This is a genomic window from Brachyspira pilosicoli, from assembly GCF_008016535.1.
Lineage (GTDB): Bacteria > Spirochaetota > Brachyspiria > Brachyspirales > Brachyspiraceae > Brachyspira > Brachyspira pilosicoli_A.
This window is the reverse complement of sequence record NZ_SAXY01000002.1, coordinates 1-45,860: the sequence shown is the minus strand read 5'-3', so window position 1 is coordinate 45,860 and position 45,860 is coordinate 1. Positions and strand designations below refer to the sequence as shown.

The 45,860-nt window shown below is 28.0% G+C and carries 45 protein-coding genes and 1 pseudogene; 17 read left to right on the top strand and 29 right to left on the bottom strand.

Annotated elements, in window-relative coordinates; genetic code table 11:
* Positions 1 to 216 precede the first annotated feature (216 nt).
* Positions 217 to 783, top strand: coding sequence for a hypothetical protein (locus EPJ72_RS00290; protein ID WP_147730284.1), 567 nt, complete (start codon positions 217 to 219; stop codon positions 781 to 783).
* Between the two features lie 82 nt (positions 784 to 865).
* Here the strand turns inward: EPJ72_RS00290 and mtnK are convergent, their stop codons facing one another.
* Positions 866 to 2,065 carry an S-methyl-5-thioribose kinase gene (gene mtnK / locus EPJ72_RS00285; protein WP_147730283.1) on the bottom strand — a complete coding sequence of 400 codons (1,200 nt, stop codon included), beginning with the start codon at positions 2,063 to 2,065 and terminating at the stop codon, positions 866 to 868.
* Between the two features lie 195 nt (positions 2,066 to 2,260).
* Between mtnK and EPJ72_RS00280 the strand changes: the two genes are divergently transcribed.
* Positions 2,261 to 2,743, top strand: a complete 483-nt coding sequence (locus EPJ72_RS00280; RefSeq protein ID WP_147730282.1) for an ATP-binding protein — start codon at positions 2,261 to 2,263, stop codon at positions 2,741 to 2,743.
* A 24-nt stretch (positions 2,744 to 2,767) separates the two neighbouring features.
* A complete protein-coding gene (locus EPJ72_RS00275) occupies positions 2,768 to 4,306 on the top strand; it encodes an ATP-binding protein (RefSeq protein WP_147730281.1) in 1,539 nt (512 codons plus the stop codon).
* Between the two features lie 3 nt (positions 4,307 to 4,309).
* Here EPJ72_RS00275 and EPJ72_RS00270 read toward each other — a convergent pair whose 3' ends face one another.
* From EPJ72_RS00270 to EPJ72_RS00260, 3 genes are read right to left on the bottom strand one after another with little or no spacing between them, the layout of a single operon-like run.
* Positions 4,310 to 4,783 carry a zf-HC2 domain-containing protein gene (locus EPJ72_RS00270; RefSeq protein WP_147730280.1) on the bottom strand — a complete coding sequence of 158 codons (474 nt, stop codon included), beginning with the start codon at positions 4,781 to 4,783 and terminating at the stop codon, positions 4,310 to 4,312.
* The gene (locus tag EPJ72_RS00265; protein ID WP_147730279.1) at positions 4,780 to 5,334 is read right to left on the bottom strand and encodes an RNA polymerase sigma factor; all 555 of its coding nucleotides are present in this window, start codon (positions 5,332 to 5,334) and stop codon (positions 4,780 to 4,782) included. The genes EPJ72_RS00270 and EPJ72_RS00265 overlap by 4 nt, the downstream gene beginning before the upstream one ends.
* A 9-nt stretch (positions 5,335 to 5,343) precedes the next feature.
* A complete protein-coding gene (locus EPJ72_RS00260) occupies positions 5,344 to 5,790 on the bottom strand; it encodes a Spy/CpxP family protein refolding chaperone (protein WP_147730278.1) in 447 nt (148 codons plus the stop codon).
* Between the two features lie 212 nt (positions 5,791 to 6,002).
* On the opposite strand from EPJ72_RS00260, the gene EPJ72_RS00255 reads away from it, so the two are divergent.
* Together EPJ72_RS00255 and EPJ72_RS00250 are read left to right on the top strand one after the other, a co-directional pair.
* Entirely contained in the window at positions 6,003 to 7,040 is a 1,038-nt protein-coding gene (locus EPJ72_RS00255; protein WP_147730277.1) for a hypothetical protein, read from the top strand.
* Between the two features lie 68 nt (positions 7,041 to 7,108).
* On the top strand, positions 7,109 to 7,831 hold the full coding sequence (locus tag EPJ72_RS00250) for a polyprenol monophosphomannose synthase (RefSeq protein WP_147730276.1): 723 nt from the start codon (positions 7,109 to 7,111) through the stop codon (positions 7,829 to 7,831).
* Between the two features lie 7 nt (positions 7,832 to 7,838).
* Here the strand turns inward: EPJ72_RS00250 and aroA are convergent, their stop codons facing one another.
* Both aroA and ftsY read right to left on the bottom strand, forming a co-directional pair.
* Positions 7,839 to 9,107: a 3-phosphoshikimate 1-carboxyvinyltransferase gene (gene aroA, locus EPJ72_RS00245; protein ID WP_147730275.1), complete on the bottom strand. Its 1,269-nt coding sequence runs from the start codon at positions 9,105 to 9,107 to the stop codon at positions 7,839 to 7,841.
* Positions 9,108 to 9,125: 18 nt separating this feature from the next.
* On the bottom strand, positions 9,126 to 10,079 hold the full coding sequence (gene ftsY, locus EPJ72_RS00240) for a signal recognition particle-docking protein FtsY (protein ID WP_147730274.1): 954 nt from the start codon (positions 10,077 to 10,079) through the stop codon (positions 9,126 to 9,128).
* Positions 10,080 to 10,258: 179 nt separating this feature from the next.
* Here ftsY and EPJ72_RS00235 point away from each other — a divergent pair, with 179 nt between their 5' ends.
* A complete protein-coding gene (locus tag EPJ72_RS00235) occupies positions 10,259 to 11,194 on the top strand; it encodes a DDE-type integrase/transposase/recombinase (protein WP_147730273.1) in 936 nt (311 codons plus the stop codon).
* Positions 11,195 to 11,222: 28 nt separating this feature from the next.
* On the opposite strand, the gene EPJ72_RS00230 is transcribed toward EPJ72_RS00235, so the two are convergent.
* Positions 11,223 to 12,503 (bottom strand): hemolysin family protein, encoded by a 1,281-nt coding sequence (locus tag EPJ72_RS00230; protein ID WP_147730272.1) that lies wholly within the window; start codon positions 12,501 to 12,503, stop codon positions 11,223 to 11,225.
* Positions 12,504 to 12,738: 235 nt separating this feature from the next.
* Between EPJ72_RS00230 and EPJ72_RS00225 the strand changes: the two genes are divergently transcribed.
* The 6 genes and pseudogenes from EPJ72_RS00225 to EPJ72_RS00200 all read left to right on the top strand — a co-directional run bounded on the left by EPJ72_RS00225 (position 12,739) and on the right by EPJ72_RS00200 (position 19,353).
* Positions 12,739 to 13,539 carry a thymidylate synthase gene (locus EPJ72_RS00225; protein WP_147730271.1) on the top strand — a complete coding sequence of 267 codons (801 nt, stop codon included), beginning with the start codon at positions 12,739 to 12,741 and terminating at the stop codon, positions 13,537 to 13,539.
* Positions 13,536 to 14,036, top strand: coding sequence for a dihydrofolate reductase (locus EPJ72_RS00220; protein WP_147730270.1), 501 nt, complete (start codon positions 13,536 to 13,538; stop codon positions 14,034 to 14,036). Before EPJ72_RS00225 ends, EPJ72_RS00220 begins: the two co-directional genes overlap by 4 nt.
* Positions 14,037 to 14,405: 369 nt before the next feature.
* Complete coding sequence (locus EPJ72_RS00215) at positions 14,406 to 16,097, top strand: amidohydrolase (protein WP_147730269.1); 1,692 nt, start codon at positions 14,406 to 14,408, stop codon at positions 16,095 to 16,097.
* A 42-nt stretch (positions 16,098 to 16,139) separates the two neighbouring features.
* Positions 16,140 to 16,910, top strand: coding sequence for an HAD-IIA family hydrolase (locus tag EPJ72_RS00210; protein ID WP_147730268.1), 771 nt, complete (start codon positions 16,140 to 16,142; stop codon positions 16,908 to 16,910).
* Positions 16,911 to 16,971: 61 nt separating this feature from the next.
* Positions 16,972 to 17,670, top strand: coding sequence for a purine-nucleoside phosphorylase (deoD, locus tag EPJ72_RS00205; protein ID WP_147730267.1), 699 nt, complete (start codon positions 16,972 to 16,974; stop codon positions 17,668 to 17,670).
* A gap of 315 nt (positions 17,671 to 17,985) precedes the next feature.
* Positions 17,986 to 19,353: pseudogene (locus EPJ72_RS00200) on the top strand (aldehyde dehydrogenase family protein).
* Between the two features lie 353 nt (positions 19,354 to 19,706).
* Here the strand turns inward: EPJ72_RS00200 and EPJ72_RS00195 are convergent.
* Entirely contained in the window at positions 19,707 to 20,807 is a 1,101-nt protein-coding gene (locus tag EPJ72_RS00195; RefSeq protein WP_199749252.1) for a SpoIID/LytB domain-containing protein, read from the bottom strand.
* Between the two features lie 129 nt (positions 20,808 to 20,936).
* Positions 20,937 to 22,748 carry a glycoside hydrolase family 10 protein gene (locus EPJ72_RS00190; RefSeq protein WP_147730265.1) on the bottom strand — a complete coding sequence of 604 codons (1,812 nt, stop codon included), beginning with the start codon at positions 22,746 to 22,748 and terminating at the stop codon, positions 20,937 to 20,939.
* A 202-nt stretch (positions 22,749 to 22,950) separates the two neighbouring features.
* On the opposite strand from EPJ72_RS00190, the gene EPJ72_RS00185 reads away from it, so the two are divergent.
* Together EPJ72_RS00185 and hisS are read left to right on the top strand one after the other, a co-directional pair.
* Positions 22,951 to 24,201 (top strand): protein kinase, encoded by a 1,251-nt coding sequence (locus tag EPJ72_RS00185; protein ID WP_147730264.1) that lies wholly within the window; start codon positions 22,951 to 22,953, stop codon positions 24,199 to 24,201.
* A gap of 46 nt (positions 24,202 to 24,247) precedes the next feature.
* Positions 24,248 to 25,495, top strand: coding sequence for a histidine--tRNA ligase (gene hisS / locus EPJ72_RS00180; RefSeq protein WP_147730285.1), 1,248 nt, complete (start codon positions 24,248 to 24,250; stop codon positions 25,493 to 25,495).
* Here the strand turns inward: hisS and EPJ72_RS00175 are convergent.
* Positions 25,492 to 26,772, bottom strand: a complete 1,281-nt coding sequence (locus EPJ72_RS00175) for an ankyrin repeat domain-containing protein (RefSeq protein ID WP_147730263.1) — start codon at positions 26,770 to 26,772, stop codon at positions 25,492 to 25,494. The two genes, hisS and EPJ72_RS00175, sit on opposite strands and share 4 nt — an antisense overlap.
* Before the next feature lie 118 nt (positions 26,773 to 26,890).
* Entirely contained in the window at positions 26,891 to 27,826 is a 936-nt protein-coding gene (locus tag EPJ72_RS00170; protein ID WP_158636866.1) for a DDE-type integrase/transposase/recombinase, read from the bottom strand.
* A 180-nt stretch (positions 27,827 to 28,006) separates the two neighbouring features.
* On the opposite strand from EPJ72_RS00170, the gene EPJ72_RS00165 reads away from it, so the two are divergent.
* Positions 28,007 to 28,174: a DUF362 domain-containing protein gene (locus EPJ72_RS00165; RefSeq protein WP_147730262.1), complete on the top strand. Its 168-nt coding sequence runs from the start codon at positions 28,007 to 28,009 to the stop codon at positions 28,172 to 28,174.
* Between the two features lie 74 nt (positions 28,175 to 28,248).
* Positions 28,249 to 29,034, top strand: coding sequence for a DNA repair protein RecO (gene recO / locus EPJ72_RS00160; RefSeq protein WP_147730261.1), 786 nt, complete (start codon positions 28,249 to 28,251; stop codon positions 29,032 to 29,034).
* Here the strand turns inward: recO and EPJ72_RS00155 are convergent.
* From EPJ72_RS00155 to EPJ72_RS00095, 14 genes are all read right to left on the bottom strand, one after another.
* Complete coding sequence (locus tag EPJ72_RS00155; protein WP_147730260.1) at positions 29,011 to 29,685, bottom strand: HAD hydrolase-like protein; 675 nt, start codon at positions 29,683 to 29,685, stop codon at positions 29,011 to 29,013. The genes recO and EPJ72_RS00155 overlap by 24 nt on opposite strands.
* Positions 29,685 to 30,662, bottom strand: a complete 978-nt coding sequence (locus EPJ72_RS00150) for a hypothetical protein (protein ID WP_147730259.1) — start codon at positions 30,660 to 30,662, stop codon at positions 29,685 to 29,687. Before EPJ72_RS00150 ends, EPJ72_RS00155 begins: the two co-directional genes overlap by 1 nt.
* Before the next feature lie 12 nt (positions 30,663 to 30,674).
* Complete coding sequence (locus EPJ72_RS00145) at positions 30,675 to 32,642, bottom strand: DUF342 domain-containing protein (RefSeq protein WP_147730258.1); 1,968 nt, start codon at positions 32,640 to 32,642, stop codon at positions 30,675 to 30,677.
* 13 nt (positions 32,643 to 32,655) lie between these two features.
* Complete coding sequence (whiG, locus tag EPJ72_RS00140) at positions 32,656 to 33,468, bottom strand: RNA polymerase sigma factor WhiG (protein ID WP_147730257.1); 813 nt, start codon at positions 33,466 to 33,468, stop codon at positions 32,656 to 32,658.
* Positions 33,469 to 33,491: 23 nt separating this feature from the next.
* Positions 33,492 to 34,181, bottom strand: a complete 690-nt coding sequence (locus tag EPJ72_RS00135; protein ID WP_147730256.1) for a hypothetical protein — start codon at positions 34,179 to 34,181, stop codon at positions 33,492 to 33,494.
* Between the two features lie 25 nt (positions 34,182 to 34,206).
* Positions 34,207 to 35,085: a MinD/ParA family protein gene (locus EPJ72_RS00130; protein WP_147730255.1), complete on the bottom strand. Its 879-nt coding sequence runs from the start codon at positions 35,083 to 35,085 to the stop codon at positions 34,207 to 34,209.
* A gap of 29 nt (positions 35,086 to 35,114) precedes the next feature.
* A complete protein-coding gene (locus EPJ72_RS00125; RefSeq protein WP_147730254.1) occupies positions 35,115 to 36,893 on the bottom strand; it encodes a flagellar biosynthesis regulator FlhF in 1,779 nt (592 codons plus the stop codon).
* A gap of 18 nt (positions 36,894 to 36,911) precedes the next feature.
* Positions 36,912 to 37,085, bottom strand: a complete 174-nt coding sequence (locus tag EPJ72_RS13160; RefSeq protein ID WP_013245119.1) for a hypothetical protein — start codon at positions 37,083 to 37,085, stop codon at positions 36,912 to 36,914.
* Positions 37,086 to 37,121: 36 nt separating this feature from the next.
* Positions 37,122 to 39,242, bottom strand: a complete 2,121-nt coding sequence (locus EPJ72_RS00120; protein WP_147730253.1) for a flagellar biosynthesis protein FlhA — start codon at positions 39,240 to 39,242, stop codon at positions 37,122 to 37,124.
* Positions 39,243 to 39,255: 13 nt separating this feature from the next.
* A complete protein-coding gene (flhB, locus tag EPJ72_RS00115; RefSeq protein WP_147730252.1) occupies positions 39,256 to 40,470 on the bottom strand; it encodes a flagellar biosynthesis protein FlhB in 1,215 nt (404 codons plus the stop codon).
* A complete protein-coding gene (gene fliR, locus EPJ72_RS00110) occupies positions 40,467 to 41,270 on the bottom strand; it encodes a flagellar biosynthetic protein FliR (protein WP_147730251.1) in 804 nt (267 codons plus the stop codon). Before fliR ends, flhB begins: the two co-directional genes overlap by 4 nt.
* Before the next feature lie 28 nt (positions 41,271 to 41,298).
* On the bottom strand, positions 41,299 to 41,568 hold the full coding sequence (gene fliQ, locus EPJ72_RS00105) for a flagellar biosynthesis protein FliQ (protein WP_147730250.1): 270 nt from the start codon (positions 41,566 to 41,568) through the stop codon (positions 41,299 to 41,301).
* Between the two features lie 24 nt (positions 41,569 to 41,592).
* Positions 41,593 to 42,375: a flagellar type III secretion system pore protein FliP gene (gene fliP / locus EPJ72_RS00100; protein ID WP_147730249.1), complete on the bottom strand. Its 783-nt coding sequence runs from the start codon at positions 42,373 to 42,375 to the stop codon at positions 41,593 to 41,595.
* Positions 42,376 to 42,507: 132 nt separating this feature from the next.
* Positions 42,508 to 43,005 (bottom strand): GNAT family N-acetyltransferase, encoded by a 498-nt coding sequence (locus EPJ72_RS00095; RefSeq protein WP_147730248.1) that lies wholly within the window; start codon positions 43,003 to 43,005, stop codon positions 42,508 to 42,510.
* Between the two features lie 199 nt (positions 43,006 to 43,204).
* Between EPJ72_RS00095 and EPJ72_RS00090 the strand changes: the two genes are divergently transcribed.
* A complete protein-coding gene (locus EPJ72_RS00090) occupies positions 43,205 to 43,972 on the top strand; it encodes a sulfite exporter TauE/SafE family protein (protein ID WP_147730247.1) in 768 nt (255 codons plus the stop codon).
* A gap of 168 nt (positions 43,973 to 44,140) precedes the next feature.
* Here EPJ72_RS00090 and EPJ72_RS00085 read toward each other — a convergent pair whose 3' ends face one another.
* The 4 genes from EPJ72_RS00085 to EPJ72_RS00070 all read right to left on the bottom strand — a co-directional run.
* Positions 44,141 to 44,347, bottom strand: a complete 207-nt coding sequence (locus EPJ72_RS00085; protein ID WP_147730246.1) for a type II toxin-antitoxin system HicA family toxin — start codon at positions 44,345 to 44,347, stop codon at positions 44,141 to 44,143.
* 3 nt (positions 44,348 to 44,350) lie between these two features.
* Complete coding sequence (locus tag EPJ72_RS00080; protein ID WP_147730245.1) at positions 44,351 to 44,551, bottom strand: type II toxin-antitoxin system HicB family antitoxin; 201 nt, start codon at positions 44,549 to 44,551, stop codon at positions 44,351 to 44,353.
* A gap of 129 nt (positions 44,552 to 44,680) precedes the next feature.
* Complete coding sequence (locus EPJ72_RS00075) at positions 44,681 to 45,481, bottom strand: hypothetical protein (RefSeq protein ID WP_199749251.1); 801 nt, start codon at positions 45,479 to 45,481, stop codon at positions 44,681 to 44,683.
* Positions 45,482 to 45,483: 2 nt separating this feature from the next.
* Positions 45,484 to 45,860, bottom strand: a 377-nt coding sequence (locus EPJ72_RS00070) for an integrase core domain-containing protein (RefSeq protein WP_147730244.1), incomplete at its 5' end; no start/stop codon positions are given.

Here is a 45,860-nt window from a genome sequence, read left to right as displayed (position 1 = left end):
ACTATAAATAATTTAAATTCTGTGCTATAATCTCTTTTCATAGTAGCATCCTTTTTATTTGTTTTATGTTCAAAATATTATAACAAGGATACTGCTTTTTTTATACTAAAAAATGTCCAATATCTCACACTCCTAAACAATACCAACTACAAATCTATTGACTTTTTTTAATCAAAAATATATATTTAAATTATATTAAATAGAAGGAGATGTATTATGTTAAAAAGAATTATCTTATCTATTATTCTTGCTTTGGCATTAATAACAACTGTTCCTACTCAAGCACATGCAGCCTATTCTGATGGTGCTGCTATTGGTGCTGCATTTATGGGAGGTTTTCCTGCTAGTACTTCTTTAGGCTTAACAGGACAATTTAAAGGCGTTCCTTTAATGTTTGGAGTAACAGGCAGAATATTATTTGGTGAAGGTTATCAGCTTTTCGGTATTGGATTTACTATGGATTGGTGGGGTTTAAAAATTCCTTTGTTGAAAGATTCAGTTGGTATTCATTTCTATTTAGGACCTGGACTTGGAGCAAGCGTTGATTTTGGAAGCCAATATTGGAATATTAGTGCTGCTTTAAGAGTGCCTATAGGATTCTCTTTTATATTTGCTAAAAACTGGGAAGTATTTGTGGAATTGGCTCCTAGTGTAGGTGTACTTAGTGTTGGAAGCGGCGGATTTAGATTATTAGGTATATATATAGGTGAAGGCGGAAGCGGTTTTGATTTTGGTTCATTCTTTGGCTTTGCTGGTCAATTAGGATTTAGATACTGGTTCTAATATTCAAGTTTTGCTAAAATTATGGCTTAATCTTTTCTGATTAAGCCTTTTTAGTATTAAAAGTTTATTTATCTATAAAATCTTACTCTTTTATAAACTCAAATATATCTATTAATTTCTTACCTTCATTTATAGTATTTCTGTTTTTTATAAACAATATTGCTGTTTTTATTAAGGCTCTCTCCATCATAAGTTTTTTATCAGATAATTCTAAAGATGATATTTCGGCTACTTTAGAATCCCCCACTGTTCTTCTTATTATCTCTGTGCCTGCATATCCTATAGAATCTGATAATATAGAACTCAAATAATATTCTTTAAAACTCTCATTTTTATAAAGACTAAATGTAACTATATCATCATACTTCTTTCTTAAAGAAATATTTATTTTATCAAATGTATCTATTATTGTTTTATTTATCCATTGAACAAAATCTTTATTATTAGAAAAATAAGTTTTATTAGCCAAAGAGAAAAATAAGTTTCCTATAACATTACCAATGTCGTATCCTATAGGTCCATAAAATGCAAACTCTGGATCTATTATTTTTATGCCGTTTTTGTTTATAAATATGGACCCAGTATGCAAATCTCCATGTATAAGTGCCTGAGAATAATTCATAAACCTATCTCTCAATTTGCATATTTCAAATTTTAAGCTTTCATCATTATACAAAAACTTCTCTACAAAATCTTCTTGCCCCTTAGATATTATATTTCTATTTTTATAATTATAATAAGGCTCTGTTAAAACTAAATCCTCTGTAATATCGCATAATTCTTTATTTATAAAAAGCTTCACATTATCTTTTTTCTCTGCTCTATCCATTACTAAATCAGTTGTCGGAAGCAAAACATTAGATAAAAAATCAGCTATCTCATCAGAAAAATTATCGAACTGTTTTTCTTCTAATAACTCTTTACGCATATTTTTATAATCAGATATATCTTCCATAGCCAAAGCATGCATATTCTCATCATAAGAATAAACTTTAGGTATATGATTAGGCGACAAAGAATACTCTATTTTTAATATTTCAGCTTCTATCTTGCTTCTATAAACATCTAAAGCCCTGCCAGAAGAGCGTAAAAACTCATCAGCCTGCTTTATTATGATAGATTTTTTATCTTTATTAAAAACCTTAAACACATAATTTATATTACCGTCTCCTATTTCAATAGCATCGATTTCTTCATCTTCATTAAAATACTTTAAAACCTTCTTACAATATTCCTTGACATCTTCTGTATTCATTAAAAAGTGCTTATCAAATTTACACATTATTTATATCCTTAAACTAGTATTATCACTAATATTATATTAATAAAACGCAAAAAATACCACTAAAATACAATTATACAATATAAAAATTACAACTAATAAACAATACTTCATAAAAAATATAAACATTAAATTTGATATAATATCATTATAATGGTATACTTTAGAGTAAAGCTATTATAGGGTTGTTTTTAAGTGGAAAAGTATATACTAGATAATGATTTAGATAATATAAGCAAACTCATAGAACATATATGTCTAAAAATAAATAAATACATAATAGATACTGACCTTTTCTCATCAGCATTATATGAAGTAATAATAAATGCCATAGAGCACGGCAATCTCAATATATTGTATGAACAAAAAAAAGAGTGGCTTCAAAAAAATATATATAATAAAAAATTAAAAGAATTACTAAAAAGCGAGCTTGCAAAAAATACTAATATAGAATTAACTTTAGATATAAATGAAAATGATAAAATTATCATAATTAAAGTAAAAGATAATGGAGAAGGCTTTAATATAAAAAGAGCATTAAAAGCAATTAAAGATGATGGTTTCGCTAGAGAAAGCGGAAGAGGAATTATAATAATAAAATCCTATTTTGATGAAGTAAAACATAATAAAAAAGGAAATGTTATTACGCTCATTAAAAAATTCAATAAGAATATATAAAATGACAATAAAGAGAAAACTATTATGCCTAAAAAAGTCAAAGATACTAAATTTTTTCATAAATCTCCTGAAATAAAATTGGACACTGGTTTTGTTACACTAGAAAGATTTATAGCTATAAATGAATATGATGACGGCAGTTTTTCAAAAGAATATAATTGCGACATCATTAATAGAAAAGGCTCTGATGCTGTTATAATAGTTCCATATACTTATATAAATAATCAAATGCATGTACTTATGATTAAAAATTTCAGACCCGTAGTTTATTATAAAGAAAAAGTATTAAATAACAAAACTGCTGAGGAAATAGATGAAAATATTATGTCATTTTTAGAGTTTCCTGCTGGAATGCTTGAAGAAGATGAACTTAATATGAAAGACAGCAATATGGGTATAAGAAAATGTGCTCAAAGGGAATTAGAAGAAGAAACAGGCTATAGTGCTAATATAAAAAATATTAAAGTTTTAGGTCATCAGTATTACAGCTCTTCTGGAATTATTACAGAGAGAATAAATATTGCTACATGCGATATAACAGGATTAAAACCTAAAAAAGTGAAAACAGACGGTTCTGTTATGGAAGAGAACATTGATTCTTTTTTTGTAGAGTTTACTGAGGCAATAAAGTGGTGCAAAGAAGGCATAATAAAAAATGCAGGTACAGAAATAGGCTTAAACAGACTTTATTTTTCAATACTCTATGAACAGCAAAAAAAGCATACCGATATTTTACAAAAAAGATTGGTTTCTTTATTTAATGAAATAAACTCTTTGAAAAAAAGTGTTAATTATTATAATAAGCTTATAAGAGAGTTTAAGGCAACTATCACTCATGAACTAAGACATCCATTTACAGAGATAATGGGATATATTAACTTATTAAAAAGAAAAACTCTTGCTGAAGATAAAAAAGAAGAGGCTATTAATGTTATATCTAGGAGTATAAAAAAACTATATGACAATAATAATAATTTAATACAAATTGCTATTAAAGATGATGAGAGCTATAGTTATACTTCTGAATTTAATGTTGAAGATGAATTAAACTCAATAATAGAAGGATATAAAATTATATACCCAAAAGATATTAAAACAGAAATCAATATAGAAGAAAATTGTAAAACTTTAATAGGATACAAAGAGAGATTTAGATTAATAATGGAAGGTATAATCTCTAATGCATTTAAATTTACAAAGTCTGGCACAATATCTATAAATGTTAGAATGCTTGATCCTATTGAAACTAAAGTTATAGATTTATCACCAGACTTATTTAATTATCATTCTATGCAAAACATCATGCCAAATGAAATAGAAATTACAGTAAAAGATACAGGCAAGGGAATAAAGCAAAACAAACTAAAGAAAATCTTTATACCATTCTATCAAAGCGACTCAAGATTTGAAAGAGAATACGGCGGCATAGGAATAGGTTTATCTGTAGTTAAAGACCTTCTTGATACTATGCAAGGTGCCATTGCAATAGATAGTTCTGAAGGTGCTGGTACAATAGTAAAATTAAGAATACCGTTTGGAGTTGTAAATACTTCCAAAAATTAATTTTTATTCCATATAAGCCATATAAGCAGATAATACTGTTATGCTGTCTTCTTCAGTGCTTTGATTTTCTTCAGCATAATCAAAGTATGTAGATAAAAGTGCATAATCACTGTAGCCATCTTCGCTATATACATTCTCTTCTTGTTGTTCTTGTGAAACAGCTGTTGAAGCTACTATTGGAGCAGATGCTGTATTATTATTGTTGTTAATGACTACACCTATTCCAACAAATATCAATAACATAGCTGCTATAAAAGCAATATAAGGTACAAATTTAAATTTCTTTTTGGTATTATTAACTTCTATAGGCATCTTACCCGTTAAAATAGATGACATAGCAAAAATTTCTTCTTTAAACTTTCTGCACTTAGCACATTCATGCAAATGCTCTTCCATTTCTGCTATTTCTTCATCATTTAAATCATTATCTTTATATCTGCTGACAAGCATTTCATAATACTCATGTGTGTTGTTCATAAAGTTACCCCCATTTTTTTTATTATTTCTAATAATTTCTTTCTTGCCCTAAATATCCTTGTTCTCACGGTATTAATAGGCAAGTCCAATTTCTCAGATATCTCAGTATAAGAATAATTCTCATATTCTGCCATCATAAGAGGTATTCTAAAATCATCCTCCAACTTAGATAAACTCTCAGCTACAATTATTTTATTTATACTATCATTATCATGAGCTTCCTGCATCTGGGCATTTCTGTATTCTTTAAGTCTGTATCTCTTTTCTCTTTCTTTTTTTCTTATATGGTCAACTGTCCTATTAAAAGAAACCCTATAAAGCCAAGTATAAATCTTAGACCGTCCCTCAAAGCTCTCTCTCTTTATATAAAAGCTAACAAAAACATCCTGTATAATCTCCTCTGCCTCATCATAATTAGAAACAAGAGAATATACTAGATTAATCAAAGGTTTTTTATAAGCCTCCATAAGTTCTTTGAAAGCAGCTTCATCTCCATTTTTAAAAGCTTCTAAAAAATTATTTTCATCAAATGCCATCTCTACACCACTCATAAAAAATAATTACCTCATTTTGCAATTGAGAAGCTGAGATCTTTGATGAGGTGTTAATACATCTATTATATCTAAATCCCGAACCATTTTTAAATAATCTCTCTCCGCTTCATAATCTTTTTTAGATTTAATAAGATTTCTCAACATATTTCTATCTGGATTATCCTTAATAAGTTCTTCTCTTATATTATAGTCTATTTTTTCTATTTCTAGTCTAATGTTTTCTTCTTCTTGAACAAATTTAATAGCTATATCATAAACCTTTTTTGTTTGCTCTTCTGTTAATACAATGCCTGCCATTTGTAAAAATCGTAAAGCATCCGGACCCAATTTATCAGTTCCTCTATGCATTCCTCTGCCGCCGCCCATTCCTCTGCCATGCCTAGGTGCAGGAGGCTGTGCAATAAGGAGTGATGAAAATAATAATATAAATAATAATATAAGCCTTTTTCTCATGTACTAACCTTAACCTCTTTAATCAAATATATCTCTTTATTCAAAATATTAGACGTATATAAATGGAAAAAAGTTCCCTATTTATATATATATTTTATATTATTTTAGTCTATTTACAAAATATTTCAAGGAAATTAAATAAATTAACTATTTCAATAAATACTATTTTCATATATAATCAATATACTATTAAAATATTAAGGCTATTATATATGTATAAAATACTATTTCTTGATAATGATAATAAAATAATAAATATAGCTAATAATTCAAAAGAAAATAATAGAACTATATTATATAAATTAGCAAAACATATTGCAGAAAAAAACAATAATAAAGCAGATATTACTGAATTAGATGATAAAATAACAATAACAAATAATGATTTTAAATATGAATTATTCTTTAGTAAAGAAAATAATATAAACATAAAAATAATTAAACATAAAGATAAATTAGCTTTTAATAATATTACATATTTAGAAAATGAATTTTATAATTATATAAGTACTATTAATATTATAGAAGCAAAAAATACATTAAAAAAAATTAATGAATCAATTAAAGACAATATGTGGTTAGATTTTATGATTAATGATTATAAAATAGACTTGCATATAGTAGGAAGCAATGATTTATCTTGTTATCATGATATAGAGATAATATTTAAAAATGTAATACATATAGAATGTGATACACATTTTAATGCTTGCCCATCAGAATATGATGTTTTTAGAGTAGATGAAAACTATAACGATTCTAATATAAAAATAAATATTCATACAGATAATAAAACATTTTATATAATATGTGAGGATATAGATTATAATAACAAAATAGTAAGATATGATTATAATTATAACTCCCTATATTCTCTTGATAAAGAAAATATAATAAAAAAATATGAACTAATAAAAGAAAATGATAAATGGTATCAGGAAAAAGAAAACTCACATAAAGCATTAATTTTTACAGATAAGTTTTTTAACACTAATGATACTATTGGAATAATATTTAGAATATATAAATTATGTTTTGCTAAAGTAAAATATTTTAGGACATTTTATTATAAGTTTGAATATTATAAATATGATTATAAAAGAGGATTTGTAGAAACAGAGCTATGGGATGTTGAGTTTTTTAAGCATATAGATTCTGGGTTAATGATATATTTAAGATATTTGCAGTCTATAACTGTTTATGAAGACTTTGTAAAATTTTGTAATGAGCTTGATAATTATTCTAAATAATAAAAAATTATATTGAAAACATAAAAAAATAATATATAATATTTTAAAATAGAAAAACAGGAATGTAAATGAAAGCAATAATAATAATACCTACTTACAATGAAAAAGATAATATAGAAAAAATGCTTAATACTGTATTGGCATTACCAGAATATATAGAAATACTAGTAGTTGATGATAATAGTCCGGATGGTACAGCAAGTATTGTTGAAAAATATTTGAATAACAATAGAGTCCATTTATTAAAAAGAGAAAAGAAAGAAGGACTTGGACCTGCTTATATAGCTGGGTTTAAACATTCTTTTCAGTATAATCCTGATTATGTTATAGAGATGGATGCAGATTTTTCTCATGACCATAATTTTGTTATTAATTTTGTTGATAGAATGGAAAAAGAGAATTTGGATTTGGTGATAGGTTCAAGGTATTGTAATGGTATTAGTGTAGTTAATTGGCCTTTAAGAAGATTATTTTTATCATATTATGGAAATAGATATGCTTCATTTATATTAGGTTCAAAGATAATGGATATTACTGGCGGATTTAAGTGTTTTAGAGTATCTGTGTTAAAAACTATGAACTTTGACAATATTTTATCGGCTGGATATTCTTTCCAAATAGAGATGAATTATTCTTTTGAAAGCAATGGTAAAAAAATAGCAGAAGAGCCTATTATATTTTATGAAAGAAGAAGCGGTCAATCAAAAATGTCTAAAAATATAATAACTGAAGCATTATTTAGAGTTGTTCGTTTAAGATTTAGAGATAAGTCAAAATATTTTAATAAATAATTACATATTAGTCAATTCTAGCACCTATACTTTTAAACTGTTCCAAAAAGTTAAAAGAAGATTTATTAATGGACTCAGCATCATCTATAATAATATCATTATTAGATACTGTAGAAGCAATACTTAAAGCCATAGCTATACGATGATCGTTATGAGAGGTGGTGCTTCCTCCCTCTAACTTTTCAACACCCTCTATATAGATTTCATCATCTGTAACCTCTATTTTTGCCCCTATTTTAGTGAAACTATCTTTTAAATCATTAATTCTATCGCTTTCTTTATATCTTAAACGGCTTGCATTATATAGTTTTGTAGTTCCTTTAGCAGTAGAAGCTAATGCTGTAATAATAGGAGCTAAATCTGGTATATCTGACACATCTATATCCATAGCATGAAGTCTTCCTGTTTTTTTAACTGTAATAGAACAATCTTCATTACAATTAATAGAAGCCCCCATAAACTTTAAAATATTTAATATTTCTTTATCACCTTGTATAGAATATTTATTTAATCCATAAAGGGTAACCTCTCCTCCCAAAGTACCAGCAGCAGCAAAAAAAGCAGCATGCGACCAATCGGACTCTATTTCATAGTTAAGAGCTGAATATTCTTGAGAGCCATATATTTCTATAAGTGAGTTTTCCATGTTTTTTGATATTTCTATCTTTGCCTCTTTCAATGTTTTTAAAGTCATAAACACATAAGGAGATGATTCTAATTCGCCTTCAATTATAATTTTAGAATTACCCTCAAGCAAAGGAGCAGCAAACAATAAACCGCTTATAAACTGACTGCTGATATTACCTTTTATTGTAAAATCTCCGCTTTTTAATTGACCTTTTATTGTAAGAGAATCTTCTTTTTTATCAAAAAATAATCCTTGTTCTTTCCATATTTGTTCATATACCGATATAGGTCTAGAAAATAGTTTTTTAGAACCAATAAAAGTAGTATTAATATTAAGTGCAGACATTATAGGAATAAGAAGTCTTAAGCTAGTGCCAGACTCTTTAACATCAACCACTATATCATTAATAGAATTATCTTTTTTAGGAATAACTCTCAAATAATCTAACTCTGGAACTAAGTCAGCAAAATTAGAAATAGCATTTTTTGTTACTTCTATATCATCACCTACATTTTTCATCCAAGGTTTTAATATGCTTATCTCTTTAGAAAGAGCGGCAGCTATTAAAGCCCTATGGGCATCACTTTTACTTATTTGTATATATAAAGAACCATAAATATCATAAGAAGGTTTTACTACTAAAGACATACGAATCTCCAAAAACAATTATTGCAAAATAGAATCAATAAACTCTTCAGCATTAAACTCTCTAAAATCTTCTACCTTCTCACCAAAACCTCCATAATATATAGGAAGCGATAAATAATGAGCCACACTTATAGCAACCCCCCCCTTAGCAGAACTATCTAATTTTGAAACAATAGCACCTTGTATATTTAAAGCATTAGTAAATACTTTAGCCTGCTCTATACCATTATGCCCAACATTAGCATCTAATACAAGTATAGGCACAAAATTAAACTCGCTAAATCTTTCTGTAGCTATTTTTTTCATCTTTTCTAATTGTTTAACTAAATTATCCTGATTGTGAAATCTGCCAGCCGTATCAACTATTACTATATCAGCATTTGTTGCTTTTGCTTTATCTAAAGCAGAAAATAATACACTAGCTGGGTCTCCTGCTTGCTGACCTTTAACTATTGTTACAGATAATCTATTAGCCCATTCTTCAAGCTGTTCTATAGCGGCTGCTCTGAATGTGTCTGATGCTGCTAAAATTATTTTATGATTTTGTTTTAATATGTTTGCTAATTTTGCAATCGAAGTAGTTTTGCCTACACCATTTACACCCACTATAAATAATATATTCTTTTCTTTTAATTCTATTTTTTTATTTATGAACTTAGATATTAAAATCTCTCTTAAATGCTTTTTTACTTCTGATGAATCTTTTATATTTTCTTTTTCTACAACTTCTCTTAATTTTGAAATAATATCTTTTGTAGTTTCTACTCCTGCATCTGCTGTTATAAGCATATTCTCTAAACTTGCAAAAAACTCATCATTAATTGAAGATTTATTAAATAATGATGATAAAGAAAATTTTGATTTTGAAGTTGTTAAAGACACTTGAGGTTTTTTCGATTTATTTTTTAATACCAATAATATTATTAAAGCTAAAATTACAACAACAGCTATTATTATATATAAATTTTGCATCTATTTATTCTCCAGTAAAAAATTTATTATAATATTATATAAGCTATTAATATTTTTTCAAGTTATGTAATTTTCTAATATGTTTAGGAGTATGAGATATTGGACATTTTTTAGTATAAAAAAAGCAGTATCCTTGTTATAATATTTTTGATATATAAAACAAATAAAAGGATACTACTATGAAAAAAGATTATAGCACAGAATTTAAATTATTTATAGTGGATGAAGCATTAAAAACTAAAAATATTAAAAGATTTTTAAAGATAGAAAAAATAAATAAATCCACTTTTTATACTTGGCTTAAGAAATATAAATACACTGGAACTGTCGCTAATTTTAGTACTAAGCCAAAAACTTCTCCAAATATCTTTAATAATCAAAAAGCTATTAATTTAATTATTGAACTCTATACTAAAGAATATCGAGGTAAGCATTACATTAAAGCATATCTAAATCGTGAAGGCATTAAGATAGGTGTTACAGCTATAGAGAATGTACTAAAAAGAAATAATCTTTGGAGATACAAAATAAAAAAGAAAAAGAAGCGATATGATAAACGAAAATTTGTCTCTAAAATACAAAAAGAAGGCAAAATAGTTCAAATAGACACTAAATATATCAAATTAGGCAGAAAAAGAGTTTATCAATTCACTGCTGTAGATTTAGCTACACGTTATAGTTGGAGAGAAATCTATGAAGATAAAACACCTTCTAGTGCTTTATCTTTCTTAAAATATGTCTTAAAAACTTCACCTTTTAAGATACAGGCTATACAAACGGACAATGGTATGGAATATACTTATCGCTGTATTAATACTCCTAAAATCAATATTTTTGATGAATACTGCTTAAAAAATAAATTAGAGAGGAGATATATTCCTATAGCAACACCAAGATACAATGGCGTAGTAGAAAGAGTACACGGCATAGACGAAAGAGAATTTTATTCACGATTAAATAAAAATATCACAGTAGAATTATTGAGAGAAAAATTAAAAGAATATACACATTTTTATAACAATCAAAGATTGATTTCTTCGTTAGGTTATATTACAATCAAAGAAAGAATCAAAAATATTATAGCAAGTAAAAGTACAATATCTATGGCTCCATGACATGATATTATATAAAGATACAATATGATTAATTATCTTTGCTGTCTTCTAACTTTTCTACTATAACTTTATCTATTCTAGCTCCGTCCATATCAACTATCTCTAAAGATAAGTTTTTCCAGTTTATGGATTCTCCCTCTTTTGGTACATGCTGTAATAATTCTAATATTAGTCCGCTTATAGTGTTATAGTTATTTGATATGTTTTCATCTTCTATTTCAAAATATTCTAAAAAGTCATAAATAGGGCATTGTCCGTCTACAAAATACCCGCCGTTTTTTCTTTTTCTTATATCCATATTTTTGTTTGTCTCGCTAATAGAGCCAACCAAAGCAGAAAATATATCATGCTGTGTAATCATACCGTCTATATTTCCAAACTCATCTGATATAAAGCCTATTTTAGTATTATTTTTTTTCATTTCTTCCAATACTAAATAAACTTCCATATTGTTGTGAAAGTATGTAGCTTTTTGTGCATATTTTTCAATTTTTGCTTTGCTGTTATTTAATTTGTCAAATATTTCATTTATTTTTATAACGCCAATTATATTATCTAAAGTTTTGTCTATTAGAGGGTATATAGTATAAGGATTTTTGGATATTGTTTTTTTTATTTCATCATTAGTCATATTTATATCCAAATATACTATATCAGCTCTATGAGTCATAATAGATTCTATTTTTCTATCCCCTAAAAAAAATGCTCTTTCTATAATATCTTGTTCTACTTCTTTTACTTCTCCGCCTTGTTTTCCTTCTTCTACCATAGATTTTATTTCTTCTTCTGTTATAGGTGTTTTTTCATCTTTTATGCCCAAAGTTCTAGAAACTATAATAGCACTGTTTGATAATATCCACACAAAAGGGGCTCCTATTTTTGATAATATAGTCATAGGGCTAGCCACAGCTTTTGCTATTTTTTCAGGCATAACCATGCCCAACCTTTTTGGTACTAATTCTCCAAATATTAATGTTAAATAAGTTACTAATGCTACTATTATTACTTGTGATATTACTAGAGAATATGATGCTGGGATATTTATTTTTAGTAAGAGGTTTGATAAATCTTTTGATATAGTGTCTCCTGAGTATATACCTGTTAGTATTCCTATTAATGTTATACCTATCTGTATAGTTGATAAAAACTTATCTGGTTCATTAGCTAAATCTAAAGCTATTTGTGCATTTTTATTTCCGTCTTTAATGTCTTTTGTTAAAGAACTTTTTCTTGCCGATATTATAGCTATTTCCGACATAGCAAATATTCCATTTAAAAGTATTAATATTATAATAATAATTATGTCCATTATATTCCCTTAAAAAAGTAGTAGATTTTACTCATGAAAAAATAAGATTGATTTTTGAAAATGTTATTACTCAGCGGCATATTTGTTAATAATTTCCTATATTTTAATATTTTATAATATATAAAAAAAATTACAATAGCTATTTTTATTAGTGTTTTTTGATTATATCAAATATATAATTGCTAAAAATCATTAAACATGTATAATTAGTTTTAAAAACAAATTAGGATTGTTTATGAAAAACTATTTAGAATTATTAAGAAAAGTTTTAGAAGAGGGTGAAGATATTAAAGACAGAACTGGGGTTGGCACGAGAAGAATATTTGCTCCGCAGTTAAGATTTAAATTTGAAGATAATAAAATACCTATTATAACTACAAAAAAAGTATTTATGAAAGGTGTTATAATAGAATTGTTATGGTTTTTGCAAGGCTCAACAAATATAAAATTTTTGCTTGAAAATAATGTACATATATGGGACGAGTGGGCTGATGATATGGGAGAGCTTGGACCAGTATACGGAAAGCAGTGGAGAGCTTGGGAGACTAAAGAAGGAAATAAAATAGACCAAATTTCTAATGTTGTTAATACATTAAGAAATAACCCAACAAGCAGAAGAAATATTTTGAATGCATGGAATGTGGGAGAGATTGATAAAATGCATTTGCCTCCTTGCCATATGATGTGCCAATTTTTTGTTAATAATGAAGGCGGAATAATAACTCATTTATATCAACGTTCTGCAGATTTGTTTTTGGGTGTTCCTTTTAATATAAGCTCTTATGCTATACTTACAAGGCTTTTAGCTATGCATAGCGGGCTTAAAGCTTCAGAATTAATAATGACATTTGGCGATGCCCATATTTATAATAATCATATGGAGCAAGTTAAACTTCAGCTTTCAAGAGAGCCATATGAACAGACTACAGAATTGTTTATAGAAGAGCGTCCGAATATATTTAGCCATGTTTATGAGGATTTTAGATTAGAAGGCTATAAATATCACCCAACTATAAAAGCGGAGGTGGCTGTTTGATAGTATCATTAATTGCCGCAGTTGATTCAAAAAACGGCATAGGCTTAAATGGTGTAATGCCTTGGGGGCACATTAAAGAGGATATGCAGTTTTTTAGAAGCACTACCACAGGATATGCTGTTGTTATGGGGAGAGTTACTTTTGAGTCATTAGGTTCAAAGCCTCTTCCAAACAGAAAAAACATTGTTATATCATCTAATAAAAATGAGCTTTCAGATAAATACGACAACCTTTTTTATGATGACAATTTTGAAAATGCTATTTCTAAATTATTATTAGAAAAGCATAGTCAAATATTTATTATAGGAGGGGAGTCCATTTATAAAAGAGCGATTTGTTATGCTGATAAAATATATCTCACTCATATAAATAAAGACTATAATTGCGACAGATTTTTTCCAGAAGTAGACAGCAAATTATTTTCTTCAAAAATATTAAAGAACTTTGTTTATGATGATGCAGATGTTAATATTGTGGAATATACTAAAAATTTTTAGCTTTGTAAACTGTAGGTTGTAAAATCTTTCCACACGTTATTACTTATTATTGTATAAAACAAAATATTTTATTAATTATATTATAATTAATAAATAATTAGTTTTAAAATCTTTATACTTTTAGTTATATAAACAATATTTTATATGTTATATAACTGATAATTCTTTATATAAAAATTGCAGTTCTTTTGCTTCTTTTATACCAATAAAAGAAGTGGGGGTGCGGGGGCAAAGCCACCGCAAATAAAAAAATTAAAAATATTTTCATAAAATATAGTTTTTAGATATTTAACAGAATAAAAAGTGTTATGTAATTTTTACTTTATAATATATAATCTTGTTATCAATAAATGATTATAGAGGAATATTATGAAGAGATTGTTATATTTATCAATTTTGTTTATTTCAGTTATTTCGTTTATTTGTGTTTCTTGTGCAAGTAAAAAAGATAGTAATTTGCAAGTTTATTATAACGGCAATATTATAACTATGGAAGGAAACACAGAAGATACTCTATATGCTAAGGCTTTAGAAGTAAGTAACGGAGTAATCACAAAAGTGGCATACACTGATGAAGAAGCAAATAATTTAATAAAAAATAAATCAGCAGTAGATTTGAAAGGTAAAACTTTAATGCCTGCTTTTATAGATGCACATAGTCATATAATAAGTTTTGCTCAGGCTCTTACAACAGTAGATTTATCAGGCACAGCAAATGTAGCAGAAATTGATTCAAGGTTAGAAGATTATATAAAAAACAATAATCTTACAAACGGTGCTTGGGTTATAGGTTTTGGTTATGATAATAATTTACTTCCAGATAAAAAAAATCCTACAAGAGATGATTTAGATAAAGTTTCTACAAACTTAGCTATATTTATTACGCATGCATCTGGACATGTTGGAAGCATGAACTCTAAGGCATTAGAATATTTTGGTGTAGATGAAAATACTCCAGATATAGAAGGCGGGGTTATAGAAAGATATCCTAATAGCAGAAAGCCTACAGGTTATATGGAAGAGGCTGCTTTTATGAAATATGCTAGAGAGGTTGATTTTAAGGTTAGTGATGAAGACATGATGAACTTTGTTAATCAGGCAGAAGATTTTTATTTAAGTTATGGTATTGCAACTGCTCAAAACTCTTTAATAGTTAATACTGATTTCCCATTAATAGAGAATATGATAACAAATAATAGATTTAAAATAGATATAATAGGTTTTATAGATTTAAAGAATGCTCCTAATATTTTTGATGAACATAAAGATTTAATTGGTAAGTATAGCAATAGATTTAAAATATCAGGCTACAAAATATTTTTAGATGGTTCTCCTCAGGCTAAAACGGCTTGGTTAAAAGAGCCTTATATAACAGGAGAGAAAGGCTATAGAGGATATCCTATACATGATTATAACACTGTAAAAGAATATGTAAGAAAATCTTTTGATGATAAAATGCAATTGCAGGCTCATTGTAATGGGGATGCAGCTGCCGAGCAATATGTTGATGCAATATCTGAGGTTATGACAGAGAGAAATACTACAAATAATTATAGAGCTGTATTGGTTCATAGCCAGATTGTAAAAGAAAATGAATATAAAAGAATGAGTGAGTTTAATATAATACCTTCCTTATTTGTTGCTCATATATATTATTGGGGCGATACTCATATAATAAACTTAGGAATGGAGAGAGCTTCTCAAATAAGTGCAAGTAAAACTGCATTAGAAAATAATTTACCTTTTACATATCATCAAGACACACCAGTTATAAAACCTAATATGATAGAAACTATAAGCTGTGCTTTAAATAGAACTACAAAAGATGGAGTATTACTTGGAAAAAATCAGAAGATAGATGCTCTAAATGCTTTTAAGGCTATCACAATAAATGCAGCTTATCAAAATGGAGAAGAGGATATAAAAGGAAGTTTGAAAGAGGGTAAATTAGCAGATTTAGTAATACTTTCTGCTGCCCCATTAAAAATAGATAGTAAAGATATGAACAGTATAGAAGTTTTAGAAACAATAAAAGAAGGAAAAACTTTATACAAAAAATAATATAAAAATAGATATAAAAAATAATAAAAGGAGTAAAATTATATGGTTAGTATAATATCAGATATGGACGGAGTAATTTATAGAGGAAACAATTTAATAGATGGTGCTAAAGATTTTATTAATATGCTTTTAGAAAAAAATGTATCTTTTTTATTTTTAACAAACAATGCAGAGCAGACACCTATTGATTTAAAAAGAAAATTAGAATCTCTTGGTGTATCTGGTTTAGAAGATAAACATTTTTTTACAGCAGCACAAGCTACGGCAAATTTTCTAAAGACTCAGCAAGAGAATGGAAGTGCTTATGTGATAGGTACGGGCGGTTTAGTGAGTGAGCTTTATAATATAGGCTATAGTATAAATGATGTTAATCCTGATTATGTTGTAGTTGGTAAGACTAGTGCTTTTAATTTTGATATGCTTAAAAAGGCTGTTTCGCTTATAAATAAAGGTGCTAGGTTTATAGGTTGTAATCCAGACATAACAGACCCTGCTCCAGATGGCGAACTTATACCTGCAGTGGGACCTATACTTGCTGCTATAGAAACTGCCACTGGAAAAAAGCCTTATATAGTAGGTAAGCCTAATCCAATCATGATGTCTATTGCAAAAAATAAAATTAATGCACATAGTGAAAATACTGTAATGATAGGCGACAGAATGGATACTGATATACTTGGAGGGCTTGGTGCTGGAATGAGAACTTGTTTAGTATTATCTGGTGTTACAAAAATGGAGATGCTAAAAGAGTTTCCATATAAACCAAATTATGTATTTAATTCTGTGGCAGAAATAGATGTTGATAAACTTTGATATATATATTAAAGTTTTATTATGTTATAATTAATTATATAAAAAAAGGAGTTTATATATTATGGCTACACCGCATATATCAGCAAATAAAGGAGACATTGCAGAAACTATTCTTCTTCCGGGTGACCCTCTTAGGGCTAAGTTTATAGCAGAGAATTTTTTAGAGAATGTAAAGCAGTATAATAGTGTAAGAAATATGTTTGGATATACTGGAACATATAAAGGCAAAAGAGTTTCTGTTCAGGGCACTGGTATGGGTATACCTTCTTGCAGTATTTATTCTTATGAGCTTATACATTTTTATGATTGTAAGAATTTAATACGTATTGGTACTGCTGGTGCTTTAGTTGATAAACTTCATATTGGTGATTTAGTTATAGGAATGGGGGCTTGTACTGATTCTAATTATGCTTCACAGTATGAACTTCCTGGCACTTATGCTCCTATTGCTAGTTATGATTTACTTAGAAAGGCTGTTAATAAGGCTGATGAGATGAAAATAAACTATCATGTAGGCAATATTGTATCATCTGATGTATTTTATGGAGCTAATAATGCTACACCTAAATGGGCAAAAATGGGGGTGTTAGCTGTAGAGATGGAAGCTGCTGCTTTATATATGAATGCCGCATATGCAGGAGTGAATGCTCTTTGTATGGTAACTATATCAGATTCTTTGGTTACAGGAGAAGCTACAACAGCAGAGCAGAGAGAGAAAACTTTTACTAATATGATGGAAGTGGCTTTATCGCTTGCTTGATATATACGAAGATTATTGTTTTTTCTTGTTCTTTTTCCCGCGTACGAGCTGTACCACCTTGCCGCACGGTAATGTTATGCTTTAATTATAATTTCTTAGTCGTGCGGGAGAGTGCCTTTTAATGTACAATTAAATTATAAAATTTATAATAAAAATGCAGTTCTTTTGGTTCTTTTATACCAATACCGAAGGCACTTCCTACGGTCGTAAAAGAACTGGGGTGCGGGGCAAAGCCCCAGATATCAAAACTAAAATATAACTTTATTTTGATAAATATTTAATATATATTAGATATTTTAAAGGATACTATTTTTTATGTATATAGAAGAGTTAAGAAATAAGCAAAGAGAGTTTTTTAAAAGCGGTGATATGTTAGAATATTCTTTTAGAATAGAGCAGCTAAAAAAACTAAAGGCTATGATTATAAAAAATGAGGCTAATTTTATTAATGCTCTAAATAAGGATATGCTTAAACTTGAGTTTGAGGCTATTGGCACTGAATTATTTATTATAATTGATGAGATAAATTTGTTTATAAAAAAATTAAGAACTTGGATGAAAGATAAAAAAGTTAAAAGAAATTTCCTCACAATAGATTCTAAAACAATTATAATGAATAAACCTTATGGGGTATCACTTATAATATCGCCTTGGAATTATCCTTTGCAATTAACTTTTCTTCCTCTTATAGGCTCTATTGCAGGAGGTAATACTTCTATAATACTTCCTTCTCAATTAACAAGTAATGTTTATGATGTAATATATTCTTCTATAAAAGAAACATTTAATGAATAGTATATTGCTGTTGTAGATAAATCTTTTCCTGCAGAATATACTACAAAAATAGAATATGATAAAATATTTTTTACAGGCTCTCCTAGGGTTGGAAAAATTATAATGAATAATTCTTCTAATTTTTTAACTTCTCTTACTTTGGAGCTTGGAGGAAAATCCCCTGTTATAGTTGATGATAATATAAAAAATATCAATAAGGCTCTAAAGAGAATAATATGGGGAAAGTTTATTAATTCTGGGCAAACATGTGTGTCGCCTGATTATTTATTAGTAAACAAAAATATTAAAGATAAGTTTTTGGAGGCATTTAATACAGAAATAAAACTATTTGAAGATGAGAGAAAATTAAACAGAATTATCAATAAAAGTCATTATGATAGGTTAAAAAGTTATTTAAATGACGGAAAAATATTATATGGCGGTGAATATGATGATGAAAAATTATCTCTCGCAATTACATTAATAGAGCCTAATAGTTTAGAAAATAATGTTATGAGAGATGAGATATTTGGGACTATTTTCCCTATAATTTATTACAACACTAAAGAAGAGGCAAGAGATATTATAGATAAAGTATGTACTCACCCATTGGCTATGTATGTTTTTTCTGATGATAATAATTTTGTAGAACATTTCTTAAACAATATTTCTTTTGGCGGTGCATCTATAAATGATACTATAAGCCATATATTAAACAATAATGCTCCTTTTGGAGGAGTGTCAACAAGTGGAATAGGGGAGTATCACGGTTATTATAGTTTTGAATGCTTTACAAAGAAAACAACAGTATTAAAAAAGAGTTATAATTTTGAACTTAATACTAAATATCCTCCTTACAGCAAAAATATAAAAGCATTAAAGTTTTTGTTTGAGTTATTTAAGAAGTAAAAATTATTTTATATATAATATGATTTAAGTTCTGTAAATTTGCACTTTTTGCAACTTTTTGCTGCGGGAAAAAGTTGAATAAAACATACATCAATATAAAAATTATTTGTTTAAATTAAGATATTTGCAGGGCTTTGCCCCGCACCCCACTTCTTTTATTGGTATAAAAGAAGCAAAAGAACTGCATTTTTTATGTAATATAGCTACAAACATATATCATTATTTAATATATATTTATAATCAGTAAAATTAAAACAATATAAATATTTATTAATTTACTTTTGAAATAAATTTTATAAATAAAAAACGCCCTTTAATAAAAGAGCGTTTATATTTAATTATTAAAAAATAAATTAATTTTCAATCCATATATCTGGTTCAAGTTTTATATTTACTTTATTGTAATCAACTATTTCTATGCCTTTATAATAGAATTTCAAAATTTCTTTATAGTCTTTTTTTACTTGAGCCATACCAAATGCTCCCCACTGACACATACCAACACCATGTCCGCTTCCTTTACCAGTGATTATTATTCCATTATCAACTTTCTCTATATTAAACTGTAAAGAAGGCACTATTACAGGAGATAATTTATTTCTGAAATTTCTTGAAGGTATATCTTTTTCATCTATTTTTATATTAATAGCCTTTCCAGATTTAGGGTCTTTATTTACTTTTATAGAAGAGTTTTCATTAGCTTCTAAAGCAAAGTCATTATTTAATTCTTTATAACTTAAAGCATTAGTCCAAGGTTTTATTTGAGCATTACAATAAGGACATTCAACTCCCTCTAAATATGGCACATTAGCACCAAACACATTTTTAGCACTGTCAGTGTATCCTCCGCATAAAGCACTAAAATATGTAGCTATTACTTTATTATTATATACAGCTATTTCAGATTTTGTTCTGTCTACTGCCTGCTCTGTGTTCCAATTAATTTTTTCTCTGCCGTTGTATACTTGATATTTTGTAGTATTATCAACATCGAAAGGTTTTTCATTATTGTTTTTTAATATATGAAATATAGCATAAGTACGTGCAGCAACAGCCTGTGCTTTTAATGCTTCCATAGGCCAAGAAGGAGACATTTCATGAGGTAATACTCCTTTAACATAATCTTCAATATCTAATTCATTAATTACTATCATAGTGTCGTTGTAAGGTATAAACTTTAATGAACCATAATATTCTTTGCCGTTTAATGTAAAACCATCTTTAGTTTCAAAAACTATTCCCTCTTTATAAACTCCAACATCATTAACCTTTAAGCCTAATCTGTTTTCTACAACCATTACTGTTTCATTGGTTAAGCCTGATATTATTTCACTTTCATATTTATAATTATATGCCTTGTATGGACCTTTTATATTGATTGTATATGGAGCTTTTACATCTGTTAAATATACTCTTATACTATTAATTTGAGCAAATGCAAAAATAGAATTAATTATAAATAAGACTAATATTAGAAATAAAAATCTATTTAATTTCATAAATATATTTTTCCTCCAAAAATAAATGTAGTTTTTTAATTATCGTAAATTAATATCGGAAGTTAATAAAACTACTTGATATATTTATTGTATTACAAGATATTCGCTTTCATTATGTATTCTATCTAAAGCAGTAACATAATAGATATATTTAATGTTTTTATTAGCTTTTTCATCTCTATAAACTATCTTACAATTAGTATTAAAATCTTCTCTTCTAATTTTATCTAGAATTTCAAGTTTGCCGTCATTTAGTTTTTTTCTATATATTACATAATAAACTGAAACGCCATTTAAAACATGAGAGTATTTATCAATCTTATATTCATTAGGGTCTGTAAAACTAATTACATTTACACCAAAAGATTTTTTTAAACTTGGATTTTCCAATTTTAAAGGAGGAGTATTAATATCTCTCATTGTGTTCATTTTTGGAACTACTGCTTTGAATATATAATTATTTTTCTTTATATTATCAATAGCCTTATATCCATAATCACCAGTGCCTACATCATTTAAATACATATTATGCATAGTAAAAAATGAAGAGCCCTTTATATAATCTCTGCCGACATATCTTATATAATCAACTTGCTTAGACATCACCCATACATCTTTCCAAGGTTCATATTTATCTTCTCTTCCCATTTTATATAAAGCATGTCCTATATATATGTCAGCAATATTTTTGTTTGTAGATTTTCTTGCTTCACCTATCCACCAATCAACCATTTTATCGAAAGGTACTGTTTGATGCGAAGAGCTCCAATAAATTTGAGGAATAATAGCATCAATATACATTTTATTTAAACCGTCTTTTTCTGTAGCATTGCTGAGAGTTGCTGTTTTTTGTCCATTAAGCATCCAAAGTAAAACATCAGCATGCAAAGCATCAAAGTTTGGATTATAAGATTTACTATCGCTTCCATTAATATAGCCCTTATATTCGCTTAAAGGCTGTTTATTCCTCCAAACTCCAGCAGGTGATATAGTCCATTTTACATAAGGCTTTCTTAATTTTATTTCTTTATATATGCTGCTAACTAAATTATTAATATTGTTTCTTCTCCAAGCATATAAACCATTAACTCCATAATCATCATAAGAAGTGTTATTGGCATCATATCCTAGATTGCTTGCATATTTTGAAGAGCTTACACTATCAGGCCAATCTCTATATGTTTTGCCGTTTAATGAGTTTTGATAAAAATAATCATCAAAATGAATACCGTCTATATCATAGTTCTCAACTACTTCTATAATAGAATCCATTACATATTTTGCACTTATAGGTTCACCAGGGTCTAAATATAATCTATTGTCATACCAATGAACGGGCTTAAGTCCATTTGAAACATATGTGTGAATAAAATTTTTTTTGGAGAATTGTTCTTCATAGCTTTTATTAGTATCGTATTTTAATGATATTCTGTAGGGGTTAAACCAAGCATGAACTTCTATATTTCTTTTATGAGCTTCATTTATTATAAACTCAAGCATATCTGTTTTAAATGGGTAATCATCTCTTTCATCTTCTGGATTAATACCAAAAAAGTACCTAGTAGTAGGATTGATTTTTGATTTAAATATTACTCCGGCATCAGGCTTAACTTGAACAAAAACTGCGTTAAAATTATTGTTGTAAAGAGTATCTAAATATTTTATTATTAAAGCCTTTTGTTTTACTTCACTTTCTCCCATTATAGGCCAATCAATATTAGCAACTGTTGAAAACCAAGCAGCTCTAAATTCTCTATACATAGGGTTTTGGCTTCTATCTTCATCGATACTATTTAAAAGCATTTTATTAATAATTTTATTGTCCTTATATTCTATACTTTGACATGATAAGATAATTGTTAATAATATCGTTATAAATAATATTTGTTTTTTCATAAAACCTACAAAATAAAAATTTGTTTATTAGTTTTCGGTATTTATATATAAACTATTGAGGCAATTATAATTTGTACTTGCAAAATATCTATAATAATGTAAATTTATATTATAATTCTAGTTTTTTGCATATGCTATTATTTTTATGTTTTTTATGACGATAATGAATAATAATATATGTAACTATTGAGGAAATAAAATAATGAAAAAGATAATTTCTATAATTTTAATGATATCTATCTTATCACCTTTAATGGCACAAAATAACTATACTTTTCCAGAATATATGGAAAGACTTCAAAGACAAGTTCCTAAAAAGGCTATACAATGGTTTGAAGAAAATGGATATTCTGATGCTTATGGTGTAGATAAACGCATATTCATTTTTTATAGAGGTATAAGCAGATATCATAAATATGCCAGATATAATGGCAGTATAGATGATGCTAATAGAGCAGCAAGCGATTTTAGACAGGCTTTAGAAATACCAAATGATAATGTATTTTATTTTAACAATAGAGCTATGTTATATTTAGGTGGGCTTCTTGCTACTATACCGGGAGATAAAGAATTGCCTGCTAGAATATTTAATTATTATATAGCAAATACAAGTCCATTCGATCCTGATTATCCTACTGCAGTATATTGGGCATTATATTTAAATTATCTTGATAAAGAAACATATAATACTTACTATAATAGATTAGTTTCACTTGAAGAAACTCAAATTTATCCAGTAGCTATAATATATGATTATGCTACAGCTACTTATAAAAGTATTCCAGAAATGCTGGCTAAAATACCTGCACCTAAAGATGTAAAACCAAATACTTATCAATGGACACAAAATGGTATGAATATATATACTTTAGTTAGCGATTCTGTGCCTATTATACCAGAAGATAAAGTATTGCCTCTATATGGTGTACAGGTTTCTCCTTCTTTTGAAGAATATCCTCCTAGAAGCCGAGTGCCTGACCCTGGCGATAATAGAAGAAGACTTATAGAAGAGAGAGAAGCTTTAGAGAAAATATTTACAGAAAAGTTTTATATTGAAACAAATGAAACTGTAACTAATGATATTATTACAGATGATTTACTTACAAATACTGTAGTTACAAATGAGATGATAAATACTAATGACTTTATTACGAATGAGGTAATTGTTGATGAGAGCATAGAAACTTTCTCTAATGTGGATACATATACTTTAAATGTACTTGTAGATAAAGTTAATACTTATGATAATGTTAGAATAAATATTGCTGGAAAAGAATATAATGTTTATAATAATAATTTTACTATTGATTTGCCTGAAGGCGAATATGATGTACAGATTTATATAGCTGATAAGATGTATAACAATAAAGTAAAAGTAACTAAGGGTTATTATAATTTGCTCCATATAGAAGTAAGAGAGGGTAAATTAGTCAATAACATGAATAATCAATAGATATATATTAAGCGTTGTTTAAAATATTAATAGTTGCGGGGATATGATGCTTAATATAAAAAAACCTAGAGGTACAAATGACTTTTTCTATGATTCTGCAGAAAGATTAGAATTTATAGAAAATAAAATAAAAGAGATAGCAAGATTATATGGTTATAAAAGAATAAGAACTCCTTTATTTGAGTATACGGATCTTTTTACTAGAGGCATTGGAGAGGGTACTGATATAGTTGGTAAGGAGATGTTTACCTTTGAAGATAGGGGAGGACGTTCTCTTACTTTAAGACCTGAGGGTACTGCTTCGGTTGCTCGTGCTTATGTTGAAAATTCTTTGCAAAATGAGTTTGCTATTAACAAGCTTTTTTATTTGGGTACTATGTATAGGGCTGAGAGACCTCAAAAGGGCAGATATAGAGAGTTCAATCAATTTGGAATAGAATGTATTGGGGGAACTTCTCCTGTAATAGATGCTGAAGTTATAGCTTTAAATATCAACATATTAAAAGAGTTTGGTATAGATAATGTTAATTTACTAATTAATACTGTTGGATGCAGTAATTGTAAGCCTAATTATAATAAGGCTATTAGAGAAGCTATTGGAGATAAAAAAACTGAGCTTTGTGAAACTTGCCAAAATAGATACGAAAATAATATTTTAAGAATATTAGATTGTAAAAATGAAAAGTGTAAAGAAATATTAAAAGATATACCAAAGTTTTATGATTATGTATGTGATGAATGTAAAGAGCATTTTGATTCTTTATGTAATGAGCTTACAAAAATTAATCAGAACTTTACTATAGACAATATGCTTGTGCGGGGGCTTGATTATTATACAAAAACCGCTTTCGAGGTGCAGACTAATGCATTAGGTTCACAGAGTGCCATACTTGGAGGCGGAAGATACGACAATTTGATAGGTATTTTTAATTCTAATAAAGATGTTCCTGCTGTTGGAAGTGCTATGGGGCTTGAGAGGCTTCTTATAGTGCTTGAAAACAATAACAACATTATAAATGATAGATTAGATGTTTTTGTTATAGCTTTTAAAGAGACTCAAAATGAAGTATTAAATATTATGCAGATTCTTAGAGCTAAAAATATTTCTTGTGATTTTTATTATAATATTAAATCTATTAAAAATCAGTTTAAATCTGCTAACAAAAGAAATGCTAAATATGCTTTAATAGTAGGTGAAGAAGAATTAAAAAATAATAAGTTTAAGCTAAAGAATATGGATACTAGCGAAGAGAGAGATGTTGCTTTATCTGATATAGCTAAATTTATTAATTAATTCATACGGCTGCTTTCAAAAAGGTTTCTAATATTTTCATTTTTAGATTTTTTTGCTAATTCTATAGAAACATTATCCACAGCAGCACCATTTTTTACAAGAAGTTTGCATATATCAAAGTTTCCAACTTCTATTGCCATATTTAATGGTGTGTAATTTTTTTCTTTATCTCTCAAACTTATATTAGCACCATTATCTATTAAGGATTTTGCTAGTTCTGCATTATTATTTTTTATTGCCATATGAAGAGGACTATAATATTTATCTATATGATTTATGTCAGAACCTTTATTTATGAGTTTTAGAGAATTATTATAATCATTATTTTTTACTGCTATATTTAATGCTATTTCATTATTTTTATTTGTAATATTAACATTTGCATTTTTTTCTAAGAGCATATCTATTACTTTGCTGTAGTCTTGAGATTTGCTTGCATTAATTAATGATAAATGTAAAGGAGTGTTTCCATTTGTTTCTTGTAAATTAATATTTGCATTACCATCTAAAAGTATTTTTACGCTTTCTATTTTTTTATTAGCATTAATTTCTAAAATATAATGCAGGCTTGTTTGAAAATAAGAATTGGTATTATCAACATTAGCACCAAGATAAATAAGTGTATTCATAGATTCTATAGCCCCAGCTCCAGAAGCATAATGAAGCATTGTGTTTGTATCTTTAGTGTCTACATCTATGCCAAGCTCTCTTACTAAATAATTTATATTTTCTACATTATCACCAAAAATAGCAGACTTCATTATTGATATAACATCTTCGCTATTCATAAGTAAATATATATTTTTATCTAAATATGCTCTTAATATTTTTGAGTTAGAATATCTTGAAGCTAAAAATTCACTTCTTGGTTTTTCTATCATCTTAAAATTAATATTAGCTCCATAGTCTATTAATAATTTTAATGTTTCAAAATTGTTGTATATTGCAGCAATGTCCATAGCAGAGAAATATGAAGCATCTATAGTTTCATTGCTTTTTATAATTTTTGTATTTTTATCTAATAATTTATTTAAATCCAAATATGGAGAGTTTTTTAATGCTTTTATAGAATTAGTTTTGTTGTTTTCTGCTGCTATATGTATTAAATAAAATCCTCTTTCATCTTTTATATTTGGATTAACATTTTGACTTAACATGCTTTGTATAGTTTTTATGTCTCCTATTTTTACAGCATTAATCATTTTATTTTCATTTTCTGTTAGTGCGTATGATATGTTTATTATTAGGATATATAGTATTAGGAGTTTTTTTATCATTATTATTTTCCGTTACATATAAATTATTGTTAATCATTATAAACTATAATTTTCTTATGTAAACTAAAACTTTTACATTCTCTTCTAAGTAAAATGCACTATATTAGAAAATTACATGTCATGGAGCCATAGATATTGTACTTTTACTTGCTATAATATTTTTGATTCTTTCTTTGATTGTAATATACAATAACGAAGAAATCAATCTTTGATTGTTATAAAAATGTGTATATTCTTTTAATTTTTCTCTCAATAATTCTACTGTGATATTTTTATTTAATCGTGAATAAAATTCTCTTTCGTCTATACCGTGTACTCTTTCTACTACACCGTTGTATCTTGGTGTAGCTACAGGAATATATCTCCTCTCTAATTTATTTTTTAAGCAGTATTCATCAAAAATATTTATTTTAGGAGTATTAATACAGCGATAAGTATATTCTATACCATTATCGGTCTGTATAGATTGTATCTTAAAAGGTGAAGTTTTTAAGACATATTTTAAGAAAAATAAAGCACTATAAGGTGTTTTATCTTCATAGATCTGCCTCCAACTATAACGAGTAGCTAAATCGACAGCTGTGAATTGATAAACTGTTTTTCTGCCTAATTTGATATATTTCGTATCTATTTGAACTATTTTGCCTTCTTTTTGTATTTTAGAGACAAATTTTCGTTTATCATATCGCTTCTTTTTCTTTTTTGTTTTATATCTCCAAAGATTATTTCTTTTTAGTACATTCTCTATAGCTGTAACACCTATCTTAATGCCTTCACGGTTCAAATATGCTTTAATATAATGTTTTCCCCTATACTCTTCAGTATAGAGTTTAATAATTAAATTAATAGCTTTTTGATTATTAAAGATATTTGGAGAAGTTTTCGGTCTAGTGCTAAAATTAGCAATAGTTCCAGTGGCTTTATATTTCTTAAGCCAAGTATAAAAAGTGGATTTAGATATTTCTTCTATCTTTAAAAATCTTTTAATATTTTTAGTTTCTAATGCTTCATCCACTATAAATAATTTAAATTCTGTGCTATAATCTTTTTTCATAGTAGCATCCTTTTTATTTGTTTTATGTTCAAAATATTATAACAAGGATACTGCTTTTTTTATACTAAAAAATGTCCAATATCTCACACTCCTAAACACTTTATATAATATCAAATATTGCTATAATTTTTTAGTTATGTTATAATAATATTACAGTTTAATTTTTTATGGAGGTAAATTATGCCACGTGTTATAAATAACGATTGTGTAGCTTGCGGATCATGTCTTCCTGAGTGTGCTTTCGATGCTATTAGCGAAGGAGATATTTACAAAATAGATCCTAACAAATGCACTGATTGCGGTGCTTGTGAACCTGTTTGTCCTAGCAATGCTATACATCCAGCTTGATGCTTAGGTGGGCATAAGTATGGGGGCAGGTCATTTATGAGCTGCCCTCTAATTTTTTTAAAAAGGAATAAAATTTGATACAAAATTATGAGGCTTTTATATTATCATATAATAATTATAAAAACTCATCTATTATAGCTTCTTTTCTTACAAAAAAAAATATAATATCTTCAATCTGTTATCAAGCTAAAAAAAACTCTAAAGCATTCGGCTCTGATTTAGAAAGCATATCAAAATTAAATATTAATATATACGAAAAAAAATCTGATACTTTATCTATATTAAAAGAATCAAATATAATAAAAAATTATAATATTTTAGAAAAATCTATTTATTCATCTTTAGCAGTATTTTATATAAGAGAATTATTGCTCTATTTTGCAAAAGATTTTGATGAGAGATATTTTCTTTTAATGGAAAAAACACTATATGCACTAGAAGAAAATGAAAAACAAAATCAAAATAATTTAAAATATTATATAAATATATTATTAAAAGCCTTTGAAATAAAATTGCTCTACATAGCTGGGCTTTCTCCTCTGTTAGATAATTGCGTATTATGTGAAAGAGAAGATGCAAATTATTATTCCATTAATGAAGGCGGCTTAGTTTGCAGCAATTGCAAAATAAATATAAAAGATGCTATGGAATTAGATTATACTGATATAACATTTATGAAATTAATAAAACATTCTTCTATGCTCAATATAGCAAACAATAACGATATAATAAAATATTATAATAATTCAATAACAACAATAAGAGATATATTACAAAAATCAATATACAATCATATACATAGAGAATTAAAAAGCTTAAAAGTATTAGAAGAAATTTTATTTAGTAATAATAATGTCTAAAATTTGTTTAGTGTTATCTGCTATATATGTAGCATCTCTAAACTCTTCATCATTTCCAAAACCATATCTCACAGCAATAGAATCAAACCCCATATTCTTTGAAGCTTCTATATCATCTATTCTGTCGCCAATCATAATGGTTTCATTTTGATTAAAGTTTTCTTTAAGAGAAGCCTCTTTTAAAACATCAAACTTATTTTTTATAACTCCTCCAAAAATAGCTCCATACATATTAGTAAAGTATTTATCCAAATCAAAATGCCTTATTATTCTAACAGCAGATTCTAAAGGCTTCGCAGTTGCTAAATAAGTATTGAAATTATTATTATATAGAGTTCTTATTAAATCATATATTCCGTCATAAAGCGTGCAATTAAAAAGTCCATTGTTTCCATTATAGTCTTCTCTGTAATACTTTATAAACTCCATAGCCTTATCTTGATTATCATAAATATATTTTTTAAAGCTAATATCAAGAGGAGGACCAATAAACTTTCTTAAAATATAATCTTCAGGCAATACAATATTTAAATCAGGATAAATCTCAGACATTTTTTTTATGCCGTATTTAACACCATTTATAATACCATTAGCAGAATCTGTAATAGTACCGTCTAAATCGAATAGAATATTTTTATATTTACTTTTCATTATCTTTCCACAAATATATATCCGGAAGCAGGAAGTATCTCAAAACTTTTTTTAGCCTTTTCTTTCATAGCCTTAAAAAGTAAATTAAGCCCTAAACTATCACTAGCCATATGCCCAGCACAAACAATATTGATATTATATTTTTTACACTCTTCTATATAGTTATCAGATAAATACATCACAAGCAAAGTACCAACACCCGCATTAGCTAAAGCAGCAATCATACCTATATCAAAAGAAGCTCCTCCTGTCATATCTACAACTACTTTACCTACCCTATTTTTTTCACTCCCATTAAAAAGTTTAGGAGGATTATTATTCTTTGATGATATTTTATATTCTTCAATATCATTAAGTAAATCCAATATATCAGAAAGCTTATAAGGATTTTTTTCTTTTATAAGATTAGTTAAAAAAGTTTCAACATGATTATCTGCTAATGTATGCATACACATATAATTAAGATTAAGAAGCTTAGCAGCAGTAACATCTCTATTATGATTAGAAGGAGAAACAGAACGTTCTACTACATGCATCTTTTTATTGGTAAGAGCTTCAGAGATATTTATATTAACACCATTAAGATAGTTTTTATCAGTCTGCATAGCTATAACTTCATAAAACTTAGCATAAGCATAACCATTAGGGTGATGAGTAATAACTAAATCAATTTTTGCTTTTTTTTCATTTAATCTATCAGCAAGTAAAAGCTCTGAAGTTTGCATATCAATACCGCAAAATATTTTCTTTATCTCTTTATCTTCTGCAATATTTAATATTCTGCTATCAGCATATGGATTAAATAAATTATCCTTATCAAAACATTCTTTTTTTCTTTTATCTTTTATAGCCTCATAATCTTTTTTTACTATATCAAGCTCTTTTTCTACAATATCTCTTCCCCTCGGGTCAGCATCTATTGCACATTCTACAGCAGTCTTATAAAAATCATTTATATTAAAATACTTAGCCAAAATTAAAACTCCAAATTAAATATCATTTTTCTTATCATTTTTAGGCTCACCTCTGTATTTATCAATTTGTATTAAACCTTTATCTTCATAGAAAGTAACAGCCTTATAAGTTTGTCTAATATCAAATTCTCCGCTTCCTATAATAAGCTTAACCCCAGCAAATGCTTCTTTACCAGCACTTATTGTAGAATCTACTTTTTCTATTTCCATTTGCTGTATTAAAGCCTCTCTCTCTAAAACAATCTCTTCTCTTCTGCTATTAGCCTGTTCAAGCTGTTCTTTCAAACTTTGTAATTGCTCAGTTTTTTCATCATCTAATTTTCTCACCTTAGCAGCCTGTTCTAATGATTTAATATTTCTTTCTATCTCTTCTATAGCAACATCAAGCTCTTCTTTTTCTTTATCCATAGCAGCAATACTTCTTCTTTTAGCAGGACTAACTCCTGTTTCTATAGTAGTTTTGGTTCCAGAAGGAGAACCTAATACTTTACCATTAACTTCATATAAAGCTCTTAATACTCCTCCACTCGCAGAAGCCCTCTTACCAGTAAGTATTATTCTATTATCAGCATCTATATTAGAATTAAGTATAGCTTCAGTAACTATAACATTATTTCCAGATTCAACATTAGAGAACTGTATAAACTTAGCAATAACATCTCCGCCTGCCCTAACAAAACTATTCTCATTACCTTGAATACCAAGTTTTACTATAATGTCTCCCTTAGCCTCAAGATCGCATTTACCAACCGTACCATTAACCTCAATATTACCTTCAGCTTTTATAGAGAAATTATCATTAACACTTCCTTTAACAAGTACACTTCCTATAAAACTAATATTTCCTGTTTCAGCTCCAACATCTCCAGAAACCTCAAATACAGGCTCAACGCTTAATAATTTACCCTTTAATAAAACCTGACCATTCATACCAGCAACTATATAATCACCCTCTATAACAACATTGTCACCTAGTATATCTTTTAAATCTATATCTTTACCGTCTTTAGCCTCTATCTTTGTACCTAAAACATTAATACCATGCTCCCCCTCTGTAGCAGGAATCTTATGTGCTAACTTCTGACCCTCAGATACATTCTCAACTATACTCAAATCTTTGTAATCTATAGACTCATCTTCATCTATATATTTTGGTATAATGTCTTTATTAACCTTAACTAAATATTCTATCTTAGCATTCTCCCCAATTTTAGGATAAAGCCCTTCAGCTGCAAGTATAGGAACATTAAAAGTACCCTCATCTAAAAGTTTTGAAATATTATCCTCTTTTATTCCAAATGTTATTCCGCAATTTTCTAATAACTCCTTAGCATCCTGTAAGTCAATCTCTCTTCCGCCATTATTAGGTTTACTAACGGTAATATAAGCTTGCATATTATCTTCTGTAATAGAATATGTAATTTTAGCATTATACACAGATTTTGAAGGGTCCCAATCGGCTATTTTTACATACTCACCTTTTTGTTCATGCAAAATTTCTTTGGCTAAATTAGAATCATAATGTTTAAGACCAGCTTCTATTAATTTCTTCTCTAATAATTTTACATCTTCAATTCTAGTTCCATCTGCAGTAGGAGGAGAAACTTTTAAAAATACCCCATCTCTCTTTACTCTTACTACTATGCTTGTATCTTTGTCAATTACAACGCTATCATTATGACTCATATTAGAAGTAGTAGAATAATCAACTGCTTGACCATATGTAATACTAGATTTATCATATTTTATATGCGTATATCTTATTAAATAAGGAGTAAAATGAAACTTTTTAAAAATACCAGTGCTTCTATCTCTAATAATTTTATAAGATAATTCATATACAGGACATTGAAATATAGCAGCTGCCTGATGCATACCGTCTTCTAAATTCTCAACCTCCAATTCTATAGAACGCGAATTCTGATTATTATAAATATCTTTGTAAAAATCACTTTGTAAAATTTTTCTTTTTAATTCATTCATAAAAAACCACCTACTATAGTAATTGTTTTTTTATCTCTGAAAGACTGTATCTTAATTGCTGCACAGCCTTAGTATGAAGCTGAGATACCCTACTCTCTGATACATCTAATACTTTACCAATCTCTTTTAAAGTTAACTCTTCATAATAATATAATATAAGAACACTTCTCTCTTTTTCAGGTAACTTATCTAAAGCCTCAACAATCTTTTTTTGTACATCTTTTCTCTCAGCAAGATACTCAGGATTATTTTTATCACTAGCTTTTAATGTATCCATTATAGATATTTCATCAGAATCATCTCCATGATACCAAACCTCACTTAAAGAAGTTGTAGATGCCTCTATAGAATATCTCATAGTTTCATTAATTTTACTCAAAGGTATACCCATAGTATCTGCTATCTCTTGAGAGTTAACATTACGTCCTAATTTACTCTCTAAAAACTCTCTTGCTATTTCTATATCTTTTATCTCTCTTCTTATAGACCTTGGAAGTTTATCTATTTTTCTAAGCTCATCATAAATAGAACCTTTTATCCTTGTTGTAGCATAAGTTTTAAACTTAACTTCCTTATTTGGATCATACTTATCTATAGCATCTATTAAACCTAAAGCACCATAACCTACTAAATCATCAAATTCTATATCACGAGTAGCTTTCATATTAAAGTTTATCTGATTAGCAACATATTTAACTAAATTAGAATATTTTATTACTAATGCTTCTTTTATATGAGGAGAGAGAGTCTTTTTATACTCAATCCAATACTCATGTTCATTATCATCTGTTATACTTGGTATTATGCCTTTCTTATTCTTTTTCATAATGATACTCTACTTTTTATTTTTTATTTACTTTCTTTTTTCTCTTCTTTAGAAAGCATAGTTCTTACCGCTTTAGCAACCTTTTCGGGGTCCTCCTTTACTTCTCTCTCTAAACTAGCCGCATCAGCAGTTTCTTTTTTGAGAGGAAAATAATCATTAACATCTTCTGTATTAGAATTATCTGTAACGGAAGATATTATGTCCCCTATATCGCCCATATTATGATAATCTACTTTTTTATTTTTATCAACATTTATATTATCAATACTAGGCATTATATCATTGTCTGCAACATTATTATCAGTTTTATTAATATCTAAAGGATCAGCAATAGAAGGCTCAGAATTATTATTTCCTATAATATTATCTATACTATTAACATCTATATTTTCTTTAGCTTCTTCATTATTATTAAATATTTCATCATTAGTATTATTAGAAACATTGGAAGAATCGGAAACATTATTATCAAAAACCCCAGAAGATTCTATAACATCAGATAAGAATTTTTTTAGAACTATAGCTAAAGTATACAATATAATACCGGTAATTACTGTAGATATAAAAGCTCTTATAATAGATACATCTATTCTATTTCTAAACAATGTAGAAAATATAAAAGTAAATATAAATGATATACCCATTATAATAAGCGACAGTTTTCCAAAATTGCTGGAAAAATATTTTTTTACCTTAGCTATTAAATCATTCATAAATAAACCTCTATAACTTCAATTTTTAATAAGTTCTAGTCTCTTTTTTGCTGACAAAAGCAAATAATGACTCCATAAAACCAGATAATCCTTTACTATCTTTCTCTTCCTCATATTCCATATCAACAATTTTTTTAGCTATATTGTATATGGAAATAGAAGCATGACATTTATTATCATATTGATAAAAAGGAAGCTGCTGCGATACAGAATATGCTATAGTCTTATCTTCAAGAACATATCCCAAATATTTAATATCCATATCCAAATATCTTTTACTAACTTCTATAATTTTATCTCCAACATCCTTACCTTCAGATGCCTTAGTTACCCTATTAACTAAAATTTTTATATCTGCCTTAGGATTTTCTGGAGCTATAGATTTTATCACCCCATAAGCATCAAGTATAGCTGTAGGCTCTGGTATAGTAACAACAATATTCTCATCTGAAGAAAGTAAAAAATATAAAACATTATCAGATATTCCAGCCCCAGTATCAATTATAATTATATCAGCATCATTTAAAGAATCCATGCTATTTATTAATTTAGTCAAACCTCTGCTGGATAGATTCGCCAAAGAAGAAAAACCAGAAGCCCCCGCAATATATCTGATTCCATAATCAGTTTCTAGTACAACCTCATGTATCTTCTTATTACCCTTTATAACATGATATAAATTATATTCAGGTATAGTACCTAATATAACATTAACATTGCCAAGTCCAAGATCTGCATCTATTAGAAGTACATTTTTCCCTAACTGCTGCAATGCTATAGCCAAATTAATAGCAATATTAGTTTTTCCTACACCGCCCTTACCGCTAGTGATACTAATTATGCGTTGAGGTCGCTTATCTTTTACTTCCATCATTTTTCTTAATTCATCTGCTTGATCTTTCATAATATTTTACAATTCCTAATAATTATTTTTTATCTATCGTTTCCAAATAAACCTTCTATCATTTTATGAGCATATCTTTTAGCAGGAGCAATATCTTTAGGAACCCCCTGACCATAAGTTACATAGGTAATAGGTATCTTACTTTTGGATATAGCACATAAAGACGAAGCCAAATAATCAGTCTCATCTACTTTAGTTAAAATAATGCCTTTATAATTTGCAGGTTTAAATGCATTCATAATCTTTAGAGCATCTTTATATTTAGCAGTAGAGCTCATTACAAGCTGAACGTCCATATCAAATCTTCCAACAGTGTTAAAATATTTTGACATAGCTACTATCTCTTCAACACTCTTAGGAGAACGTCCCATAGTATCTATAAAAAGTAAAGATGAACTATCTAATTTTCTTATCTCTGCTCTCAAAGCTTCAGGAGTGCTAGCACTAGTAAAAGGAACTTTCATTATACTAGCGTATCTTTGAAGCTGGTCAACAGCTGCTATTCTATAATTATCTATTGTTACAAATGATACCCTCTTACCGGATCTCATATACTGTGCTGCTATTTTAGGTATTGTAGTAGTTTTACCAACTCCAGTAGGACCAACAAATACTACTATCTTCTTTTTAGCACCTATATCTATTCCATTAGCAAGAAGTAATTTACTTGAAAAATATCTCTCTATCTCTTCTTTTATAACATCTTTAGATTGAAAAAATCTTGCATTGCTTGAAGTAAGTAAATATTCTCTTAACTCAAGTAAAACCTCTTCTGGAAACTCTCTATGTCTTAAGAAATTAAAACTCTCTTCCATACTATCTGAAGCAGAAGAATCTTTATTAACTATATTTTTATCAGAATATGAATCATCATCTTCTTCATAATTATAATAATTATCATCTTGATAAAAATTATTATTATTATCACTAATAGAAGAGTTTAAATGATTTTCCTCTCTATAATTTTTTATTTCTTCAATTTTATTTTTGAAACTTCTCTCTTCATTTTGAAATATACTATCATAATTATTATAAAAATTATTTTTTTCTCTTCTATCATTAGAATAATTTTTGGAGTTAAAATTATTTCTATCTATATTTGGAATATTATTATCAAGATACTCTTTAACTATATCTTTTAACTGATCTTGAACAATTCTTTTTACATTTTCTTCTATGTTATCAACATTATTTTTTTTGTTGTACTGATGAGAATTATACGATAAATAATCATTATAAGTATTTTTAGCATAAGAAGTGTCAGAATCACTTAATAAGGCACTGCCCATCATACCAAAATTATTATTAAAATCATTTAAACTATTATTTACTTTTCTTTCTTCGAATCTTTCTTCAAATTGTATAGGCTTAAAAGGTTTATTATTATTATTAAGTTCAGCATTTTCAACTTCAGTAATATTTACAGCATTCTTTTTAGCGATTAAATTTTCGTTTCTCTCACGTGCTGATTTTTTTAAAGCATTATTAAGATTAATTAATCTCTCAGCCATTTCACTAGCATCCAACACTTCTGTTTTATGCTTGTTCATTTCTATTCTATCACTATTTAATTTATTATTATAACTCTCTTCTTCTACATTTACTTCTTTATCAGCATTCTTTTTATCATATATAGAGTTATTTAGCATTATTCTAATTTCATGTTCAGTCTTTTTTCCAAGTCCCAAAAAACCGCCCACTTGAATATCTTTACTAGATAATATATAAAAATTGCTCCCATACTCAACTCTAGCCTTAGCGAAAGCATCTGTCTTATCTTTTCCTCTGATTGTTCTTATATCGACCATCTTAATAACTCCCTAAAATTAATACTGCTCTAAAACGCCGATAGATACTTCAAATTCTTTTTTTATAATGCCAAATATATTTTTTCTGCTTAATTCTCTTATACTAATAATAAAATAATTTTCACCATATTTGTCCCTAGCCTGTTTTTCAATTTCTTCTCTGTTTTTTCCAAAAATTTTAATAGTTTTCATAATCATTACTCCAATAATATTTTATTAAAAACTTATTTATTTTATGCTAGCAACACCCATCACATTGTAACCCTGTGCTATTTCGGTTGTTGCAACTACTTTATACTTACCAACATTCTTAGCAATAAACTGATACAAAGGTCTTCTTATAAGTGGTGAAACTAAGAACACTATCTCATCAACTCCAGACTCTTGAACTAATTTTACAGCATCTTTTATATTTCTTATAAGAGCCTGCATGCTCTCAAAACTCATCGCTATCATTTGAGAGCCTTGTATATTTCCGCTGTCAGCTAAATTTTGAGCTATATTATTTTGCAACTGCTGACTTAATGTGATAACTCTTATATTTCTCTGGTCATCAGCTATAAGCTGTGATATTTGAGGAGCTAATCTGCTTCTTACCAATTCAGTAGCCTGTTCACTTCCCATAATGGTTATAGCATCAGCAATACCTTCTAATATAGCAACACTGTTTCTGATAGGTATTTCCTCTTGAAGCAAATTCTGCAATACTTTTTGTATATATCCAAGAGGACTCTCATTATGAGGTTTAGCGGCGAGAACTTCTGATACAAGAGCCTTATTGTCATCTTTAATAAGGTCAAGCATATTCTGTACTTCTTCTCGTCCGATAAGAAGATTAGCATTTCTTTTAATTATTTCGCTGAAATGTGTAGCAATAACTGCAGTAGGCTCAAACAACATAAAGTTCTTTCTTTCTGCAGTGTCTTTTTCAGCAACCCTAATCCAATAAGCAGGAAGTCCAAAAGCAGGGTCTTTAACGCTTTCACAATCAGGAGTAGGACCTTCTTTAGAATTAGCATTCAAAGCAAGAAGCATATTAGGACGAACGAAACCTCTAGCCATTTCTGTATTATTAATGCTAATAGTATATTCATCTGGTTCTATAGCCTGATTATCTACTATACGAACAGGTGGAACTACAAGTCCAACTTCCAAAGCAAGTTCTCTACGAATCTGTGTTATTCTATGTATTAAATCTCCCCCTTCAGATTCTAATGCCAAAGGTACTAATGATGTAGCAATGGATAATTCTATCTTTTCTACTTTTAAGAAAGGTGTAACATCCAAAGGACCATTTTGAGGCTGTTCTTGAGCTTCTGCTTTTGTACCATCTTCATTAAGACCAAGCTCTTGCTGTTCTTTTCTTATAGCATAACCTGCTAAAAATAATGCTAATGCTATAACAAATAATGCTATCTTTGGAAAGCCAGGTAAGAACATTAAAAAGAATGCAAAACCTGCACCAATGAACAAATTCTTTGGTTTAGCAAAAACTTGTACAGCAATTTGAGTAGACAAATTATCTTCACTGCTGCTTCTAGTAACAAGCAAACCTGTAGCGAAACTCATAAAGAAAGAAGGTATCTGACTTACCAATCCATCCCCCACAGTAAAACGAGTATAAGCATCAGCAGCCTGAGCAAAAGGCTCTCCTCTCATTGTCATACCAATTATGAGCCCGCCTACTATGTTTATGATAGTGATTATAATTCCCGCTATAACATCACCCTGAACAAACTTTGAAGCACCGTCCATAGTACCATAAAAATCACTCTCGCTTCTTATCTTTTTTCTTTTATCTTCTGCTTCTTTGTCTGTAATAGCACCAGCCTGAAGTTCGCTTTCAACTGCCATCATCTTTGAAGGCATACTGTCTAATGCAAATCTTGCTGCTACTTCTGATACCCTCGTAGCACCCTTAGTAATTACTACAAACTGAACTATTATAAGTATGATAAATATTACAACACCAACAACTATATTATTACCAACTACAAACTCAGCAAATGAAGTGATAACCTTACCATTAAAATTAGCACCCTGTGTAAGTATTGCTCTTGTAGTAGAAACATTTAATGCAAGTCTAAATGCAGTCATAACCAAAAGCACAGAAGGAAATACACTAAACTCACTGGCACTCTTTATGCTTAAAACCATAAGAAGTATTAGCAAAGATATAACTATATTTATGATAAGGAGAAAATCCAAAACCATAGAAGGAAGCGGTATAATAAGCATCATTATTACCATAACCGCACCTATAGCAAACATTATGTCGCTATGCCTACTAAGATTTGTAGGTAATTTTATCGAATCTAAAAGTGATTTAGCATTATTAATAGTTGCCACTTTTCATTTCCTCCTATATAGCCCTTGCCATTTTTTCATTACGTATTCTATATACCTCGCCAAGTATTCTTGACACAACATGAAACAGCTTCTCTGGTATATATTGCCCTATATCCACATTATAATAAAGCTCGCGGGCTAAAGGTTTATTTTCTACTATTTCTACATCATGTTCTTTTGCTATCTCTTTTATTTTTAAAGCAATATTATCAACGCCTTTTGCAGTTACTATAGGAGCATAATCTCCGCTTTGATATTTTAAAGCAACGGCAAAGTGTGTTGGGTTTGTGATTATTACATCTGCCTCCGGTACTGATTTAAGCATTGTTCTGCTTACTATCTTTCTAGCCATCTCCTGTAACTGATTCTTTACTAAAGGGTCTCCTTCCATCTCTTTAAACTCTTCTTTCATTTCATGCTTTGTCATCTTTAAGCTGTTAATATATTGTCTTCTTTGAAAATAATAGTCCACTACAGCAACTATTATCATAAATATCATTACCTTTCCTATCATATCTAAAACTATAAAGAAAAATACATTCATAGCCTGAGATAATTCCATATGAACCATATTAAATAAATCATTGCGTCTGCCGTTTATTGTTGTAAATGTTAATACTGCTATTACAAGCATTTTAAAAAGTATTTTAGCTAAGTTCATTAAGTTTTGAGAAGATATAAAAACTCTCTCTTTAAAATTTGACCAAGTAGGTGCTATTCTTTTGAAATTTGGTTTTAATTTTTTTGTAGTAAATAAGAATTGTGTTTGTGCTAAATTTACTCCAACTCCAATAATTAATGCTGCAAGTAAAATTATGCCAGCTGTTTTTGCTATCAATAAAACTATTTCTATAAATATATCAGGAAGTCCATCCATAGTCATTGCCGCATCAGCATTTGCAATTCTATTTATAATATCAATAAAAAATTGTGATAATGTGTGAGTAAGATAGCCTATAAGCAAAGCTATTAAAACAGTGGTAACAGCCAACACTAAAGTTTGATTAATTTCTACAGAGTTTACAACACGTCCCTCTTCTTCTCTTGCTCTTCTCTTTTTTCTCTCTGTAGGAAGTTCTGTTCTTCCTTCATCTTCAGCGGATGCAAATAAAGTTAGGGTGAAACCTCTGCCCGTTAAACGCAAATATTTTCTATAAAGTTTGGCTCTTATAGAAATAAACAAATCTTTTACTTGTAAATGTTTAATCAGAGAAACAAGCATTATCATACTGTGCCTCCTGACAAAAAAACAAATAAATTATTAATATCTGCAATTGTGTTTTGCATTATCTTCATAAAATTAGTAATGAGTACAGGAATAAGTATATAGTATACGACAATTCCAACTGCTATTTGCATAGGGAAACCAAGCATTAATACATTCATTTGAGGAGCAGCTTTTGCTAGTAACCCTAAACTTAATGAAAGTAAAAATAAAGTAAGCATTATAGGCAAAGCAAGTGATAATGCAATAGAAAACATAGAACTCATATAATAAATCATTCTATCTATTACACCTTGAAAAGAGCCTAAAAACACAGCCTTTGAAGCTTCACTCAACACTGGCATAGCTTTAAAACTATTATATAAAGTTCTTATTACCCAATTCTGACCATCTATAGCTATAAATATAAGTATTACAATCAAAGCCTGAAGCTGACCTAACACAGGAACTGTAATTTGGCTTATAGGGTCAACTGCCTCAGATATACCAAAACCCATTTGTATCTCAAAGAAGTTAGTTGTAACTTGAAAAGCTAAAAATATTATAGACATTAAAAAGCCGATTAATAATCCTATTAATGCTTCATTTAACAAACTTAAAAAATATTCTAAAAAAGTAGGAGCTGCTTGTACTGATGTATTTGCTACTAGCGGAAAAATTGCTGCTGTTGCTATAAACGCTAATCCTGCCTTTATAGTATTTGGAATAACATTAGAAGAAAACAAAGGAGCTACTATTAGTATAGCCAAAAATCTTACCATTATGAGAAGGTAAATCTGAAAGAAATTAACAAAATTATCCATCTTCTAATTATTCCGTTTTTTTTATTTATTATCTTGCTATAGTAGGCAATATATTAAAAAGTCTAACTGTAAAACCGCTTATATAATTTATCATCCAAGAGGCTAAAAAATATATAACTGCAAGCATAGCTATCATTTTTGGAACAAAAGTTAAAGTTTGCTCTTGAATACTTGTAGTGGCCTGTATTATAGAGATAATAAGACCAACTATTATAGAAACCCCCAAAACAGGAGCTGAAAGAAGCATAAAAGTCCATAAAGTTTCTTGAACTAAAACAATAATAGAAGTGTCATTCATAATTTACCCTCTTATTAATATTTCCTAATTAAAACTTTGTACAAGCTGTAATATTAATAGCTTCCAACCATCAACAGCTACAAACAATATTATTTTTAAAGGCAACGATATCATAATTGGAGGAAGCATTATCATACCCATAGCCATTAATATTGAAGCTACAACCAAGTCTATAACTATAAAAGGTACAAATAAATATATACCCATCTTGAATGCTATAGTAAGTTCATTGATAATAAATGCAGGCACAACAACTATAGTTGGAATCTTTGCTAAATCTTCTACAGACTGAATATCTCTTAATCTAACATTAGTGTCGCTAATACCTAAAAATAAGTCCAAACTCTTCATGCCGTTTTCGCCTCTTAAAGAGTTAAACATAAACATTCTTATAGGCTGTATTCCTCTGCTGTATAAATCATTAACACCTATAGTACCGTTTAAATAAGGCTGAAGTGCGTCATTATTTATTTGAGTTAATGTTGGCATCATTATAAAAAATGTTAAAAACAAAGAAAGCCCCATTATTAATGCTCTTGGAGGTGTTTCTTGTAATGACAATGCTCTTTGAACAAAACTTAAAACTATAGAAACTCTCACAAAACTTGTAGTCATTATTATTATAGACGGAGAAAGTGAAAGTATAGTAAGCAAAAATAATATTTGAAGACCTAAACTAACTTGCTGAGGTGTTTGAGCTTGTGTAACATTTAAATCTATTGTCGGTATAGGTATTTGTGTTTGAGCATAAACAGTAATCGGAGCAAATAAGCATAATACAACAATAACAGCGAGAAACTTTTTCATTTTTAATCATACTCCAATTTTTTTATTAAATATAATTAGAATTATACCGTTAATATATAAGGTAACATATTACAATAAAAAGTCAAGTATTATGTTAACTATTTTTAGACAAAACTATATAAAAATTATCATTTATAGTAAAAGACCAAACAAATAGCAGTTATAATAAACCCCATTCAAATAAAAAAAATTTCTTATCTCCCCTTCTATTTCAAAGCCAAATTTTTTATATAAACCTATAGCTCTATTATTATCAACTCTTGCGTTTAACTCTATCTTTTTTAAATTATTGTCCTTGCAATAATTTATTGTATGTTCAAGCAGCTTTGAAGCTATACCTCTGCCCCAATACTCTTTTAAAACACTTATACCTAAACTAACTCTATGCTTTACCCTCTTTTTATTAATTCCTCTAATACTGCATATGCCAACTATTTTTTCATCAATCTCGCACAAAAACATCTTCTCTAATACAGATTTTTCTATTGCCTGTATAAACTCACTCTCTTTTTCTGCACTAAGCTCCCTCTCATCAGATGCACATATTAAAAAATCACTCTCATCTGATACTTTTTTTATAAAATCAACAACATTTTCAGCATCTGTTATATGCACTTCTCTTATAATCATAGCAAATTTCAAATTTATTATGTAAACTGTAATATGATAACTCTTTTTTCATTTTTGTAAATACCATTAAATATTTTTTAAATAAAAAACAATAAAAAAAATAAATAAAACATAAAACAAATATAAAACATTTGACAAAAAAACATCATAGATATAATATCCTTTCTTAATAAAATTAAAAATCATCGGTACTATTATTATGCTAAGTATAGAAAATTTAATTATAGTAATCATAGGCTGTTCTATAGCCGGTTTTGTTGATGCTGCTGCAGGAGGAGGCGGACTTATAAGCTTGCCTGCATATTTAATCGCGGGTATTCCTCCCCACACTGCCCTCGCTACAAATAAACTCACTTCCACATCTGGTGCTATAGTTTCTGCTTTTACATTCTTCAAAAACGGAAAACTAACAACCAAACTAATAAAGTTTTTAATACCTATGACAATATTAGGCTCTATTGTAGGTGTTCGGATTATTGTGCTTATAGATGCAAAAGTATTACAGCCTTTAATAATGATACTTATTCTACTAGTAGGACTTTATACATTATTCTCAAAAACTTTTGGTACAGAAAACTTATTCGACGAAAACAATCTTAAAATAAAAAATTATATAACAGGAATGTTTTTCGCTTTTCTTTTGGGGTTTTATGATGCAGTATTTGGACCCGGTACAGGAAGTTTTTTAATAATGTTTTTTGTAGTTTATTATAAAATGGATTTTCTTCTTGCTTCTGGCAATGCTAAGGCTTTGAACCTTACAAGCAATTTATGTTCATTAATAATATTTGCAACAGAAGGAAAAGTTAATTATATGGCTGGGATATTTGTTATACCGTTTATAATGACATCAACATATTTTGGGGCTAAGTTTGCAATCAAAAAAGGAATAAAAGTTATAAAGCCAATATTTGTTACTATATCACTATTAACGACATTGAAAATATTAATAGATATAATTAAATAGAAATATAGTATAATAAAGTTTATAAAAAATTAATTTTTTATTTAATATTTGCAGGGCTTTGCCCCGCACCCCAGTTCTTTTGTCGTCACAAAGAACCAAAAAGACTGCATTTTTTATCCAAGATATATGCTTTATCTCAAATTTTAAATATGATTAGTATGATTTATATTATAACTCGTCTTCTGATATATTAGTTATTTTTAATAATTTCTTTAGCAAACCTATTTTTAAATCATCATTTTTATGAACAGGTATAGAAATTCTAAGTCCGCTATCAGATTTCACATATATATAATGACTTCCATTTATTCTAGCTAAAATCCAACCATGACTTTCTAATAATTTACAAAAATTCTTTCCGCTAATTGTCTTCATAAATTATAAAACAACTTCAATAGTTTTAACAATATTTTCTTTAGAATATTCTTCTACGTTTACAGAAAGACAACCTTCAATAGCCTCTTTTATATTGTATTCTAACTCTTCCATAGTATCCGCTTGAGTAAAACACCCCTTTATAGCAGGCACTTCAGCCCATAAACCATCTTCATCTTGATGAATTATAGCTTTAAAAACCATAAAAAATCCTTAATTAGCATTATTTTTTTATTATACAGTAAAATAAATTTTTTTAAATAATTTTTTTATTTAAGTAATAAAACTAATAAGTCAAAATTTACGAATTTTAATTTTTTTAGTATTTAATAATTATAAATTCTCTTTCAAAAGATTATAAAGCTTAATCATAGCCTCAGCAATTTCCTCTGGGCTGTCTTTTTCTGTATCTATATTATAACGATAAACATAATTTTTATCTTCATAAAACTTACAAAATATTTTATTTATTTCTAAATTTAATTTTTTTCTTAAAATATTATATTTCTTATTATCATTTAAATTATACAAGTAAATATGAAGAAAAAAATAATCTTTACTACTCTCCAATATCAACTCAACTTCTCCATTACAAAAACTATATTTTATATTATGAGAATATCCTTCTTGATATATATCATTAATAATTTTTCTTTCAGTCAAAAAAATATAATATTTTGATTTATCATTATTTTTTAAATAGTCTAATACTTTTTCTGTAAACTCAATATGTGGTTTAACTATTATGTGAATTTGTTTTTGGTTAATAATATCTATAACACTAGTAAATATTTTTCTATATTCTTCCGTGTCTTCTACTGTTTGTATATCTTTAAAAATATTTTCTTCCAATAATTTTTGTATTTTTGATTTTGTCATATCAAGCTCCTTTGTATTATTGCTTAGCATGTTGGCATTATGTATAGTCTGTATCATAGCAGACTTCAAAAGCCTATAATCTCTTATATATTTATTATCATTATCTTTAAATAAAATATTTGAATCATGAAGAAAAGAATATTTTTCATTTCCTAAAATATTCTCAAGCCATAAAGCTATATCGCTATGCTTTAATGTTTGAAAATTATTTCCAAGTTTTTTTTTTTGATTTTTCTGATAAAGTATAAGGCTCATTGTCATGGAGCCATAGATATTGTACTTTTACTTGCTATAATATTTTTGATTCTTTCTTTGATTGTAATATAACCTAACGAAGAAATCAATCTTTGATTGTTATAAAAATGTGTATATTCTTTTAATTTTTCTCTTAATAATTCTACTGTGATATTTTTATTTAATCGTGAATAAAATTCTCTTTCGTCTATGCCGTGTACTCTTTCTACTACGCCGTTATATCTTGGTGTTGCTACAGGAATATATCTTCGTTCTAATTTATTTTTAAGACAATATTCATCAAAAATATTTATTTTAGGAGTATTAATACAGCGATAAGTATATTCCATACCATTATCGGTCTGTATAGATTGTATCCTAAAAGGTGAAGTTTTCAATA

Coding starts and splice junctions, on each gene's coding strand:
- EPJ72_RS00175 (WP_147730263.1), bottom strand. CDS start 26,772: ATGATAAAAAAACTCCTAATACTATATATCCTAATAATAAACATATCA.
- EPJ72_RS00235 (WP_147730273.1), top strand. CDS start 10,259: ATGAAAAAAGATTATAGCACAGAATTTAAATTATTTATAGTGGATGAA.
- EPJ72_RS00125 (WP_147730254.1), bottom strand. CDS start 36,893: ATGGTCGATATAAGAACAATCAGAGGAAAAGATAAGACAGATGCTTTC.
- EPJ72_RS13160 (WP_013245119.1), bottom strand. CDS start 37,085: ATGAAAACTATTAAAATTTTTGGAAAAAACAGAGAAGAAATTGAAAAA.
- flhB (WP_147730252.1), bottom strand. CDS start 40,470: ATGATAATGCTTGTTTCTCTGATTAAACATTTACAAGTAAAAGATTTG.
- EPJ72_RS00270 (WP_147730280.1), bottom strand. CDS start 4,783: ATGAACAACACACATGAGTATTATGAAATGCTTGTCAGCAGATATAAA.
- EPJ72_RS00275 (WP_147730281.1), top strand. CDS start 2,768: ATGCCTAAAAAAGTCAAAGATACTAAATTTTTTCATAAATCTCCTGAA.
- mtnK (WP_147730283.1), bottom strand. CDS start 2,065: ATGTGTAAATTTGATAAGCACTTTTTAATGAATACAGAAGATGTCAAG.
- EPJ72_RS00225 (WP_147730271.1), top strand. CDS start 12,739: ATGAAAAACTATTTAGAATTATTAAGAAAAGTTTTAGAAGAGGGTGAA.
- EPJ72_RS00265 (WP_147730279.1), bottom strand. CDS start 5,334: ATGAGTGGTGTAGAGATGGCATTTGATGAAAATAATTTTTTAGAAGCT.
- EPJ72_RS00075 (WP_199749251.1), bottom strand. CDS start 45,481: ATGAGCCTTATACTTTATCAGAAAAATCAAAAAAAAAAACTTGGAAAT.
- EPJ72_RS00215 (WP_147730269.1), top strand. CDS start 14,406: ATGAAGAGATTGTTATATTTATCAATTTTGTTTATTTCAGTTATTTCG.
- EPJ72_RS00145 (WP_147730258.1), bottom strand. CDS start 32,642: ATGAATGAATTAAAAAGAAAAATTTTACAAAGTGATTTTTACAAAGAT.
- EPJ72_RS00085 (WP_147730246.1), bottom strand. CDS start 44,347: ATGAAGACAATTAGCGGAAAGAATTTTTGTAAATTATTAGAAAGTCAT.
- EPJ72_RS00130 (WP_147730255.1), bottom strand. CDS start 35,085: ATGAAAGATCAAGCAGATGAATTAAGAAAAATGATGGAAGTAAAAGAT.
- EPJ72_RS00090 (WP_147730247.1), top strand. CDS start 43,205: ATGCTAAGTATAGAAAATTTAATTATAGTAATCATAGGCTGTTCTATA.
- EPJ72_RS00165 (WP_147730262.1), top strand. CDS start 28,007: ATGCCACGTGTTATAAATAACGATTGTGTAGCTTGCGGATCATGTCTT.
- whiG (WP_147730257.1), bottom strand. CDS start 33,468: ATGAAAAAGAATAAGAAAGGCATAATACCAAGTATAACAGATGATAAT.
- EPJ72_RS00170 (WP_158636866.1), bottom strand. CDS start 27,826: ATGAAAAAAGATTATAGCACAGAATTTAAATTATTTATAGTGGATGAA.
- deoD (WP_147730267.1), top strand. CDS start 16,972: ATGGCTACACCGCATATATCAGCAAATAAAGGAGACATTGCAGAAACT.
- fliR (WP_147730251.1), bottom strand. CDS start 41,270: ATGGATAATTTTGTTAATTTCTTTCAGATTTACCTTCTCATAATGGTA.
- fliP (WP_147730249.1), bottom strand. CDS start 42,375: ATGAAAAAGTTTCTCGCTGTTATTGTTGTATTATGCTTATTTGCTCCG.
- hisS (WP_147730285.1), top strand. CDS start 24,248: ATGCTTAATATAAAAAAACCTAGAGGTACAAATGACTTTTTCTATGAT.
- EPJ72_RS00155 (WP_147730260.1), bottom strand. CDS start 29,685: ATGAAAAGTAAATATAAAAATATTCTATTCGATTTAGACGGTACTATT.
- EPJ72_RS00210 (WP_147730268.1), top strand. CDS start 16,140: ATGGTTAGTATAATATCAGATATGGACGGAGTAATTTATAGAGGAAAC.
- EPJ72_RS00260 (WP_147730278.1), bottom strand. CDS start 5,790: ATGAGAAAAAGGCTTATATTATTATTTATATTATTATTTTCATCACTC.
- EPJ72_RS00190 (WP_147730265.1), bottom strand. CDS start 22,748: ATGAAAAAACAAATATTATTTATAACGATATTATTAACAATTATCTTA.
- EPJ72_RS00080 (WP_147730245.1), bottom strand. CDS start 44,551: ATGGTTTTTAAAGCTATAATTCATCAAGATGAAGATGGTTTATGGGCT.
- EPJ72_RS00290 (WP_147730284.1), top strand. CDS start 217: ATGTTAAAAAGAATTATCTTATCTATTATTCTTGCTTTGGCATTAATA.
- EPJ72_RS00135 (WP_147730256.1), bottom strand. CDS start 34,181: ATGAATGATTTAATAGCTAAGGTAAAAAAATATTTTTCCAGCAATTTT.
- aroA (WP_147730275.1), bottom strand. CDS start 9,107: ATGTCTTTAGTAGTAAAACCTTCTTATGATATTTATGGTTCTTTATAT.
- fliQ (WP_147730250.1), bottom strand. CDS start 41,568: ATGAATGACACTTCTATTATTGTTTTAGTTCAAGAAACTTTATGGACT.
- EPJ72_RS00255 (WP_147730277.1), top strand. CDS start 6,003: ATGTATAAAATACTATTTCTTGATAATGATAATAAAATAATAAATATA.
- EPJ72_RS00230 (WP_147730272.1), bottom strand. CDS start 12,503: ATGGACATAATTATTATTATAATATTAATACTTTTAAATGGAATATTT.
- EPJ72_RS00185 (WP_147730264.1), top strand. CDS start 22,951: ATGAAAAAGATAATTTCTATAATTTTAATGATATCTATCTTATCACCT.
- ftsY (WP_147730274.1), bottom strand. CDS start 10,079: ATGCAAAATTTATATATAATAATAGCTGTTGTTGTAATTTTAGCTTTA.
- EPJ72_RS00250 (WP_147730276.1), top strand. CDS start 7,109: ATGAAAGCAATAATAATAATACCTACTTACAATGAAAAAGATAATATA.
- EPJ72_RS00095 (WP_147730248.1), bottom strand. CDS start 43,005: ATGATTATAAGAGAAGTGCATATAACAGATGCTGAAAATGTTGTTGAT.